Annotated in this window: 56 protein-coding genes and 1 pseudogene (2 of these 57 cut by a window edge); 20 read left to right on the top strand and 37 right to left on the bottom strand. The window is 70.7% G+C overall.

Annotation, left to right across the window (positions count from 1 at the left end; translation table 11 throughout):
- A protein-coding gene (locus OG589_RS43735; protein ID WP_405144833.1) for an LCP family protein crosses the window boundary here: on the top strand, positions 1-551 show its 3' end. Its footprint begins 955 nt before the window's first position; 551 of the gene's 1506 nt are visible here — the last part of the coding sequence; the start codon falls outside the window, past its left edge; its stop codon occupies positions 549-551.
- A 6-nt stretch (positions 552-557) separates the two neighbouring features.
- Here OG589_RS43735 and OG589_RS43730 read toward each other — a convergent pair whose 3' ends face one another.
- The 3 genes from OG589_RS43730 to OG589_RS43720 form a co-directional block, all read right to left on the bottom strand.
- Positions 558-1214 (bottom strand): hypothetical protein, encoded by a 657-nt coding sequence (locus tag OG589_RS43730; protein ID WP_405144832.1) that lies wholly within the window; start codon positions 1212-1214, stop codon positions 558-560.
- A gap of 101 nt (positions 1215-1315) precedes the next feature.
- Positions 1316-2146 (bottom strand): phosphoribosylaminoimidazolesuccinocarboxamide synthase, encoded by an 831-nt coding sequence (locus OG589_RS43725; RefSeq protein WP_405144831.1) that lies wholly within the window; start codon positions 2144-2146, stop codon positions 1316-1318.
- Between the two features lie 115 nt (positions 2147-2261).
- Positions 2262-3674 carry an ATP-binding protein gene (locus tag OG589_RS43720; protein ID WP_405144830.1) on the bottom strand — a complete coding sequence of 471 codons (1413 nt, stop codon included), beginning with the start codon at positions 3672-3674 and terminating at the stop codon, positions 2262-2264.
- 845 nt (positions 3675-4519) lie between these two features.
- Between OG589_RS43720 and OG589_RS43715 the strand changes: the two genes are divergently transcribed.
- The gene (locus OG589_RS43715; RefSeq protein WP_405144829.1) at positions 4520-4987 is read left to right on the top strand and encodes a hypothetical protein; all 468 of its coding nucleotides are present in this window, start codon (positions 4520-4522) and stop codon (positions 4985-4987) included.
- Between the two features lie 312 nt (positions 4988-5299).
- On the opposite strand, the gene OG589_RS43710 is transcribed toward OG589_RS43715, so the two are convergent.
- Together OG589_RS43710 and OG589_RS43705 are read right to left on the bottom strand one after the other, a co-directional pair.
- Entirely contained in the window at positions 5300-6292 is a 993-nt protein-coding gene (locus OG589_RS43710; protein WP_405144828.1) for an aldo/keto reductase, read from the bottom strand.
- A 196-nt stretch (positions 6293-6488) separates the two neighbouring features.
- Positions 6489-6668: a hypothetical protein gene (locus OG589_RS43705; RefSeq protein WP_405144827.1), complete on the bottom strand. Its 180-nt coding sequence runs from the start codon at positions 6666-6668 to the stop codon at positions 6489-6491.
- Between the two features lie 123 nt (positions 6669-6791).
- On the opposite strand from OG589_RS43705, the gene OG589_RS43700 reads away from it, so the two are divergent.
- Positions 6792-7214: a MerR family transcriptional regulator gene (locus tag OG589_RS43700; protein ID WP_405144826.1), complete on the top strand. Its 423-nt coding sequence runs from the start codon at positions 6792-6794 to the stop codon at positions 7212-7214.
- Positions 7215-7313: 99 nt separating this feature from the next.
- Positions 7314-7688: a tyrosine-type recombinase/integrase gene (locus OG589_RS43695; protein WP_405144825.1), complete on the top strand. Its 375-nt coding sequence runs from the start codon at positions 7314-7316 to the stop codon at positions 7686-7688.
- A gap of 69 nt (positions 7689-7757) precedes the next feature.
- On the opposite strand, the gene OG589_RS43690 is transcribed toward OG589_RS43695, so the two are convergent.
- Positions 7758-8921, bottom strand: coding sequence for an acyl-CoA dehydrogenase family protein (locus OG589_RS43690; RefSeq protein ID WP_405144824.1), 1164 nt, complete (start codon positions 8919-8921; stop codon positions 7758-7760).
- A 175-nt stretch (positions 8922-9096) separates the two neighbouring features.
- Between OG589_RS43690 and OG589_RS43685 the strand changes: the two genes are divergently transcribed.
- Positions 9097-10416 (top strand): UDP-glucose dehydrogenase family protein, encoded by a 1320-nt coding sequence (locus OG589_RS43685; protein ID WP_405144823.1) that lies wholly within the window; start codon positions 9097-9099, stop codon positions 10414-10416.
- 66 nt (positions 10417-10482) lie between these two features.
- Here OG589_RS43685 and purE read toward each other — a convergent pair whose 3' ends face one another.
- From purE to OG589_RS43670, 3 genes are all read right to left on the bottom strand, one after another.
- Entirely contained in the window at positions 10483-11010 is a 528-nt protein-coding gene (gene purE / locus OG589_RS43680) for a 5-(carboxyamino)imidazole ribonucleotide mutase (RefSeq protein ID WP_405144822.1), read from the bottom strand.
- The gene (locus OG589_RS43675; protein ID WP_405144821.1) at positions 11010-12179 is read right to left on the bottom strand and encodes a 5-(carboxyamino)imidazole ribonucleotide synthase; all 1170 of its coding nucleotides are present in this window, start codon (positions 12177-12179) and stop codon (positions 11010-11012) included. Before OG589_RS43675 ends, purE begins: the two co-directional genes overlap by 1 nt.
- A gap of 74 nt (positions 12180-12253) precedes the next feature.
- Positions 12254-13201: a hypothetical protein gene (locus OG589_RS43670; RefSeq protein WP_405144820.1), complete on the bottom strand. Its 948-nt coding sequence runs from the start codon at positions 13199-13201 to the stop codon at positions 12254-12256.
- A 189-nt stretch (positions 13202-13390) separates the two neighbouring features.
- Here OG589_RS43670 and OG589_RS43665 point away from each other — a divergent pair, with 189 nt between their 5' ends.
- Positions 13391-14032, top strand: coding sequence for a GtrA family protein (locus tag OG589_RS43665; RefSeq protein WP_405144819.1), 642 nt, complete (start codon positions 13391-13393; stop codon positions 14030-14032).
- Positions 14033-14046: 14 nt separating this feature from the next.
- Here the strand turns inward: OG589_RS43665 and OG589_RS43660 are convergent, their stop codons facing one another.
- The 9 genes from OG589_RS43660 to OG589_RS43620 form a co-directional block, all read right to left on the bottom strand.
- Positions 14047-15318: an ATP-binding protein gene (locus OG589_RS43660; protein ID WP_405144818.1), complete on the bottom strand. Its 1272-nt coding sequence runs from the start codon at positions 15316-15318 to the stop codon at positions 14047-14049.
- Positions 15319-15329: 11 nt separating this feature from the next.
- Positions 15330-15998, bottom strand: coding sequence for a response regulator transcription factor (locus tag OG589_RS43655; RefSeq protein WP_030451323.1), 669 nt, complete (start codon positions 15996-15998; stop codon positions 15330-15332).
- A 308-nt stretch (positions 15999-16306) separates the two neighbouring features.
- Positions 16307-16801 carry a bacterioferritin gene (bfr, locus tag OG589_RS43650; protein ID WP_405144817.1) on the bottom strand — a complete coding sequence of 165 codons (495 nt, stop codon included), beginning with the start codon at positions 16799-16801 and terminating at the stop codon, positions 16307-16309.
- A gap of 16 nt (positions 16802-16817) precedes the next feature.
- A complete protein-coding gene (locus OG589_RS43645) occupies positions 16818-16997 on the bottom strand; it encodes a bacterioferritin-associated ferredoxin (RefSeq protein WP_405144816.1) in 180 nt (59 codons plus the stop codon).
- A gap of 190 nt (positions 16998-17187) precedes the next feature.
- On the bottom strand, positions 17188-17811 hold the full coding sequence (locus tag OG589_RS43640) for an MBL fold metallo-hydrolase (protein WP_405144815.1): 624 nt from the start codon (positions 17809-17811) through the stop codon (positions 17188-17190).
- Positions 17808-18893 carry an S-(hydroxymethyl)mycothiol dehydrogenase gene (locus tag OG589_RS43635; RefSeq protein WP_405144814.1) on the bottom strand — a complete coding sequence of 362 codons (1086 nt, stop codon included), beginning with the start codon at positions 18891-18893 and terminating at the stop codon, positions 17808-17810. The genes OG589_RS43640 and OG589_RS43635 overlap by 4 nt, the downstream gene beginning before the upstream one ends.
- A gap of 82 nt (positions 18894-18975) precedes the next feature.
- Positions 18976-19968: an adenylate/guanylate cyclase domain-containing protein gene (locus OG589_RS43630; RefSeq protein WP_405144813.1), complete on the bottom strand. Its 993-nt coding sequence runs from the start codon at positions 19966-19968 to the stop codon at positions 18976-18978.
- 33 nt (positions 19969-20001) lie between these two features.
- Positions 20002-20514, bottom strand: a complete 513-nt coding sequence (locus OG589_RS43625; RefSeq protein WP_405144812.1) for a PH domain-containing protein — start codon at positions 20512-20514, stop codon at positions 20002-20004.
- A 114-nt stretch (positions 20515-20628) separates the two neighbouring features.
- A complete protein-coding gene (locus OG589_RS43620; RefSeq protein ID WP_405144811.1) occupies positions 20629-21453 on the bottom strand; it encodes a biotin--[acetyl-CoA-carboxylase] ligase in 825 nt (274 codons plus the stop codon).
- A gap of 220 nt (positions 21454-21673) precedes the next feature.
- On the opposite strand from OG589_RS43620, the gene OG589_RS43615 reads away from it, so the two are divergent.
- Positions 21674-23887 (top strand): FdhF/YdeP family oxidoreductase, encoded by a 2214-nt coding sequence (locus OG589_RS43615; protein ID WP_405144810.1) that lies wholly within the window; start codon positions 21674-21676, stop codon positions 23885-23887.
- Between the two features lie 92 nt (positions 23888-23979).
- Positions 23980-24873, top strand: a complete 894-nt coding sequence (fdhD, locus tag OG589_RS43610) for a formate dehydrogenase accessory sulfurtransferase FdhD (protein WP_405152239.1) — start codon at positions 23980-23982, stop codon at positions 24871-24873.
- A 37-nt stretch (positions 24874-24910) separates the two neighbouring features.
- On the opposite strand, the gene OG589_RS43605 is transcribed toward fdhD, so the two are convergent.
- The 3 genes from OG589_RS43605 to OG589_RS43595 all read right to left on the bottom strand — a co-directional run bounded on the left by OG589_RS43605 (position 24911) and on the right by OG589_RS43595 (position 30155).
- Entirely contained in the window at positions 24911-27631 is a 2721-nt protein-coding gene (locus OG589_RS43605; RefSeq protein ID WP_405144809.1) for a phosphoenolpyruvate carboxylase, read from the bottom strand.
- A gap of 85 nt (positions 27632-27716) precedes the next feature.
- Entirely contained in the window at positions 27717-29273 is a 1557-nt protein-coding gene (locus OG589_RS43600) for a hypothetical protein (protein WP_405144808.1), read from the bottom strand.
- Positions 29274-29336: 63 nt separating this feature from the next.
- Entirely contained in the window at positions 29337-30155 is an 819-nt protein-coding gene (locus OG589_RS43595) for an ABC transporter ATP-binding protein (RefSeq protein WP_405144807.1), read from the bottom strand.
- A gap of 74 nt (positions 30156-30229) precedes the next feature.
- On the opposite strand from OG589_RS43595, the gene OG589_RS43590 reads away from it, so the two are divergent.
- From OG589_RS43590 to OG589_RS43560, 7 genes are all read left to right on the top strand, one after another.
- Entirely contained in the window at positions 30230-31828 is a 1599-nt protein-coding gene (locus OG589_RS43590) for an acyl-CoA carboxylase subunit beta (protein ID WP_405144806.1), read from the top strand.
- A gap of 9 nt (positions 31829-31837) precedes the next feature.
- Positions 31838-32041 carry an acyl-CoA carboxylase subunit epsilon gene (locus OG589_RS43585; protein ID WP_405144805.1) on the top strand — a complete coding sequence of 68 codons (204 nt, stop codon included), beginning with the start codon at positions 31838-31840 and terminating at the stop codon, positions 32039-32041.
- 103 nt (positions 32042-32144) lie between these two features.
- Entirely contained in the window at positions 32145-33092 is a 948-nt protein-coding gene (locus OG589_RS43580) for an NYN domain-containing protein (protein WP_363915940.1), read from the top strand.
- 67 nt (positions 33093-33159) lie between these two features.
- Positions 33160-34782, top strand: a complete 1623-nt coding sequence (locus tag OG589_RS43575; RefSeq protein WP_405144804.1) for a DNA-3-methyladenine glycosylase 2 family protein — start codon at positions 33160-33162, stop codon at positions 34780-34782.
- Positions 34779-35285 carry a methylated-DNA--[protein]-cysteine S-methyltransferase gene (locus OG589_RS43570; protein ID WP_405144803.1) on the top strand — a complete coding sequence of 169 codons (507 nt, stop codon included), beginning with the start codon at positions 34779-34781 and terminating at the stop codon, positions 35283-35285. The genes OG589_RS43575 and OG589_RS43570 overlap by 4 nt, the downstream gene beginning before the upstream one ends.
- Positions 35286-35440: 155 nt before the next feature.
- Entirely contained in the window at positions 35441-37447 is a 2007-nt protein-coding gene (locus tag OG589_RS43565; protein WP_405144802.1) for an ABC1 kinase family protein, read from the top strand.
- Between the two features lie 88 nt (positions 37448-37535).
- Complete coding sequence (locus OG589_RS43560) at positions 37536-37952, top strand: TIGR03618 family F420-dependent PPOX class oxidoreductase (protein ID WP_405144801.1); 417 nt, start codon at positions 37536-37538, stop codon at positions 37950-37952.
- A 126-nt stretch (positions 37953-38078) separates the two neighbouring features.
- Here OG589_RS43560 and OG589_RS43555 read toward each other — a convergent pair whose 3' ends face one another.
- The 4 genes and pseudogenes from OG589_RS43555 to OG589_RS43540 all read right to left on the bottom strand — a co-directional run.
- Positions 38079-38690: a class I SAM-dependent methyltransferase gene (locus OG589_RS43555; protein ID WP_405144800.1), complete on the bottom strand. Its 612-nt coding sequence runs from the start codon at positions 38688-38690 to the stop codon at positions 38079-38081.
- On the bottom strand, positions 38687-39385 hold the full coding sequence (locus OG589_RS43550; RefSeq protein WP_405144799.1) for a TIGR04282 family arsenosugar biosynthesis glycosyltransferase: 699 nt from the start codon (positions 39383-39385) through the stop codon (positions 38687-38689). Before OG589_RS43550 ends, OG589_RS43555 begins: the two co-directional genes overlap by 4 nt.
- Positions 39382-39759 (bottom strand): hypothetical protein, encoded by a 378-nt coding sequence (locus OG589_RS43545; protein ID WP_405152264.1) that lies wholly within the window; start codon positions 39757-39759, stop codon positions 39382-39384. The genes OG589_RS43550 and OG589_RS43545 overlap by 4 nt, the downstream gene beginning before the upstream one ends.
- Before the next feature lie 98 nt (positions 39760-39857).
- Positions 39858-39980, bottom strand: a pseudogene (locus OG589_RS43540) (glycosyltransferase); the annotation flags it as partial.
- Positions 39981-40475: 495 nt separating this feature from the next.
- Here OG589_RS43540 and OG589_RS43535 point away from each other — a divergent pair.
- The 5 genes from OG589_RS43535 (at position 40476) to OG589_RS43515 (ending at position 45825) form a co-directional block, all read left to right on the top strand.
- A complete protein-coding gene (locus tag OG589_RS43535) occupies positions 40476-42056 on the top strand; it encodes a glycosyltransferase family 39 protein (RefSeq protein WP_405144798.1) in 1581 nt (526 codons plus the stop codon).
- Positions 42057-42242: 186 nt separating this feature from the next.
- A complete protein-coding gene (locus OG589_RS43530; protein ID WP_405144797.1) occupies positions 42243-43622 on the top strand; it encodes a molybdopterin-dependent oxidoreductase in 1380 nt (459 codons plus the stop codon).
- Between the two features lie 11 nt (positions 43623-43633).
- Positions 43634-44188, top strand: coding sequence for a hypothetical protein (locus tag OG589_RS43525; RefSeq protein ID WP_405144796.1), 555 nt, complete (start codon positions 43634-43636; stop codon positions 44186-44188).
- A gap of 12 nt (positions 44189-44200) precedes the next feature.
- Positions 44201-45064: a trehalase-like domain-containing protein gene (locus OG589_RS43520; protein ID WP_405144795.1), complete on the top strand. Its 864-nt coding sequence runs from the start codon at positions 44201-44203 to the stop codon at positions 45062-45064.
- The gene (locus OG589_RS43515) at positions 44980-45825 is read left to right on the top strand and encodes a glycoside hydrolase family 15 protein (protein WP_405152238.1); all 846 of its coding nucleotides are present in this window, start codon (positions 44980-44982) and stop codon (positions 45823-45825) included. The genes OG589_RS43520 and OG589_RS43515 overlap by 85 nt, the downstream gene beginning before the upstream one ends.
- Here OG589_RS43515 and OG589_RS43510 read toward each other — a convergent pair.
- The 12 genes from OG589_RS43510 to OG589_RS43455 form a co-directional block, all read right to left on the bottom strand.
- Entirely contained in the window at positions 45761-46702 is a 942-nt protein-coding gene (locus OG589_RS43510; RefSeq protein ID WP_405144794.1) for a hypothetical protein, read from the bottom strand. The genes OG589_RS43515 and OG589_RS43510 overlap by 65 nt on opposite strands.
- Positions 46699-47394, bottom strand: coding sequence for a hypothetical protein (locus OG589_RS43505; RefSeq protein ID WP_405144793.1), 696 nt, complete (start codon positions 47392-47394; stop codon positions 46699-46701). The genes OG589_RS43510 and OG589_RS43505 overlap by 4 nt, the downstream gene beginning before the upstream one ends.
- 173 nt (positions 47395-47567) lie before the next feature.
- Positions 47568-50564, bottom strand: coding sequence for a BTAD domain-containing putative transcriptional regulator (locus OG589_RS43500; protein WP_405144792.1), 2997 nt, complete (start codon positions 50562-50564; stop codon positions 47568-47570).
- 28 nt (positions 50565-50592) lie between these two features.
- The gene (locus OG589_RS43495; protein ID WP_405144791.1) at positions 50593-51030 is read right to left on the bottom strand and encodes a pilus assembly protein TadG-related protein; all 438 of its coding nucleotides are present in this window, start codon (positions 51028-51030) and stop codon (positions 50593-50595) included.
- Entirely contained in the window at positions 51027-51443 is a 417-nt protein-coding gene (locus OG589_RS43490) for a TadE family protein (RefSeq protein ID WP_405144790.1), read from the bottom strand. The genes OG589_RS43495 and OG589_RS43490 overlap by 4 nt, the downstream gene beginning before the upstream one ends.
- Positions 51434-51886: a TadE/TadG family type IV pilus assembly protein gene (locus tag OG589_RS43485; RefSeq protein WP_405144789.1), complete on the bottom strand. Its 453-nt coding sequence runs from the start codon at positions 51884-51886 to the stop codon at positions 51434-51436. Before OG589_RS43485 ends, OG589_RS43490 begins: the two co-directional genes overlap by 10 nt.
- Positions 51883-52116 (bottom strand): hypothetical protein, encoded by a 234-nt coding sequence (locus tag OG589_RS43480; RefSeq protein WP_363915954.1) that lies wholly within the window; start codon positions 52114-52116, stop codon positions 51883-51885. The genes OG589_RS43485 and OG589_RS43480 overlap by 4 nt, the downstream gene beginning before the upstream one ends.
- Positions 52117-53043, bottom strand: coding sequence for a type II secretion system F family protein (locus tag OG589_RS43475; RefSeq protein WP_405144788.1), 927 nt, complete (start codon positions 53041-53043; stop codon positions 52117-52119).
- Positions 53036-53947 (bottom strand): type II secretion system F family protein, encoded by a 912-nt coding sequence (locus tag OG589_RS43470; RefSeq protein ID WP_405144787.1) that lies wholly within the window; start codon positions 53945-53947, stop codon positions 53036-53038. The genes OG589_RS43475 and OG589_RS43470 overlap by 8 nt, the downstream gene beginning before the upstream one ends.
- Positions 53944-55251, bottom strand: coding sequence for a CpaF family protein (locus OG589_RS43465; RefSeq protein WP_405144786.1), 1308 nt, complete (start codon positions 55249-55251; stop codon positions 53944-53946). The genes OG589_RS43470 and OG589_RS43465 overlap by 4 nt, the downstream gene beginning before the upstream one ends.
- On the bottom strand, positions 55248-56039 hold the full coding sequence (locus OG589_RS43460) for a hypothetical protein (RefSeq protein ID WP_405144785.1): 792 nt from the start codon (positions 56037-56039) through the stop codon (positions 55248-55250). Before OG589_RS43460 ends, OG589_RS43465 begins: the two co-directional genes overlap by 4 nt.
- A gap of 1 nt (position 56040) precedes the next feature.
- A protein-coding gene (locus OG589_RS43455) for a hypothetical protein (RefSeq protein WP_405144784.1) crosses the window boundary here: on the bottom strand, positions 56041-56481 show its 3' portion. The gene runs 261 nt beyond the window's last position; only the last 441 of its 702 coding nucleotides appear in the window; the start codon falls outside the window, past its right edge; it ends in the stop codon at positions 56041-56043.

Raw genomic sequence — 56481 nt, 5'->3', positions numbered from 1 at the left:
CGGCCCCCACAGGGGAGTCCGCCGTGCTGTGGGACAAGACGGCGGCCCGCGACCTGTTCAAGCGGATCGCGGCCGACGAGCCCCTGGTCAAGCCGGCGGCCTCCAAGAGCGCCACGCCCACGCCCTCGGCCTCGTCGTCATCCTCGTCCTCCTCGGCCGACGCGCTGACCGTGGCGCCCTCGCGCATCGTGGTACGGGTGGTCAACGGCACGGCCATCACGGGCCTGGGCGCCCGCACCAGGACCGACCTGCGCAAGGTCGGTTTCCAGGTGCCCGCCGAGCCCGGCGACACGACCCCGCGCGACCACACCGACACCGTGGTCCGCTATCCCGCCGGCCGGGAGGACTCCGCGCGTACCGTCGCCGCCGCCATCCCCGGGGCCGACCTGCGCCAGGCCGACGTGCCGGGCATCGAGGTCATCGTCGGGAGCAAGTACTCCGGCACCAAGAAGGTCACCGTCAAGGACTCCCCCGCCGCCACACCCACCCCCGCCCCCGCCGCCGACGCCCCGGTGGCCAGGACCGCCACCGAGAACATCTGCAAGAAGTAAGGGCCGTCAGGCGAGGGCGTGCGCGTTCTTCGCCATGCCCTCGCCGCCGGGGGTTCCCAGTGCCGGCCTCCGGCCGAGCGGGGCCAGGGCGAGCCAGTAGCACACGGCGCCCACGGGGATCAGGTCCAGGTTCACCGCCATCAGCGCGGTGCCGAGGACGACCAGCGCGGGGCTCCAGCCGCTGACCCGTCCCGGCGTCACCACGGCCAGCAGCACGACGAGCGCGAGCAGGCCGACGTAGAACAGCACAGGCCCCACGGTGTAGAACGCCGGGGTCACGCCCGGGTACCCCTGGACCTGCTGGAAGAGGTGGTTCATCTCGGGCCGGTCGGCCGCGCTCAGCCCCACGGCGAGGTCGATGACGGCCTGCCCGGCGGTGGCGGACACCCCGAGCAGGGCGATCACGGTGCTCAGGGTCGCGGTGAACCTCAGCCCCGTCGTCCCTGCCGCCACCATGCGGCGCATCCCGAGGACCACCGGCCCGAAGATCAGCAGCCCGATGAGGAACGCCGCGTGGCCGGTCGTCCAGGCCACGCCCGGACCCCGGCTCCCGTCGAGCCCGTCGAGCAGCCGGATGACCCCGTACGCCAGCAGGAACAGGGGGGCGGCGGCGAACGCCATCCCGGTGTACACGTCGCGGGAAGCGGTCAGCGATTTGGACATGGTCCGATGATGGTCCGGGCACGCCCCCGCTCCCATCGGGGATGACCCCGGACCGCCCCTGACGCCTCCCCCATCCTCTGGCCCGGGGTTAGGGAGGGGGGCTACCAGGCCTTGCCGGTGATGCGCTCGTACGCCTCGATGTAGCGTGCCCGCGTGGTGTCGATGACCTCCTGGGGCACCTCGGGCGCGGGCTCCTTCTTGTCCCACCCGGTGCCGACGGCCCAGTCTCGTACGAACTGCTTGTCGAAGGCGTACTGCGGGCGCCCGGGCTCCCACTGGTCGGCCGGCCAGAACCGCGAGGAGTCGGAGGTCAGCACCTCGTCCCCCAGCACCAGCGTGCCGTCGGCCGCCCGTCCGAACTCCAGCTTGGTGTCGGCGATCAGGATGCCCCGCTCGGCGGCGAGCTCCGCGCCGCGCCGGTAGACCTCCAACGTGACCCGCCGCAGCTCCTCGGCGGTCTCGGCGCCCTCCTGCGCGACCACGTCGGCGAAGGTGATGAACTCGTCGTGGGCGCCCAGCTCGGCCTTGGTGGTCGGTGTGAAGACCGGCTCCGGCAGCTTGGAACCCTCCACGAGCCCGGGCGGCAGCGCCACGCCGGACACCGCGCCCGTCGCCTGGTACTCCCTGAGGCCGAGCCCGGCGAGGTAGCCGCGCGCGATGCACTCCACGGGGAGCATGTCGAGCCTGCGGCAGCGTACGGCCCGGCCCGCGAACTCCTCGGGCACGTCGGTCGCCGAGATCACGTGGTTGGGGACGATGTCCGCGAGCTGCTCGAACCACCACAGCGAGAGCTGCGTCAGGACCTTGCCCTTGTCGGGGATCGCGGTCGGCAGGATCACGTCGTACACCGAGAGCCGGTCGGACGCCACGAGGATGATGTCCCCGCGGTCCTCGTAGACGTCCCGGACCTTCCCGGAGTGGAGAAGCTTCACCCTGCCCCCTGCTCTGCGACCACCGACGGCCTCCCGGCCTCCCAAACCGGTCCCAGGCTACCGCCGCCCCACCAGGCCACCGTCCCCCGCCCGGCGGGGACCAGCTCGCCCGCGGCTACACCCGCGCCGCCGTTCGCAGATCGCGGTCGAAGGCCGTGATGTCCTCGTCCGTCAGCGAGGACCGGGTGCCCGATATGGCGTCCAGGTAGTCACCGGTGACCTGCGCACGGTCGGGGCGCGCCGCCTCGGATCCCTGCCTCGCCGTCGCGAGGTGGCGCTCGAAGGCCGTCTGCGCGGCCGTACGGGCGGCGTACTCGATGTCGGCGGGGGTGAACCGGGCACTGGCCTCGACCAGGGCGTCCAGGTCCACCTGCGCGAGACGGTCGGGCCCGATGTAACGGGTCCAGATCGCCCGGCGGGCGTCGGCGTCCGGAGGGCCGATCGGGATCAGGTAGTCGAACCGGCCCGGCCGCAGGAAGGCCGGATCCATGCTGCGCACCGCGTTGGTGGCGCAGATCAGCAACCGCCGGTCGCGGCGGCGGAAGACCGGTATGAGCTTGAGCAGCTCGTTGGTGATCCGGTGGGCCAGGGACGCCGGATCGCGCCGCTCGGAGGCGATCTCCTCAGCCTCGTCGAAGAACAGGACCACCTGCTCCAAATGCTCGACCCGGGAGAACAGCTGACGCAGCGCTCCCGCGACGCCGTTCGGATCGGCGGCGAGCTGGTACGGGAAGACCTCGACGAACGGCCATCGCAGCCGCGACGCGACGGCCCTGGCGAACGTCGTCTTGCCCGTGCCCGGCGGGCCGAACAGGACGACGGCCCGGGCGGCTTCCAGGCCGTAGTGCTCCGCGATGTCACGGTGCTCCAAGGGCATCACCAGCCGGCGCTCGATGAGCGTCTTCTCCGCGTCCATGCCCGCGATCCGCTCCCACAGGCCGGTCTCGGGAACGGTGCCGCCGATCTGGTCGAGGATGGTGGCCTCCGCCGGAGCAGTGGGCAGCACCTTCTCGAAGTAGGTGGCGTCGGGCCGGCTCGCGTAGCCGGAGTTCATGAACGCGGCCTCCCCGGTCTCGTGCGCCGGCAGCAGCGCCCCGATGCGGCGCACCCGCCTCTGGGCCAGGCGTTCCTCCAGTGCGGAGAGCAGGCCGGACCCGATGCCGTGACCACGCCACTCGGGATCGATGGCCAGGCGCAGCACCCACGCGCGATCTTCAGCCGCCAGGGACACCGCGGTGCCCACGAGCCGCGCCCCGACGGCGGCCACGACCGCCGGCATACCGCCACGAATCGCCCCCACGGCTTCGGCCAAGGTCACCACCGGCTCGGCCGCCGTCTCCCGCGACTCCTCCAGCAGCCGGACGACCTGATCCAGATCATCCTCCCGGAAATCACGCACATGCCATGGAGCCATCGCCGTCACCCCTGATCGGAAGGTACCCCGGAGACCTGATCGGTCAGATGTCGTCCGCGCACGGATCCCCTCCTGTGCGGCGACCGGAAGTACGAAACGCTCTTCCCACCCCAACTCCCCCCAAAACCCCCCACACCACCGCGACCCACATACGGCAGCGGATGGTCTCCGCAGGGATGCGGAGGTTCAGCGGCAGCCACCACGATCATGGCTCTGAGCGCGATGCCGCCATCGGCGTCCAGATACGGCTCGGGCTGGAACTCTCACGTGACGAGCGCTCCCATCGACTGCCGGGCACCGTACCCGTGGTGGCCAGACTCCCCCGGGCCAGCCGTCCCCGGGCGAGCGGCGGTTCATGCCGCACGAGTCCTCCACTGGCTCGTCCACTCCATCATGATGGCTCTCATTGGTGCGCTCGTTGCATTCTGCGTCACCCGAGAACTGGGGGGCGAGGTACTAAGCGCCCTCGGGGCGGCCGGCGGCACCTTTCTCGCCGTCCTGATGGCTTCCGCCGCCTTCTTCACGGCGACGGGAAGTGAAGATGCCCGACCCGCCTGTTGGCACCAGTACGAGCGTTACGCCAGGAGGTCATCAGCCGTAACGCGCTGCGCGTTCGGCGGCCCCACCTTCCATGTCTACGCCCACCACTTGAGCCACTCCCGTGATGGCGCTCAGGGCTGACAGGCTGTCGCCTGTTCCATCCATGAGCGCGATGTCTCACGGAACACGGACGGAACAGATCGCCCTTCAAGATCATCCGTCCCCACCGCAAACCCGGTCCGGGAGCTTCCTCCGGACCGGGTTCTTGCTGTTCAGGGGCCTTGATCAGGGCACCTGGGAAACAATTCGATCATGGGGATGAGCAGCGGTTACGCTTGCGGGCATCTCGCGTCGCTTCTCGCTGCTTTTGGTACTTCCACGGAACAGCGACGGAACAGAGCAGAAGCTTGGAGGCGCCTGTGGCGATGCCCAGGAAGGGCTCACGGCGCATCAACGTCGACGGCACCGCCTTCCGCTGGCGGATCCGGCACAGGCCCACCTACTGCCAGGGCAACGGCTGGAGTCCCCTCACCGTCACTGTTGAGCGGACCGCGGAGCCGGGGTGTGTTCTCGTGGTATCACTTCCCTGCGCTCGGCCGGACAACTGGCTCGGAGAACGGACGATCGCGGTCCGCCCCATCCTCGTCGCCGGATGCATCCGGCGGGCCATCGAACAGGGATGGAACCCTGGGCAACCGAGTTCGGCATTCACCCTCACCGTCACCGAGGACGAACTAGCCGTGCTCCTGGGCGAACCGCCTCAGTACCTGGTCCCCTTCCTCTGGGGCATGATCCCCGAAGGCGGAGGCATCGAGGACCTCCCTCGATGCACCGAAATCTGGAGCCGGGACAAGCAGAACACCAGCCAGGCACCTTCGGATCCTTAGCCAGTTCGAGATCGTCTTACGACGTCCACTGGTGCTCTTGAATTCCTGCTCAGGGCCCACATCGTCCTGATCGTCTTCTACCGCTGTCTATCGGCGTCCAGGGCTGCTGTTAGCACCTGCGTTAGCAAGATCCGCGCATGGGAAACTCACGGAACGGGAGTCGGGGCGTCTCCGATCCGCGTCGGCACCGGCTCGAGGAGCATCCCGGCTCACGCGTGTCCAGGCATGTGCGGCTCTCCTCGTCTCCATGTACATAGCGACGTATGGGCACCTTCATCACTCGGTGCGAAGGATGCCGAATGTGGTGGAGTGTCAGTACGCGGCGTCGAGCTTCGCCTGCTGTTCCGCCGTCAACTCCAGGTCCACTGCAGCCAGGCTCTCCTCCAGCTGCTCGACTGAGGAGGCTCCGACCAGCGGGATCATCGGAATATCGCCGCCGATGAGCCAGGCGAGCACCACCTGGTTGACGGTCGCTCCTGTCTCCTTCGCCACTTCCTGCAGTGCCGCGAGACGCTGGGGTGTGCCTGGGTGGTCGAACGCGGCATCGAGCGGCTTGTCTTCACGTACGTAGCCGCCGCCCAGCAAGGGCGAGTAGGCGACCAGCGTGAGTGCGGGCTCGGCTCTCAGATAGCTGAGCAGGTTCCCGCCGACCACACCGAGGTTTCCGTCCTGGGAGCGCAGCGTCGGCAGATCGGTGCGCGGACGCAGGTAGGAGTGGTGGTACTGCAGGACTTCATAGCCGGGCAGCCCCGCCGTGGCCGCCAGGTTCCGGGCCCGCTCGAGTCGCCAGGCCCAGTGGTTGCTCGCCCCGAGGAGACCCACGGTGCCCTCCTGGACCAAACCTGCGAATGCCTCGACGGTCTCCTCCGGCGGCACCTTGGAACCTTCGAGGTATGCGTGTGCGTACAGGAGGTCCAGCTTGTCCACGCCGAGCCGTTCCCTGCTCCGCTCCGAGGATTCCCGGATCACTTGGGCGGACAAGCCCTCAAGGTCGTGGCTGAGGCCGGTCGCCGGAGCGTTGGGCCGCCCTCCGAGCTTGGTGGCGATGACGATCTCATCGGTGACGTTGCGGCTGCGTCGCCAGCGGCCGAGCAGGGTTTCGCTTTCACCCCCCTGAGTGCCATTGACCCAGTAGGCGTAGTTATTGGCGGTGTCGATGAAATTCCCGCCGGCCTCGACGAAGCGGTCAAGGATGGCGAACGACGTCGCCTCGTCGGTGGCGGTACCGAACAGCATCGCGCCAAGGCTCAGCACGCTGACATCACGGCGAGTCATCGGATCACTGCCAATAGTGCGGTACTTCATGTTGAATCATCTCCTGGCTATCCATGTCGGGCGTACTTAAGGTGCCACTCACGGCCGGGCTGGAACTGGTACGAGCAATGTCGCGCGGGGAGGGACTGAGGTGCCGACTTGAGGAGGGTGGCCGGTTCGAGGTCACGATCGGCTGGGACTACCACCCCTACATCCACAGCCATCGGCCATGCGTGCAGGCCATAGATCAGGTGCACGAAACCGGGGTGAAGAGCTTCCTTGCTCGGGATGTGGGCGGGCAACGCCGGGCGCCGGCACCTGGGGACCCGTACGGCTGCCTGGGATCGCCGACCGCGCCGAACATCATGGCGCCCAGGCAGTGGACGCTCACTTCGATGCCGGTGCCGCCGAGAACGCGGTAACGCATCATCAGCTCCTCGAAATACCGCGAAAACGCCGGAGACAACCCCGCAGCGCATTGGGCGGGATGGGCATGCGTCGGAGCCTACGAGCTAGAGCCGACTCTAGATCAAGCCCTAACCTTGACCTCATGCCGGAAACGAACCCAGGCCTGAGCATCGGGCAGGTCTCCGAACGCACTGGCCTGAGCGTCCACGCGTTGCGCTTCTACGAGCGCGAGGGCATCCTGGTCGCCCCCGTACGGCGGGGCCCCAGTGGCCGGCGCGTCTACAGTGACAGGGACGTGGAGTGGCTTCACCTCTGCGTCAACCTGCGCGCCTCCGGCATGCCGCTGCCCGCCATCCGCCAGTACGCGGACCTCGTGAGGCGGGGTGCGGGCAACGAAGAGCACCTGCTGACCCTCCTGCGGCAACATCGTGACCAGGTCACCGCGCAGATCGAACAGCTCACCGAGTCTCTCGGCATGGTCACCCACAAGATCAGCGCGTACACCGAGCAACTGGCCGAAGGCGCCACAGGCCCGATTACGTGCACCGCTCCGCAGAGCAGCTGATGGACATGGTCACAGCATGGCAGGAGCGCAAAGTATCCCCCGCTCGTCTGCACGCTGCCGTGGGAGAAGCTTTCAGGGAAGCCCCGGACGCACAATCTGTTGTTCCGCTGGACTGACGACACGTTCATCAAGGCTCGCAGCTACAGCGAACTCGTGTGGAAGCCCGCCATCGCGGCGGCCGGAGTCATCCCGCAGCCGGAAAAGGATCATAGAGCGCGGCGACGGTTCGCCACGAGCCGCAAGGAGGGCTTACACCAGCTACGGCACTACTACGCCAGTGTGATGCTCACCGGCAGCGTGTCGATCAAGGAACTCGCCGAGTACCTCGGCCACGCGGATCCCGGCTTCACCCTCCGCGTCTACGCCCACATGATGCCGGGCTCTCACGACCGTGCCCGCGAGGCGATGGACGGCCGCCTGTTCCGTCCGCGCGCGGTGTCCCATGGAACAGGGACGGAACAGGCCCACTCATAAGATCATCGACCGAGAGCACGAACCCGGCCCGGGAACCTCTCCCGGACCGGGTTTTAGCTGTTCAAAGGGCTACTTGAGGAGTTGGCGGGCGATGACCATGCGCTGGATCTGGTTGGTGCCCTCGTAGATTTGGGTGATCTTGGCGTCGCGCATCATGCGTTCTACCGGGTAGTCGCGGGTGTAGCCGTAGCCGCCGAGGAGCTGGACGGCGTCGGTGGTGATGTCCATGGCGGCGTCGGAGGCGGCGCACTTGGCGGCGCTGGAGAAGAAGGTGAGGTCGGCGGCCTTCTGGCCGTGCATCGCGAGCTCGGACTTGGCCGCCGCCGCGTACGTGAGCTGCCGGGCGGACTCCAGCTTCATCGCCATGTCGGCGATCATGAACTGCAGCCCCTGGAACTCGGCGATGGGCTTGCCGAACTGCTTGCGCTCCTTGACGTAGCCGATGGCGTAGTCGAGCGCGCCCTGGGCGATGCCGAGGGCCTGGGCGGCGATGGTGATGCGGGTGTGGTCGAGGGTCGCGAGGGCGGTCTTGAAGCCGGTTCCCTCCTCGCCGATCATCCGGTCGGCGGGGATCCGCACGTTCTCCAGGATGACCTGCCGGGTGGGCGAGCCCTTGATCCCGAGCTTCCTCTCCTTGGCGCCGAAGCTCACGCCCTCGTCGTCCTTCTCGACGACGAACGCGGAGATGCCCCGGGCCCCGGCCTCGGGGTCGGTGACGGCCATGACCGTGTAGAACTCCGACACGCCCGCGTTGGTGATCCACATCTTGGTGCCGTTGAGCACGTAGTGGTCGCCGTCGCGGACCGCGCGCGTCTTCATCGCGGCGGCGTCGGAGCCGGCCTCGGGCTCGGACAGGGCGTACGAGAACATGCCCTCACCGCGAGCCACGGGAGCCAGATAGCGCTGCTTGAGATCCTCGGAGGCGGACAGCAGCAGCGGCACCGTGCCGAGCTTGTTGACGGCCGGGATCAGCGAGGACGACGCGCAGGCCCGCGCGACCTCCTCGATGACGATCACGGTGGCGAGCGCGTCGGCCCCCGCACCGCCATACTGCTCAGGGATGTGCACGGCGTGCAGGTCGGCGGCGACCAGGGCCTTGTACGCCTCCCACGGGAACTCGCCGTTCTCGTCGACGGCGGCGGCGTGCGGGGCGATCTTCTCGTCGGAGAGGGCCCGCACGGTCTCACGCAGCATCTCGTGCTCTTCGGCGGGCGCGTAGAGAGGGAAGCTCATGGACAAATAGTAGGACGTCCAACAATACGGATGCTGAAGCAGGGGTATATGGAAGTCACCCCTCTGGCGAAATGTCCCTTTTGTACTGTTGCAGGAGGTAGGGGGGCCGGTAACATGCCTCGGCAACGTAACGGTAAAGATTGGGTCGACAGCCGTACATGGAAGGAGCACGCTCGTGTCCTACCGCCTGACGGTCCTGGGGACCGGATACTTGGGTGCCACGCACGCGGCGTGCATGGCCGCGCTGGGCTTCGAAGTGCTCGGGCTGGACGTGGATCCCGCGAAGATCGCCAGCCTGCAGGCCGGCGAGCTTCCCATCCACGAGCCAGCCCTTGAGGAGCTGCTCCAGCGCGGGCTGGAGTCGGGGCGGCTACGCTTCACGACCTCCTACGAGGAGGCCGCCGAGTTCGGCGACGTGCACTTCGTCTGCGTAGGAACCCCGCAGAAGAAGGGCGAGTACGCGGCCGACGTGTCCTACCTGGACGCGGTCGTCGAGTCGCTCGCCCCCCACCTCACCCGCGAGTGCCTGGTCGTCGGCAAGTCGACCGTGCCGGTCGGCACCGCCCAGCGCCTCGCCGACAAGCTCGTACGGCTCGCGCCGGCCGGAGAGCTGGTGGAGCTCGCGTGGAACCCCGAGTTCCTGCGCGAGGGCTTCGCCGTGCGGGACACCATGCATCCCGATCGCATCGTGCTCGGCGTCGTCTCCGACAAGGCCGAGAAGGTCATGCGCGAGGTGTACGAGCCCATGCTGTCGGAGGGCACCCCTCTGATCATCACGGACTACCCCACGGCCGAGCTCGTCAAGGTGGCCGCCAACGCCTTCCTGGCCACCAAGATCTCCTTCATCAACGCGATGGCCGAGGTCTGCGAGGCGGCGCACGCCGACGTCAAGGACCTGTCGCTCGCGCTGTCGTTCGACGAGCGCATCGGCGGCCGGTTTCTCAACCCCGGTCTCGGCTTCGGCGGCGGCTGCCTGCCCAAGGACATCCGCGCGTTCATGGCACGCGCCGGCGAGCTCGGCGCCGACCAGGCGCTGACGTTCCTCCGCGAGGTGGACGCGATCAACATGCGGCGCCGGGCCCGCATGGTCGACCTGGCCCGCGAGCTGGCGGGCGGCTCGTTCCGCGGCTGTACGGTCGGGGTGCTCGGGGCGGCGTTCAAGCCCAACTCCGACGACATCCGCGACTCCCCCGCCCTGGACGTGGCCGTCAAGATCCGCGAGCAGGGCGGGAAGGTCACGATCTACGACCCGGTGGCGCTCGCCAACGCCCGCAGGGCCCATCCGACCCTCGGGTTCGGGTCCTCGGCACTGGACGCCGCGCGCGGCGCGCACGTCGTGCTGCTGCTGACCGAGTGGCAGGAGTTCATCGACCTCGACCCCGAGAAGCTCGGCGGCGTCGTGGCCGCCCGCAAGATCGTGGACGGCCGCAACGCGCTGGACGCCGAGACCTGGCGCGCCTCGGGCTGGCACTACCGCGCGCTGGGCCGCCCGTAGCGAGCGAGACCGGTGAGGCCGCGCGCTCACCCCGGCCAGAGGCCGCGCAGCCCGTCAGGAGCGCGCCTAGCCCTTCGGGCCCGGGTCTGCCAGGGTCTCGGCCTCGGCGCGGAGCCGGGCGCCCTTGGCATGCGCCTGGTCCCTGAGAGCGGCCTGGAAATCGGTCATCTTCGCGCGCAGCTCCTCGGACGCGGCGGCGAGGACGCGGACGGCGAGCAGCCCGGCGTTGCGGGCGCCGCCGATCGCCACGGTGGCCACCGGCACCCCCGCGGGCATCTGCACGATGGACAGCAGTGAGTCCATGCCGTCGAGGTACTTCAGCGGCACCGGCACGCCGATCACCGGCAGCGGGGTCACGGCCGCCAGCATGCCGGGAAGGTGAGCGGCTCCCCCGGCGCCCGCGATGATCACCCGGAGCCCCCTGGACGCCGCCTGCTCGCCGTAGGCGATCATCTCTTGGGGCATGCGGTGTGCGGAGACCACATCGGCCTCGAACGGGACGCCGAACTCACCCAGCGCCTCGGCCGCGAGCCGCATCACCGGCCAGTCGGAGTCGCTGCCCATCACGATGCCGACCACGGGATCCGCTGCCATCAGACGTACTCTCCCGTGGCGAGGTGAACGGCGGCGTGGCGGGCGCGGGCACGCACCTCGTCGAGGTCGGTGCCGAGCGCGGTGACGTGCCCGATCTTCCGGCCGGGACGCACCTCCTTGCCGTAAAAGTGGATCTTCACGCCCGGGTCGTGGGCCATCACGTGCTCGTACCGGCCGAAGACGCCGGGATCCTCCCCGCCGAGCACGTTGACCATGACCACGACGGGCGCCGCAGGGGCGGGCGAGCCCAGCGGCAGGTCGAGGACGGCGCGCAGGTGCTGCTCGAACTGCGAGGTGCGGGCGCCCTCGATGGTCCAGTGGCCGCTGTTGTGCGGGCGCATCGCCAGCTCGTTCACCACGATGCGGCCGCCCGGGAGCTGGAACATCTCCACCGCGAGCAGCCCGGTCACCCCGAGCTCGTTGGCGATCTTGAGTGCGGTGTGCTGCGCCACCGCGGCGTCCTCGGGGTCGAGCCCCGGCGCGGGCGCGATGACCTCGACGCAGATGCCGTCCTGCTGGACGGTCTCCACGACCGGGTAGCTGACCCCCTGGCCGTGCGGCGACCGCGCGACGAGCACGGCGAGCTCGCGCTCGAACGGCACGAACGCCTCGGCCATCAGCTCGGTGCCGCTGGCCAGCACCTCACCGACCTCCTCCACCGACGAGCAGACCCACACGCCCCGGCCGTCGTAGCCGCCGCGCACGGCCTTGAGCACGATCGGCCAGCCGTGCTCCTTGCCGAAGCCCTCGAGGTCGTCGGCGGACGAGACCCGGGCCCAGGCGGGGCAGGGGACGCCGATCGCGGTGAGCCGCTCGCGCATCACGGCCTTGTCCTGCGCGTGCACGAGCGCCTCTGCGCCCGGGTGCACGGCGAGGCCGTCCGCGGCGAGGGCCTGGACGTGGCCGGTCGGCACGTGCTCGTGGTCGAAGGTGATCGCGTCGCAGCCGGCCGCGAACTCGCGCAGGACGGCGAGGTCGCGGTAGTCGCCGAGCCGCGTGTCGGCGATCACCCGGGCGGCGCTCTCGTCGAGGGAGTTGGCGAGGACGCGCAGCTCGACGCCGAGGGCGATGGCCGCCTGCTGGGTCATGCGGGCGAGCTGGCCCGCGCCGACCATGCCGACGACAGGCCCGATGGGAGGCGTTTCGCCCCTGGTCACAACACTGGTCACAAGCTCAAACCCTACCCAGGACCATCAGGTGGCCGTGCTGTCGGCCGGTTGCCCGTACGCGGGGCCGGTGAAGGTCAGGCGGTGATGTCGGCGAGGCCTCTGGTCATCGCCACAGTGGTCAGCCTGCCGTCGGCGGTGACCTTGGTCGCCAGGACGACGACCTCGCCGGCGTGGATGGTCGTGGGGTTCGGCTTGCCGGTGAAGGCCCGTACGGCGTCCGCGCCGAACACCGGGTGGGCGAGCCTGCGGGCGCCTGTCTTCTGCGTGTACACGATCTTGAGCGCGTGGAAGACCAGCGCGCCGCCGTCGGCGAGCCCGAGGGCCCTGGTCTCGGACGGCACGAGCTGCACATCGGAGCTGAGCCGGTCTGGCCGTACGGTGCCCGGCTTCTTGACCAGCTCGGCGAGCAGGGCGCGCATCGGGTCGCCCGCGGCGAACCGCACGCCGCTCAGCCCCGCGCGGTCGGAGAGAAAGGCCAGGTGCTTCTGCGGCACGAGCCGGGCGCGGACCCCGTCCTCGGGATCATCTGTGGGCACGACACGGGTGGTCTGCTGGGCGTCCAGCTCGGGAGCGGCCCCGAGGAGCCTGATGGGGCCGTACGCGAGCCGCCAGCGGTCCTCCTCCCGGGCGAAGACGAAGTAGGAGAGCTTGGGCTCGTGGGCCAGCACGACGAACCACGGATGCTCCGCGGGACGGTCGGGCAGGAAGTAGTCGACGTCGCCGTAGTCGAGCGGTGCGGGGGCAGGGCGGCCCTTCCTGACCGCCTCGCAGGCGCGGGTGCCCAGCTCGCTCTCCGCCGAGGTCGTGAGGAAGGCGACCTTGGCGCAGTCGTGCTTCTTCCAAGCCTCGTCGAGCTCTTTGAGCAGGGCGAAAGCGGTGGCGGCATCCTCGGGACCCACGGTCTGGGCGGGGGCGCTCACGGCATCGGGGGGCGCCGTCCGGTCAGGCTGACCGTCGGCCTGTGCGCCACAGGCTGTCAGCAGGGCGGCACTGATTCCCAGAGCGACAAGTCGGCGCAGCACGCTCGGAGCCACCTCTCCAGGGCACACCTTTGCGATCTGCGGCGCAGCCTAGCGCACCATGTCAGTTACTACCCGTGAAAGTCCGGATATTTGCTGAAACGGTCTTTTTGACGAGCTTGTGTGACTGGAAGCGAGGCCTGCCGTAGCACCGGTAACCTGATGGGGCTCCGGACCCCAGGAAGGACTGTTGTGCAGCTCATACGTCGCCTGTATGACAGGTTCTCCTCGCTGTTCCGCGAGCTCGCCAAGTTCGGCACGGTGGGCGCCGCCGCCTTCGTGGTCGACTTCGGCGGCACCAACCTCCTGCGGTACGGGGTGCAGTTCGGGCCGCTGACCTCCAAGGTCATCGCGACCGTGGTCGCCGCCACGCTGGCCTACCTCGCCAACCGCTACTGGACGTGGCGGCACCGCGAGCAGACCGGCCTGGCCCGCGAGTACTTCCTGTTCTTCGTGCTCAACGGCATCGGCCTGCTGATCTCGCTGCTCATCATCGGCTTCGTCGAGTACACGCTCAAGATGGCCGACCCGCTGAGCTACAACATCTCGCTCATCATCGGCACGGCACTCGGCACGCTGTTCCGCTTCTGGTCGTACAAGAAGTGGGTGTTCCTGCCGCCGGAGCTGCCGCCGGTCGACCCGCACACCGGGCTTCCCGAGACGGGCGAGGTGTCGCCCCACAGCTCTCACCAGGGTTCTCAGGGCGTCGTGCCACCGCCCCCGGGCGCTCCGGGCATCCGGCTGGGGGATCCCGCCCGTCTGAACGGCGACGGCAACCACGCCACCTTCTCGCCACCGACCTCGCCCCCGCCGGAGCGGGCCACCAGGCCCTGACCCCGCGAGCGGCATCACGCCGGGCCGCTGACCACACGGTGCCGCGCCGTCTCGTCGGCGGGGCGCAGGAAGAGCGCGAACACCGCCGGTCGCGGCCGTACCAGCTCTAAGCGCCCGCCGTCCGAGGCGGTGAGCGCGCGGGCCAGCGTCAGCCCGAGCCCCGTACCGCCGGCGCCGCTGACGTTGCGGTCGAACACGCGGGCGCGAAGGTGCTCGGGGATGCCCGGCCCCCTGTCGGCCACCTCTATCACGATCGATTTGTCCGAGCTGCCCGTCGTGATCGTCACCGGGCCGTCGCCGTGCTCCAGGGAGTTCTCCAATAACGTCGAAACCACCTGGCTCAGCCCGCCCTTGCTGACGAGCGCGCGCAGGCCGCGGTTTCCCTCAAGATGGAGCGACCGCCTTGACCTGCGGAATGCCGGCTCCCACTCGGTGATCTGCTGGCGCAGCACCTCGTCGACCGAGATGGCCTCCGCCTGCGCGTGGCGCTGCCGCCGGGCGGCGGCGAGGAGCTCGTCGATGACGGCGGTGAGCCGCTCGGCCTGGACGATCGCCGCCTCGCCCTCCTCGCGGACGATCGCGGGCTGGGTGGCCGCGGCCACGATCTCCTCCAGCCGCATGGTGAGCCCCGTGAGGGGCGTGCGCAGCTGGTGGGAGGCGTCGGTCGCGAACTCCCGCTCGCGGCTCAGCAGGTCGGCGATGCGGGTGGCGCTGCGGTCGAGCACCTCGGCCACCCGATCGAGCTCGGGTATGCCGTAGCGGTGCCTGCTCGGCCGGGCGTCACCGGAGCCCAGCCGCTCCGCGATCCTGGCGAGATCCAGGAGCGGCAGGGTGAGCCGGCGTGACTGCACGACGGCGAGCGACACCGCGACCGCCAGCGCGAGACCGGCCAGGGCCACGATGAGCAGGAGCCACCCCCGGATGTTCCGCTCGACCTGGGCTCGGTCACGCGTTATCCGGACGTAGACCCCACTCTCGGAATGGGTTTCCTCGGTCATCTGCCGATCGGGGGGCGGCTCCGTACCGACGATGACCGTCGGGCTGTTGCGGATGAAGATCTGGACATACCTGTTGGGATACTGCCGCTGCAGCTCGTCGGGATCTATGGGCCGCTCCTCGATGCGGGCGTATTCCACCTGGCTGAGCAGCAGCGTCGCCTGTGCCCGGAGCTGCTGGACCGCCTCGTCGTTGATGAGGCGGGTCACCACCAGCCCGAGCGGGACACCCAGGAGCAGGACCGCGATGGCCGCGACTACCAATGTCGAAGACAGCAACCTACGGCGCATCTAGCTATGGGCTATTCGCGCTCGAATCGGAAGCCAACTCCACGAACCGTGGTGATGTAACGCGGCTTGGCGGCATCGTCCCCCAGCTTGCGGCGCAGCCACGAGATGTGCATGTCGAGGGTCTTGGTCGAACCCCACCAGTTCGTGTCCCACACCTCACGCATGATCTGCTCGCGGGTGACGACCTTGCCCGCGTCGCGTACGAGCACGCGCAACAGGTCGAATTCCTTGGTGGTCAGATGCAGCTCCTTGTCTCCCATCCAGGCACGCCGCGAGTCGGCGTCGATGCGCACGCCCTGGACCACGGGGGTCTCAGAGGTGCCGCGCCGCAGCAGCGCCCGCACACGGGCGAGTAGCTCGGCGAGCCGGAACGGCTTGGTCACATAGTCGTCGGCTCCCGCGTCGAGACCGACCACGGTGTCCACCTCGTCGACGCGCGCCGTCAGGATCAGCACGGGCGTGCCGTGCCCTTCGGCGCGAATGCGGCGGGCGACCTCCAGGCCGTCCATTTCGGGTAGGCCCAAGTCAAGCACGATGAGGTCGACGCCCCCGGACAGAGCCCTTTCCAGGGCCTGCGGGCCATCGGGGCTCACCTCCACCTGATAGCCCTCTCGGCGCAGCGCGCGCGCCAGGGGCTCGGAGATCGAGGTGTCATCCTCGGCGAGAAGTACGCAGGTCATAAAGCGATCGTAGGACCTTAGGCGATCGTTTCCCGGGTACAGCGCGCGGTTTGACTTGTCGTTGACCCACCAATTGACCTGGGCAAAGACGGAGAAAGGGGGATGAGCCCTCCCGCACTAACCTGGTACCCCAAGCGCACCACGGCTATCCGCGCCGAGCGGTCCCGACACGCCCGGACACGCCGGGGACACGCGGAGAGACGCCGACGGCCCGCCGGAAAACCCGGGCGGGCCGTGTCGTGGGCTGGGCTTCTGTCACCGGTCTCGGTGGCATCGGCAAAATTGTGCTAAAGAAATCCGGCGGGACGCTAGGAGCCGGAGTCCGAGCCGCCCGGAAGCTCCACGAATCGCTGGAGGTAGAGCGCCTCGCCGAGGGTGTTCAGCAACTGCAGCTCGGTCTCGAGGTGGTCGATGTGGTGCTCTTCGTCCTCAAGGATGCCCTCGAAGACGCGGGCCGAGGTCGCGTCGCCGCGCTCCCGCATCAGCTGGATGCCGGGACGCAGGCGCTGGACCACCTCGACCTCCAGCTGAAGGTCGGCCTCCAGCTGCTCCTTCACGGTCTGCCCGATGTGGAGAGTGCCGAGCTTCTGGTAGTTGGGCAGGCCTTCGAGCATCAGGATGCGGTCGGTGAGCACCTCGGCGTGCCGCATCTCGTCGATGGACTCGGCCCTGGTGTACGCGGCGAGCTTGGTGTATCCCCAGTGCTCCTGCAGCTTGGCGTGGAGGAAGTACTGGTTGATCGCCGTGAGCTCTGACGTCAGCTGCTCGTTCAGCAGAGCGATGATGTCTTTGTCCCCCTGCATGTGCAAGCCCCTTGATCTATGCGGTCGCGACAAGTTCCTCAGATCGCTTCAGCATTGCACAAATCTTCCGGACGCATGTCGCGCAGTCCCTGCCCGCTCCCGTGGTGTCACGGATCTGGCGAGCGGTCTTCGCACCTGCGGCGATACAGGCGTGAACATCGTGCTCGGTCACGGCCTGACAGATGCATACGTACATGCGAGGAGTGCCTCTCACGGCGGGGGAAGGTAGGTTAGGCACACCTAAGGTAACCCATAAAGCTAAGGCTTGCCTACGTGACCTGGCTAACACTGACGCTGCCTTCACCCCGTCATTGAGGCGCCGCTGTGTCACTGACCTCGCGCTGCCGTGCGCATGCCGGCAGGCGATGTCAGTGACTTCCGGCCGGTCAGTGGCCCCGGGCGATCCACTTCTCCAGATCGGGCGCCTCGGACCCGATGCTCGTCGAGTCGCCGTGACCGGTGTGGACGACGGTCTCGGGAGGCAGGACCAGCAACCGGTCCCTGATGGAGTCGATGATCGTGTCGAACGACGAGTACGACCGCCCGGTGGCCCCCGGCCCGCCCGAGAAGAGCGTGTCCCCCGTGAAGACGGCTCCGAGGTCGGGAACGTACAGGCTGACGGCCCCAGGGGCGTGGCCGGGAGTGTGGAGCACGCGCAGGGCGGTGCCGGCCACCTCGACCACGTCACCGTCGTGGAGCGGCTCGTACGGCCGCGCGCTGCCGTACACCATCTCCCACAGGACGGCGTCGGCCGGATGCAGCAGAATCGGGGCGCCCGTGGCGTCGGCCAGCGCCCCGGCGGCGTTGATGTGGTCGTTGTGGGCGTGGGTGCAGATGATCGCCTTCAGCCGGCGGCCGCCCACCGCCTCCTGGATGGCCTGCGCGTCGTGGGCGGCGTCGATGACGACCACCTCGTGGTCGTCGCCCACGAACCACACGTTGTTGTCGACGTCCCAGGTGCCGCCGTCGAGCGTGAAGGTGCCCGAGGTGACGAGCTTGCCGATGGTCACAGGACCACCACCGAGCGGAGGACCTCGCCGCGGTGCATCTTGGCGAAGGCGTCCTCGACCTGGTCCAGCTCGATCGTCTCGGAGACGAACCCGTCGAGGTTGAGCCTGCCCTGCAGGTAGAGGTCGATGAGCATGGGGAAGTCGCGGCTCGGCAGGCAGTCGCCGTACCAGGAGGACTTCAGCGAGCCGCCCCGGCCGAAGACGTCCAGCAGCGGCAGGTCGAGCGTCATGTCCGGAGTCGGCACGCCCACGAGCACGACGGTGCCGGCGAGGTCGCGGGCGTAGAAGGCCTGCTTGTAGGTCTCGGGGCGGCCGACCGCCTCGATGACGACGTCGGCGCCGTGCCCGCCGGTGAGCTCGCGGATCGCCTCCACCGGGTCGGCGGTCTTGGAGTTGACGGTGTGGGTCGCGCCGAACTGGCCCGCGAGGCCGAGCTTGCGGTCGTCCACGTCCACCGCGATGATCTTCGCGGCGCCCGCGAGCGACGACCCGAGGATCGCCGCGTTGCCGACCCCGCCGCACCCGATGACGGCGACCGAGTCACCGCGGGACACCCCGCCGGTGTTGATCGCGGCGCCGAGGCCCGCCATCACGCCACAGCCGAGCAGACCGGCCACGGCGGGCCGGGCATCGGGGTCGACCTTGGTGCACTGCCCCGCGGCGACCAGCGTCTTCTCGGCGAACGCCCCGATGCCGAGGGCGGGGCTGAGCGCCGTGCCGTCCGCGAGGGTCATCTTCTGGGCGGCGTTGTGGGTGGCGAAGCAGTACCACGGGCGGCCCCGAAGGCACGCCCGGCAGTTGCCGCAGACGGCGCGCCAGTTGAGGATCACGTAGTCACCCGGGGCGACGCTCGTGACGCCGGTGCCCACGGCCTCGACGACGCCGGCGGCCTCGTGGCCGAGCAGGAAGGGGAACTCGTCGTTGATCCCGCCCTCGCGGTAGTGCAGGTCGGTGTGGCACACCCCGCAGGCCTGCACGTTCACGACGGCCTCGCCGGGCCCCGGGTCGGGGACGATGACGGTCTGCACCGACACGGCCTCGCCCTTGCCCCCCGCTATCACACCCTGGACTTCGTACGGCATGTGGGTCCCTCCATTTATCGACCTACATCAACGTGCATCGACACATCAATGGCGTTCAGAATGTTGACGACCGGTGCGGCCGTCAAGACCGGCGTAGTACGTAGGGCTGGATCATCCCGAGGCCGCGGGCCGGGCGCCTGCGGATGCGCTGGGCCGCGATCCCCGGCCTGCCCTCGATCGCCTCCGCCATGCCCGGATCGACGAGCACCGTGCACGGGTGGGCTATCGCGGTCAGCCGCGCGGCGAGGTTCACGGTCGTCCCGAAGACGTCGCCCATGATCGGGAGCACCGGGCCGTACGAGAGGCCGACGCGCACCTCCCTGCCCGCGTCGCGGATCGCGTCGACCAGCTCCAGCGCGACGCGCGACGCCGTCTCCGCCGTGGGGGCGGTGAAGAGCACCTCGTCACCGAGGGTCTTGACCACCCGGGCGCCGTGCGCGGCGACGACGTCGGAGGTGATGGACTCGAAGTTCTCCACCAGCTCGGCCAGGCCCTGCTCGTCCAGCTCGCGGGAGACCTGGGTGAAGGAGACCAGGTCGGCGAACCCGACGGCGAGGGTCAGGCGGCCCGGCACCGTCTCGGTGTTCAGGTCGGTGGTCGTGAGCAGGCGGGTGCCCGCCGCGGCGAGCTGGGCCCGCCACACGTGGACGAGCAGGCGCTCGAACTCGGGCAGGAGCTTGCGGGAGATCGCGAGGAGGTCGGCCAGTTCCTTGTCGGTCGGCGCCTCCGCCGGGCCGAGCATCGCCCCGATCATGATCTCGGCCTGCCACTGGGCGAGCCTGGCCGTGGTCTGGCCGAGCGCCCTCGCCATCCGTACGACCGTGGTCTCGTCGATCAGCTCGCCGCCGAGCATGCCGGCCACGCGGCGCAGCGCCTCCACGTCGGCGTCGGTGAAGGCGGGGGTGTCGTCGGCGGGCGTGGCGAACCCGAGCGCGCGCCAGATGCGCTGGGCGAGCTCCGAGGGGACCCCGGCCCGCCTCGCCACCTCCCCGCGCGTATGACGAGGCGCGGAGCCCACGAACAGCCGCTCGATCTGCTCGGCTGTCGGACGTCCCGCGGTCTCGGTCTCACGCACCTTCAGGAGGTTACGCCACGTCCGGGGCATATCTCACCGACCGTCGATGTCTCCGTCGGAAGCGTCCTCCACCAGCCGGAACAGCTCCGACCTGACCGCCTGGATCTTGGGAATGTCCCTGAGGTTGATCTCGCCCTTGTCGGAGGCGGACTCGACCACGAGGGTGCCGCAGCCGAGCATGCGCTCGACGAAGGTCTGGTCGGAGCTGACGCTGTTGACCTTGGTCAGCGGGATGTCGTCGTCGGACTTGCTCAGGATGCCGGTGCTGATGTTGAACCGGTGGGTCGTGAGCGTGTACGACGTGGTCTTCCACCGCAGGTACGGGATGAACGACCAGAGCGCCAGCGCCACCACGGACACGACGGCCACCGCGAGCCACGCGTAGCGGGCGTACTCGTAGTCCACGGGAATGAAGTAGAACGCCGCGCTCGAAGCGGCGATGACGAGGATCAGCGCGAAGAAGGGGAGTATCAGGCGCTTCCAGTGCGGATGGAACGAGTGCACGACCCGCTCCCCCGCCGTCAGATGATGTTCAGGGAGACCCATGGGGCAAATCGTGGCACGCCGATCTCCCCCACGTCTTCCCCATCTTTCGCGCCGGGGCGGATGCCCCGCCAACCCGGGCGTTCTCTTGGCCCGATCTTGACGTGAAGAGCCGTCCTAGCGCGGGGCGGGCCGCACGTGCACCACGTCGCCCACGCTGAGGGCGTGATCGACGCCGTCGGCACGCACGACCAGGTAGCCGGAGCCGTCCACGCCGGTGGCGACGCCGCTCAGCAGGCGCTCCCCGGGAAGCTCGACCCGCACCTCCTGGCCGACCGTGGCGCTCATCGCGGTGTAGGCGGACCGCAGCCCGCACGCGTCGGCGTCGCCGTCGGCCGCCAGCCAGTCGCGGTAGTGCGACTCGATCTCCCGGAGCACGGCCCTGATCAAAGGGTCACGGTCGGTGCACTCGGCGTTCTCGATGGCCAGCGAGGTGGCGGTGGTGACCGGCAGCTCGTCGGCGCGCACCGACACGTTGAGCCCCATGCCGACGACGATCGCGCCCTCCACGCGCTCGGCGAGCACGCCCGCGATCTTGCGCTCGCCGACGAGCAGGTCGTTCGGCCACTTCAGCCGTACGTCGAGGCCGGCGACGCGGCGGATGGCGGTCGCGGCGGCCAGGGCCACCAGCAGGGTGATCCATCCCTGCCTGGCCGGGGGGACCGCCGGGCGCAGCAGCAGGGAGAAGGTCAGCCCCGAGCGCGCGGGGGCGGTCCACACGCGGCCGAGCCGGCCGCGCCCCTCAAGCTGGAGCTCCGCGATCAGCACGGCGCCCTCGCGCGCGCCGTCGCGGGCGAGCTGGGCCAGGTCGGCGTTGGTGGACCCGGTGCGGTCGACGACGGTCAGCTGGGACCAGAGGCCGCCCGGCCGGATGACGGCGCGGGTCAGCGCCGCCTGCGAGAGCGGCGGCCGGTCGAGATCGGTGTACGGCGAGTCAAGCACGTCTCCATCCTCCTCCTTCGCGCGGTGCGGCGAGGCCCGCTTACCGTTACGACCAGCGAACACTACGTACCGCCACCATAATTTTGACCGTGGGTGACCAACCGGCCTCCGATGCCGGCGTGATCCCGGGTTAGTCAAAAACCGGGTGAAAGGTGATCCTATGAGTACGCCCCGGGAATGACCGGCAGGCAGGCAGGCAGAAGAAACAGGTGAACGTCCGGTGAGCAAGCGTCTTGACCCTCGGAACTGGGCGAGCTGGAAGCCCTTCGGCATCGGCGAGCGCAAGCCCAACAACTATCTAGAGCTGTGGAAGGCGTTCCGGTCGGTCAAGGGCAACCGGCGCTTCGCCTGGCGCATCCTCAACGAGGGCACCTGCGATGGCTGCGCCCTCGGCACCCGGGGCATGCGCGACTGGACCATGGACGAGATCCACCTGTGCAACATCCGCCTGCGGCTGCTCAAGCTGAACACCATGCCCCCGCTGGACCATTCGGTGCTGGCCGACGTGGCCCCGCTGGCCAAGCTCAGGAGCGCGGAGCTGCGCGACCTCGGCCGCCTGCCGTACCCCATGCTCAGGCGCAGGGGCGAGCCCGGCTTCACCCGCGTGAGCTGGGAGGATGCGCTCGGCCTGGCCGCGTCCCAACTGCGCGGCGCGAGGCTCGGGGTGTATCTCACCAGCCGGGGCGTCCCCAACGAGAACTACTTCGCGGCGCAGAAGGCCGTGCGGGCACTCGGCACGAACAACGTCGACAACGCGGCGCGCATCTGCCACTCACCCTCGACGGTCGCGCTCAAGCAGACCATCGGAGCCGCCGCGACCACCTGCTCCTACACCGACTGGATCGGCTCCGACCTGATCGTCTTCATCGGGTCGAACCCGTCGAACAACCAGCCCGTCGCGATGAAGTACCTCTTCCACGCCAAGAAGGCGGGCACCCGAATCGCGATGGTGAACTCCTACCGCGAGCCGGGCATGGAGCGCTACTGGGTACCGTCCAACGCCGAGTCCGCGCTGTTCGGCACGAAGATCACCGACGACTTCTTCGGGGTGAACGTCGGCGGCGACATCGGCTTCCTCAACGGCGTGCTCAAGCACCTCGTCGAGAACGACTGGCTGGACAAGGCGTTCATCGACCGGCACACCTCGGGCTTCGAGGACGTACGGGCGGCCGTCGCCGGGCAGTCGTGGGAGACGCTCGAGGCCCTCAGCGGCGCCACGCGCGACCAGATGTACGAGCTGGCCAAGCTGCTCGGCGAGGCGAAGTCCGCCGTGCTGGTGTGGTCGATGGGCATCACCCAGCACTCGTACGGCGAGGACAACGTGCGCTCGATCGTGAACCTCGCCCTCGCCAGGGGTTTCGTGGGGCGGGACAACTGCGGGCTCATGCCGATCCGCGGGCACAGCGGGGTGCAGGGCGGCGCCGAGATGGGCGCCTACGCCACCGGGCTCCCCGGCGGCCTGCCGATCACCCCCGAGAACGCCGGGAGGTTCAGCGAGAAGTGGGGCTTCGAGGTTCCCTCCACGCCTGGGCTCACCGCGACCGACATGATCGACGCGGCCCACGAGCGCGAGCTGGACGTGCTGATCTCCTCCGGGGGCAACTTCCTGGAGGTGCTGCCCGACCCGGCCTACTGCCGCGACGCGCTGTCCCGGCTCCCGCTCCGGGTCCACGTCGACATCGTGCTGTCCAGCCAGATGCTGGTGGAGTCGGAGGGCGACGTCCTCCTGCTCCCCGCCCAGACGCGGTACGAGATGGAGGGCGGGGTGACCGAGACCTCGACCGAGCGCCGCGTCATCTTCTCCCCCGAGGTGCGGGGGCCGCGCATCGGGGAGGCGTGGCCGGAGTGGAAGATCTTCACCGAGCTGGCCGCCCGCGCCCGGCCGGAGCTGGCGGACAAGATCCGTTATCCGGACGGCACGCCGCAGATCCGGCGGGAGATCGAGGACGCCGTGCCGTTCTACGCGGGCATCGCCGGGCTCGCGAAGTTCGGCGACAACGTGCAGTACGGCGGGCGGCACCTCTGTCCCGGCGGGCGCTTCCCCACCGCCGACGGTCTCGGGCACTTCTCGCCCGTCGAGCCACCCCGGCTGGAGCGCCCGGACGGCTCGTTCATGGTCGCCACGCGGCGCGGCAAGCAGTTCAACAGCATGGTCCACGAGCGGCGTGACGGCTTCAACGGCGCCACCCGCGAGGCCGTGCTGATGAGCCCGTACGACGCCGACCGGCTCGGGCTGCCCGACGGCGCCGAGGTGGAGCTGACCGGCGCCGCCGGACGGTTCGCCGGGCGCGTGATGCGGGCGCCGCTGACGCCGGGCAACCTGCAGATCCACTGGCCGGAGGGCAACGTCCTGCTGGACGTCGCCCGCCGCTCCCCCGACGCGCGGATCCCCGACTACAACGCCGTCGTCACGCTCAGAAAGACCGCGCCATGACCACCGGCCACGCTCCGAAGGACCATGCCCGGGGGGCCCGGGGGGCGGAGAAGCACGGTCGTGAAGATCAGGTGAGGACGTCCGCTGGGCATGTGCGACCGGGGCCGACGACTCGGGTTCGCGTACGCGAGGTCTCCGGCGGGGCCGCACGCGACCGGCGGGACGATCTCGCCACCGAGGAGCCCTTGGAGATCCGGATCACGGCGGGGGGCGCCACCCGCACCCTGGCCATCACCATGCGGACGCCCGGCGCCGACTTCGAGCTGGCGGCCGGGTTCCTGTCGGGCGAGGGCATCGCGGGACCGGAGGACATCGCCTCGATCGCGTACTGCACCGACGACGACCTCCCGCCGGAGGCGCGCTACAACACCGTCACGGTACGGCTGCGCGGGGCGACGCTCCCCGACCTACCCACTATGCAACGACATTTCCTGACATCGAGCGCTTGTGGCGTTTGCGGTACCGCCAGCCTCGAAGCGCTCCGGGACCGCCACGCCTGCCTGGAACCGGCCTCCTCGGGGGAAGGCAGGCCGGAGGGAGCGTCGCCGGGGGTGCTTCCGCCGGTGCCCGCCGAGGTCCTGTACGAGCTGCCCGACCGGCTGAGGAAGGCGCAGGGCATCTTCGGCAAGACCGGGGGCCTGCACGCGGCGGGGCTGTTCACGGCCGACGGATCGTTGCTCGCCCTGCGGGAGGACGTCGGGCGGCACAACGCCGTGGACAAGCTCGTCGGCTGGGCCCTGATGTCCGAACGGCTGCCGCTCAGCTCGTTCCTCCTCCTTGTCAGCGGCAGGACCAGCTACGAGATCATGCAGAAGGCCCTGGCGGCGGGCCTGCCCATGGTCTGCGGCGTGTCCGCCCCCTCCTCCTTGGCCGTCGACCTGGCCAGAGAGTTCAACCTGACCCTCGTCGGCTTCCTGCGAGGCGAACGCTTCAACATCTACGCCGGCCCGGACCGCATCACCTCCGCCCCCGGGCACGGCGACTGACTCACATTCGCCACTCCGAAAGCGGGCGCGCCCTTGCTCAGCCGGTGTTCTGGAGGCCTGCGGCCACGCCGTTGACGCTCAGGAGGAGGAGGGTTTCGAGGCGTTCCCGTTCGTCGTCGGAGAGGCTCTCCTCGGCGCGGAGGGCCGACAGTGCGCGGAGCTGGAGGTGGGACAGCGCGTCGACGTAGGGGTCGCGGAGCTGTACGGCCAGGGACAGCACGCGCCTGCTCTCCAGCAGCCGGGAGTGCCCGGTGATGGCGAGGACGAGCTTGCGGGTCAGGTCGTACTCCGCGAGCACCTGGTCGGCGAAGTCCTGCCGTCCGCCGAGCGCGAGGTAACGGGCCGCGATCTGCCGGTCGGTCTTGGCGAGGGACATCTCGGCGTTGTCGAGGAGCGAGGCGAACAGCGGCCACTCGTTGTACGCCCGCCGCAGCTCCTCCAGCCCCGGCCCAGGCTCCACCCCGTTCCCGGCCTCCGACCCGGCGCCGTTGGAGGCGGACTCCGGGCGGGTGGCGGCGAGGAGGCCGCTGCCGAGGCCGTACCAGCCGGGAAGGTTGACACGGGTCTGGGCCCAGGCGAACACCCACGGGATCGCCCGCAGGTCGTCCAGGGACCGGGGCGCGCCGAGCCCGCGCCGCGCGGGGCGGGAGCCGAGACGCAGCGAGCCGATCTCCTCCAGGGGGCTGACCAGGCCGAACCACTCCGGGAACCCGGGTGCCTCGGTCAGCGAGCGATAGGCGCCCTCGGAGGCGGAGGCGACCCGCTCGGCCAGCAGCCGGAAGCGCGCGGCGGCCTCGGCCGTACGGGCCTCGACCGAGTGGGTGGAGGCGAGCAGCACGGCGTTGGTGACCTGCTCGATGTGCCGCAGGGCGATCGCCGGGTGGCCGTACCTGGCGAAGATGACCTCACCCTGCTCGGTGACCTTGAACCGGCCGGCGACCGACCCGGGGGCCTGGGCCAGTACGGCCCGGTTGGCGGGGCCGCCGCCCCGGCCGAGAGCGCCGCCCCGGCCGTGGAAGAGGGTCAGCTTGACGTCGTTGGTGAGGGCCCAGGCGGCGAGCTCGGCCTGCGCGTCGTAGAGCTTCAGCGTGGCGGCGGCCGGGCCGAGCTCCTTGGCCGAGTCGGAGTAGCCGAGCATGACCTCAAGCCGGCGTCCGTTCACGGCGAGGCGCTTCTGGACGGCGGGCAGTCCGAGCATCCCGGTCAGCACGTCGGCCGAGTTGGCGAGGTCCTCCCCGGACTCGAACAGCGGCACGACGTCCAGGACGGGGGTGCGACCCCCGAGCGCGTGCTCGGCGAGCTCGTACACGGCCGCGATGTCGCCGGCCGACCGGGTGAAGGACACGACGTACCGCGAGCAGGCCGCGACGCCGAACCGCTCCTGGATCCAGGCGATCATGCGGATGGTCGCCAGGACCTCCTCGGTGCGCTCTGAGGTCGTGCCGGCCCTGATCTCCTCCAGCGCCTGGGCGTGCACCTGCGAGTGCTGGCGGACCTCCAGCTCGGCCAGGTGGAACCCGAAGGTCTCGACCTGCCAGATGAGGTGCTGGATCTCCCCGTACGCCTGGCGGGTCGCGCCCGTGCCCACCAGGGAGGCCTGGCAGGTGCGCAGGTCGCGCAGCAGCTCGTCGGGCGAGCGGTACGCGAGGTCGAGATCGCGGCGGCGGGTGGCGGCGATCCTGGCGGCCACGAACAGCAGCCACTGCCGGTGCGGCTCACGCGGCGAGCGCTTGCCCAGCTCGGAGACCAGCTCCGGATGGTCGTCGGCCGCCGCGGCCAGCGCGTCGCGCAGCCCCTTGCTCGGCACGCCGTACAGGGAGGACGCGGTGAGGGTGCGGCCGATGCGGGTGGCGGCGTTCTCCAGCGCGGTCAGCACGTGCTCGGCCTGGATCAGCACCGCCTCGCGGGTGACCCGGGCGGTCACGTTGGGGTTGCCGTCGCGGTCGCCGCCGATCCAGCTTCCGTAGCGGATGAAGGCCTTGGCCTGCGGCTCGCGGGTGCCTGAGCCCTCGGCGAGCGCGGTGTCCAGGGACCGGTAGATGCGCGGGACCGTGCGGAACAGGGTCTCGTCGAACGCCGACATGGCCGTGCGGACCTCGTCGAGCGGGTCGAGCTTGGTGTGCCTGAGCTGGGCGGTGCGCCACAGCATGTCGATCTCTTCGAGCAGGCGGCGGTGCGCCTCCTGCCGCTCGTGCGCTCCTCTGTCGGGGGCGTTGTACTCCGCGAGCTGCACGCTGACCCGCTGGATGGCCGTGACGACCGCGCGGCGGCGCGCCTCCGTGGGATGCGCGGTCAGCACCGGGCGGAACTCCAGCTCGGAGATCAGCTTGGTCAGCTCCTCCGGGCGGAGGTCCTGCTTCAGCTCGCTCACCGCCTGCGCCAGGGACTCGGGCAGCGTCGCCTCGCCGGTGTCTCTGGACCTCAGAGTGCGGATCCTGAAGTGCTCCTCGGCGAGGTTAACCAGGTGGAAGTAGCACGTGAAGGCCCGGGCGATCTGCACGCTGCGGTCGATCGACCACCCGGCGACCATCGCGGCCACCTCGTCGACGGAGATCTCGCGCCTACGCGCCGCGATCACCGCCTTGCGCAGCCGCTCGACGTCGGCCAGCAGGTCGGGCCCGCCGTCCTCGGCGATCACCCGGCCAAGCAGCTCGCCCAGCATGCGCACGTCCGCGCGCAGCTCGTCGGGCATCTCGGAAACGGCACTGTGGCGTTCAACAGGAGAACGGTCTGCCTGCTGTGAAGCGATGGCGGCCATACCAGGAAGGGTATCCAGTCGGCCCTGTCACCTGGATACCGGTCTCACCTATTGGACTAGACCAGTGTGCGCGCGGCGGCGGCGGTCAGGCGGGCCGGGAGACGGCGCCGAGAAGGTCCGGCAGGCGGGCGTACCCGATGGACGCGGCCAGCCGCCGCCCCGCGAGCGCGACCACCAGCCCGTACGGCACGGCCAGCGCGGCGACCCAGGTCACTCCGAGGAAGACCGGCAGCACGACGGGGAACGCCAGCATGCTGGTGCCGAGCATCGCGCCGAACGACCCGGCGAACGCCACCCCGCCCTGGCCGGGAGCCGCGCTGGTGAAGGCGTTGATCCGGTCGGGATAGGTGTAGGGAAGGATCACGCTGGTCACGGCCCCCACGCCGAGGGCGACCAGCAGGAGCCCGCTCGCGGTCAGCACGGCGGGCAGTGCCCAGGGCAGGTGCCCGGCGACCAGCGCGGCGGCGACCGACAGCACGGCGAGCAGCGGCACCGCGACCAGGGAGATGGCGAGATGCCGCCCGGCGAAGTCGGTGCGCAGGTCGCGGTCGGAGGAGTACACGATGGCGTTCATCCACAGGGCGCGGCCGTCGATGCCGAACGCGTTGGCGGCCTGGAGCCCGATCATCAGCGCCCCGATGCACGCCGGGGCGACGGCCAGCGCCGATCCGTCCAGGCCGTTGGGGCCGCCGCTCAGGGAGAACATCAGCACTCCCGAGAAGCCGATGGCCGCCATCCAGCCCATGCGCCCCCGTGGCTCGCGGCGGACGTACTTGAGCTCCTTTGCCACGACGGCGCCGAGCGCGCCCCCGGGGAGCAGGCCGTCGAAGCGGCTTCGGCGTACCGAGCCGATCTGCGTGGAGGAGTCGGCGGTGACCATGGCCCTGCTCAGCCCGGCGATCCACAGCCGGCCGAGCACGAGCACCACCAGGGCCACGATCACGATCTCGGCCAGCCCGAGGAGCCCGCCGTCCGCGATGGCGTGCGCGGCCATCCCGGGCGGCCCCCACCGCACCAGCGAGGCCAGGTTCGCGACGAACTCCCGGGGATCGCCGCCGAAGCCGCGGTTCAGGAGCAGGTTGGGAAGCTGGGTCAGCAGGATCACGAAGACGACGCCCACGGCCAGCACGTCACGGCCCCGGCGGGTGCGGAGCACTCGGGAGAGCGCCGTGGTGACGGCCCTCGACGCGACGAGGCACAGCGCGACCTGCAGCACGACGGCGACCAGGCCGATCAGTACCCCGGTGAGGCTCCGCGACAGCCCGACGACGGCGCCGGCCAGGAAGCACAGCGAGGCCAGCGGCCACGGGCCGGTGGCCGAGGCGGCGAACATGCCGACGGCCATCTGGCGGGCGGTGAGCGGGAACAGGGTCAGCCGCGCGGGGTCGAGCGTCTCGTCCACGCCGAAGACGAGCAGCGGGCCGATCACCCAGATCAGCGTGAGCAGGGTGAACAGCACCACTCCGGCGTCGAGCGCGAGGTCCGCGGGAGCCAGCCGCAGCAGGCTCATCAGAAGGAGCCCCCCGCAGCCCACCATGAACGCCGCGATCATCGTGAAGACGAAGCCGACCTGGCGCATGGTGTCGCCGCGAAGGTTCCCGGCGATCAGGCGCAGCTTCAGGCGGACGAACAGCCAGGCCATGCCGGCCCCTCTCGGCTCGGGCGCTCCTCGTTCATACGGAGTTCATACGGATCGCGGCCGTGTTCACGCGGGCGAGGATCCGAGCCACGACAGGCCCTCGTCGCCGGTGCCACGCACGCCGACCAGGTCGAGCAGGGCCTCGTTGAGCGTGTGCCCGCCCCGTACCTCGCTCAGAGTGCCCTGGGCGACGATCTGGCCGTGGTTCATCACCGACACCCAGTCGCAGAGGCGCTCGACGAGCTCCATCACGTGGCTGGAGAAGACGACGGTCGAGCCGGAGGAGGTGTAACGCTGGAGGACCTCGACCAGCGTGTTCGCACTGACCGGGTCGACCCCCTCGAAGGGCTCGTCGAGGAAGAGCACCTTGGGGTTGTGCAGCAGCGCGGCGGCCAGGCCGATCTTCTTGCGCATGCCGGTGGAGTAGTCGACGACCAGCTTGTCGGCCGAGGCCGCGAGGTCCATGACGTTCAGCAGCTCCTCGGCGCGCCGGGCCACCTCCTCCTTGGGGATGCCCCTGATCTGGCCGTTGTACGAGAGCAGCTCGCGCCCGGAGAGCCGTTCGAAGAGCCGCAGGCCTTCGGGGAGCACGCCGACATGGGCCTTGACCGCCACCGGGTGACGCCACACGTCGACCCCGCCGACCTCCGCCGAGCCCGCGTCGGGCATGAGCAGGCCGGTGATCATGCTGAGTGTGGTGGTCTTCCCCGCGCCGTTCGGCCCGACGAGGCCGGCGAAGCTGCCGCGCGGCACCACGAGGTCGACTCCGGCGACCGCCACCTGGCGGCCGAACCGCTTGTAGAGCCCCCGTGTGCGGACCGCTTCCGGAGGGCCGGTGGAGCCCGCTGAGGCGGCCGAGCCGGGCCCACTGGCGAAATCGGTCATGCCGTCACTCTAATCGGGGGTCCAAGGACGGTTCCGGGTGACAGGCGATCTGAGGGGAGGACTAACCTACGGGCATGAGCGCTGAGCCCGTTCCGCACGTCGACGGCATCGATTCGCACACCACCGCGGGAAAGATCGCTGACCTGGAGCGACGCCTCGACGAGGCCGCCCACGCAGGATCCTCGGGTGCGGTGGAGAAACATCACGCCAAGGGCAAGATGACCGCCCGCGAGCGGCTGGTCGCCTTCCTCGACGAGGGATCGCTGGTCGAGTTCGACGAGCTGGCCCGGCACCGGTCGTCCAGCTTCGGCATGGAGCGCGAGCGGCCGTACGGCGACGGCGTGGTGACCGGGTACGGCACCGTGGCCGGCCGTCCCGTGGCGGTCTTCGCGCAGGACTTCACGGTCTTCGGCGGCTCGCTCGGCGAGGTCTTCGGCGAGAAGATCGTCAAGGTCATGGACCACGCCCTCAAGACCGGCTGCCCGGTCGTCGGCATCAACGACTCCGGGGGCGCGCGCATCCAGGAGGGCGTCGTCTCGCTCGGCCTCTACGCCGAGATCTTCAAGCGCAACGTCCACGCCTCCGGGGTGATCCCGCAGATCTCCCTGATCATGGGCCCGTGCGCGGGCGGCGCCGTGTACTCCCCGGCGCTCACCGACTTCGTGCTCATGGTGCGCGAGAAGTCCCACATGTTCATCACCGGTCCTGACGTCATCAAGACGGTCACCGGCGAGGAGGTGACGTTCGAGGAGCTCGGCGGCGCCCACACCCACAACTCCAAGTCGGGCGTGGCCCACTACGAGGCGGCCGACGAGGCCGACTGCCTGGAGTTCGCCAGGGCCCTCCTGTCGTACCTTCCGTCCAACAACATGGACGAGGTCCCGGTGTTCGACTCCCCCGCCGACCTGACCGTCACCCACGTCGACCACGAGCTCGACACCCTCATTCCCGACTCGGCGAACCAGCCGTACGACATGCACCAGGTGATCGAGCATGTTGTGGACGACGGCGAATTCCTGGAGATCCACGCGGGGTTCGCGCCGAACATCGTCGTGGGCTTCGGCCGGGTCGAGGGCCACTCGGTGGGAGTCGTGGCCAACCAGCCGATGAGCTTCGCGGGCACGCTGGACATCGCCGCCTCGGAAAAGGCCGCGCGTTTCGTCCGCACCTGTGATGCCTTTAACATTCCCGTCCTTACTTTCGTGGACGTGCCGGGCTTCCTTCCGGGTACTGATCAGGAATGGAATGGGATCATCCGGCGCGGCGCCAAGCTGCTCTACGCCTATGCCGAGGCGACGGTGCCACTGGTCACGGTGATCACCCGCAAGGCGTACGGCGGCGCGTACGACGTCATGGGGTCCAAGCACCTCGGAGCCGACATCAACCTGGCGTGGCCGACGGCGCAGATCGCCGTGATGGGAGCCCAGGGCGCGGTCAACATCCTCTACCGGCGCGAGCTGGCGACGGCGGACGACCCCGAGGCCGAACGTGCCCGGCTGATCACCCACTACGAGGACATGCTCGCCAATCCGTACCTCGCCGCCGAGCGGGGCTACGTCGACGCGGTGATCAGGCCCTCGGACACCCGGGTCAAGATCGTCAGGGCCCTCCGCGTGCTGCGCAACAAGCGCCAGACCCTGCCGCCGAAGAAGCACGGCAACATCCCCCTGTAGGAGGCGTCCATGGATCAGCCCTATCTCAGGATCATTCACGGGGACGCCACTCCGGAGGAGGTGGCGGCGCTCGTGATCGCGGTCGCGACAAGACCGACGAACGAGGTACAACCCACCCGAACCCGCGAAACGTGGCGTAACCCATCACACCAGCTGAGAAGGGTGCTCCCCACGGGCCCGGGAGCGTGGCGAGCAAGCTCACGGCCCCATTAGATCTTTGGAAGTGGGTGTCAAGCGAGCTAAGAGTTGGGACTATCTAGAAATGGGGGAATATAGTCAGCCGATCATTGCCTAGGACCGAGGCCTGGAGGAGAGCATGGCAATCCCGGACCTCACACCGCATCCCGTGGCGGCGAAATACGCCGTTCTCGTGGACGTCGGCTATCTCTACGCTGCGGCGGGCGAGGTCATCCTGGGTGCCAAGGAGCGCAAGGAATATCGCGTAGCGGCCGACGAGCTGATCCAAGCTCTGAAGAAGCACGCGATGGAGCGCATCCCCGGCGAGTTGCTGCGCGTCTACTGGTACGACGCCGCCCGCGACCGCGTGCCCACCGTCGACCAGCGCGTGATCGCGCAGCTTCCGTGGGTCAAGGTGCGTCTCGGCAACCTCAATGCCCGAGGGCAGCAGAAGGGCGTCGACGCGCAGATCCGCAGCGACCTGGAGGCACTCGCCCGGCACCACGCGGTGAGCGACACCGTGCTGATCGCCGGAGACGAGGACATGGTGCCCGCCGTCGAGGCGGCCCAGACGTTCGGAGTGCGCATCCATCTGTGGGGCGTCGAGCCTCCCTATGGAACCAACCAGGCCGAGCGTCTCGTATGGGAGTCCGACACCGTCGAGGAGCTGGGGGCCGACTTCCTGCGCCCCTACTTCAACCGCGCCGCCCAGGTGGTGACCGCCACCGCGCCCACGCCGCCGTCGCCCGCCCAGGTGTTCGCCGGCCGCACCGCGCTCAGCGCCAAACCGGCCGTCAAGCACCCCGGACAGGTCACCAAACTGGGGCCGAGCCGTCCGAGGGTCGAGGAGGTCGGCGAGCACGTCGCGCAGAAGTGGATCCTCACGCGTGGCCGCGACAACATCCGCGACCTGCTCCCTGGCCCGCTGCTGCCGACGGTCATCGACACCGAGCTGCTGATCGAGGCCGAGAAGGAGCTCGGCCACTCCCTGCGCCCCTACCCCGAGGCCAGGGTCTGGCTGCGCGACGGCTTCTGGGCCCGCGTCTACCGCGAATTCGACCTGGGGGTCGGCATTTCCACGAAGTGACACCGGCCGACGGCGAGGTCCGATTCCCGCCAGTCCTGTCGGCTGAACAGGGCATAACGTCGTAACTGTGACACCACACCAGACCCTCGACTTCGACTCCTGTTACAGGGCGGCGAGCGCTCGCGACACGAGGTTCGACGGGCGGTTCTACACGGCCGTCACCTCGACAGGCATCTACTGCCGCCCCATCTGCCCCGCCCGCACGCCCGCGCGGCAGAACGTCAGGTTCTACCGCCACGCCGCCGCCGCCGAGGCGGCGGGGTTCCGTCCATGCCGCCGCTGCCGCCCCGAGCTCAGCCCCGGCGATCCCGGCTGGGACGTCGCCGCCGACCTCGTCGCGCGGGCGCTTCGGCTGATCGACGACGGCGTGGCCGACGAGTACGGCGTCGCGGGCCTCGCGAGCCGGTTGCACGTCACAGAACGCCACCTCCTGCGCCTCTTCACGGCCCAGCTCGGCGCCGGTCCCCTGGCCGTGGCCAGAACCCGGCGGCTGCTGCTGGCCAAGCAACTGCTGACCGAGACCCCGCTGCCGATCACCGATGTCGCGTTCGCCGCCGGGTTCGGCAGCGTGCGCCAGTTCAACGCCACGATGAAGGAGGCGTACGGCTTCGCGCCCAGCGACCTCCGTACCACCTCTGGCCCGCTCACCCGCGCCACCTCCGCGAGAACCACCGACCCGGGCTCCCGGGGCGCCACCTCGCCCAGAGCCACACCCGGTTCGCGGCCGGGAGGGGTCACTCCGGGCATGCCGGCGGCGCTCACGCTGCGCCTGAACTACCGGCCCCCGTACGACGCGGAGACCCTGCTCGGCTTCCTGACCGCCCGGGCGATCCCGGGGGTCGAGGAGGTGAGCCCTTCCTGCTACCGCCGCGCCGTGCCCGGAGGAGTGATCAGTCTGGCTCCGGCCGACGGGCACGTCAGGCTGTCGGTGACCCTTGACGACACCCGCCACCTGGCGCGGATCGTGTCCCGGTGCCGCCGGTTGCTCGACCTCGACTCCGACCCCGGCGCCATCGCCGACGCCCTGAGCACGACCGCGCTACGTCCGCTCGTAGAGCGCCGTCCGGGGTTGCGCGTTCCGGGGGCCTTCGACGGCTTCGAGCTGGCGGTACGCGCCGTCGTCGGCCAGCAGGTCTCGGTCGCGGGGGCCAGGACGCTGCTCGGCCGCATCGCCGCCCGCGCCGGCGCCCCGGCCAAACCGTGCGACATCGCCGCCCGCAACGGATCACCCCACCCCGGCGGCACCACAGCACTCACTGGAGCGCCGGCCCAGGTGGGCGATGGTGCCGGAAGCGTTCCGGTCAGTGGGGACGCCGATGGGCCGCGTCTGCTGTTTCCCACCGCGGAGCGGCTGGCGGAGGCCGACCTGTCCGGGCTCGGGCTGACCGGGAGGCGCGTCACCACGCTGAAGATCCTCGCCGAGAAGGCGGCCTCAGGTGAGCTCCACCTCGACGGCGGGGCCGACCCGGCCGAGGCCGCGTCCAGGCTCATGGACATCCCGGGCATAGGGCCGTGGACCACCGGCTACATCGTGATGCGCGCCCTGCGCGACCCCGACGCCTGGCCGGCCGGCGACCTCGGCCTGCAGCGGGCCATGAAAGCACTCGGCATTCCCGAAGACGACACCGAGCGGTGGCGCCCCTGGCGGGCGTACGCCGCCCTTCACCTCTGGAGTTCGGAGAAGTCATGAACGCGACGATCGGCGCGCAGGTACTGCCCACTCCGACCGGGCCGCTGTCGCTGCTGGTGCACGACGGCGTGCTGGTCGCCGCGGGGTTCACCGCCGACCCCACGGAGATGTACGTACGGCTGCCGGGAACGCTCACCGCGTTCCCCCTCCAGACCGTCGACGACCTCGGCAAGCCCGCGCAGGCCGTACGGGACTACCTCGACGGCGACCTGTTCGCGCTCGACACCGTGGAGCTGGACCAGCCGGGCACGCCGACCCGGCAGCGGCTGCTCGCGGCGCTGCGCGCGGTGCCGGCGGGCACGACGGTGAGCTACGCCGAGCTGGCCGAGCGAGCCGGGCTGCCGAGGACGGCGGCACGGGCGGCCGGGTCGGCGTGCGCCCAGAACCTCATCGCCCCGTTCGTCCCCTGCCACCGCGTGCTCCCCTCCGTAGGAGGCTTCGGCGGCTACTACTACGGCCCGCCGGTCAAGGAGTGGCTCCTCAAGCACGAGCACGCGCTCTGACATCCCACCAGGACGATCCCATCGCCCGGACGCCTGAGCACACGCAGGCGCCTGTGAGGAACCGGTGAAATCGCGCAAATCAGCGCGATAGGGTCTGCGCGGCATCGAAGAACGCCGCCACGCGGCCCCACGCAGGATCGCACGGAGGACTCCCGGTGGATCTCCTGGTCACGACCATCGTCGCCGTCACGACGACCGTGATGATCGCCGGGTTCGCGGTGGTCGCGCGGCGGCTGCTCAACCTACGGTTCGGCACGTTCCGCGCGTTCCTGGGTGGGGCGCTGGCCTTCCTGCTGGCCGGGCCCATCGCCCAGGCGCTGGCGGGGTCGGTGTCGCGGGACGACTCCAGCCTCGCACCGCTGTGGTTCCTGATCCTGGCGGTGGCGTGCGCGCTGCTCGCGGCGATGGTGTTCCTGGCGGTCGCCGAAGCCCTGGTGCCGACCGGGTCGCTGCCCGGCCCGATCGAGCTGGTCCGGTCGCTGCGCGGCAGGATCTCCCGATCACGCCGTTACTTCACCATCGTGCGGATCCTGGCGCGGCATGGGCTGGCGCCCTATCTGCGCGGGCGCCGCCCGGACGTCGACGCCCTCTATGGGCGCGTACGGCTCGCGCAGTCGCTGCGCCGGGCGCTCGACGAGGCGGGCGTGACCTTCGTGAAGCTGGGCCAGATCCTGTCCACCCGCCCCGACCTGCTGTCCGCCGAGTTCATTGACGAGTTGGCCCTGCTGCAGGACAGGGCCGCGCCCGCGCCGTGGGAGGAGATCGAGCGCGTGCTGGCGGCCGAGCTGCCGGGGACTGTCGACGAGGTGTTCGCGGAGTTCGACCGGCAGCCGCTCGCGTCGGCCTCGATCGCCCAGGTCTACGCCGCGCGGCTGCACTCGGGCGTCCGCGTGGTGGTGAAGGTCCAGCGGCCGGGGATCACCGAGGTGGTCGAGCGGGACCTCGACATCATGGCGCGGCTCGCCCGCTCGCTGGACCTCCGTACGCGGTGGGGGCGTGCGATCGGCGTCCGCGACCTGGCGGCCGGGTTCGCCGAGGCGCTGCGCGAGGAGCTCGACTTCCGGGTGGAGGCCACCAACATGGCCGCCGTCGCCGCGAGCTCGCGGGACCCGGCGCTGCACGTGCCCGCCCCGCACGTGCCGCTGTGCGGGCGCCGGGTGCTGGTGATGGAACGCCTGGAGGGAACGCCACTGGCGGCCACGATCTCACTGCCGGGCCAGGGCCACGGCCCGGGCGAGAGCGACGGAAGCGAGGGCCCGGGCCAGGAAACACGCGACCAGGCCGCTCTCGCGCGCACACTGCTCGACGCGCTGCTCCGGCAGATCATGCTGGACGGTGTCTTCCACGCCGATCCCCACCCCGGGAACATCATGCTGCTCGCCGACGGGCGTCTCGGCCTGCTCGACTTCGGCTCCGTCGGACGGCTGGACGGCTCGCTACGCGCGTCGCTTCAGCGGTTGCTGCTGGCGATGGACCGGGGCGACCCGCTCGGCGTGTCGGACGCGCTGCTGGAGGTCGTACCGCGCCCCGACGAGATCGACGAGCAGCGACTGGAGCGCGACCTCGGCCGGTTCATGGCCCGCCACATGAGCGGCGGCGGACAGCCGGCGGGCGTACAGATCTTCACCGACCTGTTCCGCATCGTGTCCGGCCACGGCCTGTCGGTGCCACCCGAGGTCGCGGCCGTCTTCCGCACGCTGTCCACGGTGGAGGGAACGCTGACCCGGCTAGCACCGGGGTTCGACCTGGTGACCGAGGCACGCGCGTTCGCCACCCGCCATTTCGCGGAGCAGCGCGACGCCGCGGCGGTCAGGCGGATCGTCGCCGACGAGGTCGTGGCGCTCCTTCCGATGCTGCGCAGGCTGCCGCGCCGGGTGGAGCGCATCGTCGGCGCGGCCGAGCACGGGCGGCTCAGCGTGAACGTGCGGCTCTTCGCCGACGAGCGCGACCGCAGGCACGTCACCGGCATGCTGCACCAGGTGCTGCTGACGGTGCTCGCCGCGACCACGGGGATCATGGCCGTCCTGCTCCTCGGCATCGACACCGGGCCGAAGGTCACCGCCCAGGTCACGCTTTATCAGCTCTTCGCCTACAACCTCCTGGTGGTCGCCTCAATCCTCGCCCTGCGCGTGCTCGTGATGATCTTCCGCCGGGAGAACTGACTCGGGGTGTTCGATAAGGCGAAGCCTCCTGCCGGTACGCACTGCGATTCAATCTGTCGTGGACCTGACGATTGATTGGAGTGACGAAATGCCGGGGAAAGCCCTGCGCCCGGACCTGATAGGGCGCGGCGAACCGTTCCGCGCGTTCTGGCGTGAACGACACCTGTGCACGCTGACCACCATCCGTCCCGACGGGACACCGCATGTCGTACCGGTCGGGGTGACGCTGGACCTCAGCACGGCGATCGCCCGAGTGATCACCTCGCGTGGGTCGTACAAGGCCCGGCTGGTCGACGCCGCCGGTCCTGCGGGCGCGCCGGTCGCCGTCTGCCAGGTGGACGGGCGGCGCTGGTCCACCCTGGAAGGGCGCGCCGTGATCCGGGACGACCCCGGAGAGGTCGCCGACGCCGAGCGCCGGTACGCGCGGCGCTACCGCGCGCCCCGGGAGAACCCCGAACGCGTCGTGATCGAGATAGAGGTCACGCGGATGCTCGGCAATGTCTGACTCGGTGAATACCGAACGGGCAACCCCGGCGGCGGCCACTACGTGCTCATTTCGCGCCAGAAATCTCGCATCAGAGGGGGCGGGGTCGGTGTGGGGATGATCCTCGGCCGCCCCGGCGCGTTCCGGTCAACGCAGGCGGGCGAACCACCGGCCGCGCGCCTGCCAGGATTCGATCTCCGGGAATCCGGCGGGCCTCGCGATGCCGGGAAGGTCGGTGACGGAGACCCTGGCCCACGTGAACCACTCTCCGGTGAGGCCGAGTCCGCACAGGCGGAGCCGGTCGACGCGGCTGGCGACGCCGGGGGGCTCGACCTCGGCGATGACCTGCCCTCCCGGCCGGACGAGCTCGCGTACACGGCGGAGAAGCGCGTGCGGGTCGCCGCCGATGCCGATGTTGCCGTCGGCGAGGAGCGCCGTGGCCCAGTGCCCGCTGCCGACGACGGGGCCGAAGACGTCTCGGCACAGGACGAGGCCGCCCGCGCGGCGGGTGAGGTGTACGGCATGTGGGGTGATGTCGATGCCGAGGGTGGGCACCCCGCGGCGGGTCAGCTCGACGGTGAACCGGCCGGGCCCGCACCCGACATCGAGGACGGGGGCGAGGCACCGGGAAAGGATCGCCTCGTCACCGGGGGCCACCCCGAGCCAGCGAGCGGAGTCCAGCGGCCGCCGGGTGCCGTCGTCGTGCTCGATCTCCACCGCGGCGCCCCTGAGGGATTCCTCGTAGAGCAGGCCGATCACCGCGGCGTACCCGTCCCGGCGAGAGCGGCGGCGAAGAGGGACCGTGGAGCCAGCGCCGCCACGGCGAACGCGTCCGCCGCGGTGTCCACGTCGGTAAGGCGCGGCATGGTGGCGACGCTCAACCCGGCCTCGTTCAGCCTCCGCAACTGCGTCTGACCGGTGGTCGGCTCCGACATCGGGACGCCCAGCAGGAGCGCGGGATCGGGCGCGCGCAGGCCGAGCAGCCAGAACCCGCCGTCGGATGCCGGCCCGAATACCGCGTCGTGCGGACCGAGCAGGGACAGGGCTGTGGCCAGCATGCCCGGAGTGACCTGCGGGGTGTCCATGCCGATGAGGACGATGGGCGCCGGAAGGAGCCGATGGGCGTCGTCGAAGACGGCCGCGAGCCGCTCGTCCAGTCCGGAGCCGCGCTGCGGCAGCAGGGTGAACCCCTCGGGGAGCCAGGATCCCGGAGCACCGTCGAGCGCGAGCACGCGGCGGGCCGCCGGTACGCGGGCGACCGTCCGCAGCGTGTCCTCCAGCGCGGCGGCCACCAGCGCCGCGGCTTCACGGGGGGTGAAAGGCGGGGTGAGGCGGGTCTTGACCCTCCCGGGTACCGGCTCCTTGGCGATCACCACGACCTGGGCCTCGGACGGCCCTGCCCGCCCTGGACGGACCGGGCCGACGCCGTACCGCCCGGACCTGGCCCGGCTCACGCCCCGTCCCTTGGGCCGGCGAGGACCCGGCGCATGTCGCCGACGGCCCGCAGCGTGCCGCGCAGGGTGCCGGTCACCTTCGACCGACCCGTGCGGGGCAGGTAGTCCACCTCGGCCTCACTGATCCGCCAGCCTGCGGAGGCCGCGCGAAGCACCATCTCCAGCGGATAGCCGAAGCGCCGGTCGGCCAGTCCCAGCGCGAGCAGACCGGCGCGCCCGCACGCCCGCATCGGCCCGAGGTCGTGCAGGGCGGCGCCGGTCCTGCGGCGAAGCCGCCCGGCCAGTACGGCGTTGCCGAGCCGGGCGTGTACCGGCCACGACGTGCCCGGTCGCGGGACGCGGCGGCCGAGGACCAGGTCGGCCTCCCCGGCCATGACCGGTCCGGCGACCCGTGGGAGCTGCTCAGGTCCAGCGACGCGTCGGCGTCCATGAAGCACACGACGTCCGCCGTCGCGGCACGGAGCCCGGCGTGGCAGGCGGCGCCGAACCCGGTCCTGGGCTCGTACACCACCGTCGCGCCGAGCTCGGCGGCGACATGCGCGGATCCGTCGGTCGAGCCGTTGTCGACCACGATCGGGTGGAAGCCGTCGGGCATGCGTCCGAGCACCCACGGCAGGGCCGCCTCCTCGTCCAGGCAGGGCAGCACCACGTCGATCCCCATGGTCAGAAGCTAAAGCCGGGGGTGGGCTCATCCCTTATGGGATGGTGATGTCCTTCCGAGAAATGACCAGTTCAAGCATTGGGTGAGAAGGTGACGGGCGATGCGGAGGCTCAGGGGGATCGCCTCACGCGAGCGGTGCCACGGCGAAGTCGCGCATTCCCTGGGCGAACCCGATCTCCGCGCGGCGGCCATCTCCCCGATCGTGTGCGGTTCGCCGCTCGCCACGTTGCAGGCCGTCAGCGATCCCGGAGAGATGTGCGTTCCGAGGGCCGCGAGGTTATCGCCGGCATCGCCGCGAGCGAGGTCGTGAGGGCCGCGAAGGTGAGCCGCGTCGGCGTGGGAGCGGGCCTCCGCGGGGCTTCGCCGTTAGCGTGACGGTGTGGTCGTGGATGTTCTCCCAGCTCGCCGGGACGACGCCGAAGCCCCGCCGTGAGCGCTCGGTCGCGTGCCGGGACCTCCGGCTCGCCGGCTCCTTCCCTCCGCCTTCTGCCGTGGACGCTCCGCCTTCCCCCTGGTCTCGGGAATGTCGCCGTACGGGTTCCGATCCTCCTCGCCGCCTCGGCGGGACTCGTCGCGATCGCCGTGTGCGTCGGTACCGCCGTGGCCCGGGTGGGCCACCCGTACGCCCTGGAGTGGCTGGAAGGCAACTCCCTGGTCGAGGTGGGCCGGTTGCTCACCGGCCGGCCGCTGTACTCCGCTCCGACGGTCGACTACGTGCCCGATGCCTACCCTCCGCTGTATTTCGCCGCCTCGGCGGGCCTGGCCGGCATGCTGGGGGTGTCCTATCTCCCGCTCCGGCTGGTCTCGCTCGCCGCCTCGCTCGCCTGCTTCGCCCTCCTCGCCCGGCTGGTCCAGCGCGAGACCGGAGACCTGGCTGCAGGGATCGCCGCGGCGGGGCTGTACGCCGCGACCTACTTCGCCGCCGGGACCTGGTTCGACTTCGCCCGGGTGGACTCGCTTTTCCTTTCCTTCAGCCTCGCCGGGCTTTACGCCGCCCGGTGGATGCGCCGGCCGCGCGGCGCGGCGGCTGCCGGACTGCTGCTCGCCGCGGCCTTCCTCACCAAACAGAGCGCGCTCGCCGAGGCGGTGGCGATCACGGCAGCGCTGCTATACGGCCCCCGCCGCCGTCTGGGTGTGGTGCTGGCGGTGACCTTCGCCGGAGTGGCCGGGCCGGTCACTCTCCTCTGGGGAATGACCACCCACGGCTGGTATGTCTTCTATGTCGTCGAACTGCTGGCGCAGCACCCCCTTGAGCACTCGGCGTTGACGGGGTTCTGGACGCGGTACCTGCTGCCCACCCTCGGCATCGCGCTCGGCGCGGCCCTGTTCGCGGTACGGCGGACCCCGCCGGTTCTCGCCATGGGCTGCCTCGCGCTCGCCGCGGAGGGTTATGCCGGCCTGCTGCACACCGGCGGTGCGGTGAACAACATGCTTCCTGTTTACTCGGCGGTGGCGCTGCTCGCCGGAATCGGGATGGGCGGTTCGACGGCGAGCCGCTGGCGCGGGGCGGTGGCCGGGGCGCTGGTCCTCCTTCAGATCGCCGTCCTCGCGACGAGTACCTTCGCCGTGGACCGGATGGTCCCGAGCACCGCCGAACGCCGCGTCGGTGATCGGCTCCGCACGTGGATAGGCGGTTTCGGCGGGCCGGTGGCGGTCTTCTCCGATCCGGGCCTGAACGTGGCCGCGGGGCTCCCGCCCATGGCACACCGAGCGGCCGTGTACGACGTTCTGCGCGGCACCGACCGCACGGCCCGGGTGCGACTGGAGCGCAGCATCGCCGACGCGGTGGCCGGGCGGCGATTCGCCGCCATCGTGGTCGAGCACCCCGCCGATCTCGATGGATTTCCCCCCGGCCTGACGCGGTACTACCGCCCCTGCCCCGAGAGGCTGATGGCGAACGTCCCGGACGAAGCGTTCGGTCCGATCGGCGGGGCGCCTTTGCGGCCCAGGACACTGTGGCTGCCCCTGGGGCGAGGATCATGCGCGGAGGCCGCACGTCGGCTCGGCTGACCACCGTCACGCGCGCGGCCCCCAGGCTGGAGTGTCACCGGCTCGACCACGGTCCGGGAGGGCTCACCGGCGCCGAGCTACAATGCCCGAAAGGGACATTTCCGACATATAGCCACTTTAATAATGAAGTCGGGCAATGGTTCTGTCTGTCCCGCCGTGGCGGGACACGGGTATCGGGGGTGATCGATGCCGGATCGGCCGCCGCCAGGGGGCGCTCAGGATGACCGCGAGCCCGCCGAGAGTGCGCACCCGAAAGGCACGGGTCCGAGAAGAGCGGGCATCGCCGCGTGGCTGGAGGAACACCCGCCACCCGGTCCGTTCCGGCCGGAGTTCTGGCGCAGCCCGCTGCGCGGCCCCTGGCTGACGTCGGTGCTCGGCCTCGTACTACTGTTCGGGATCCCGATCGTCGCGATCACTGGACTGATCTCGTACGCCGCCTACGACCCACGGTTGCCGGGCAACGAGACGACTCCCGAGAGGGGACTGCTCGGCTTCTACCTCTTCGACTGGCCGACGCACCCGGTATGGCTGTACCGGGTCACGCAAGGGGTGCACGTCATCCTGGGACTGACGTTGGTCGCGGTGCTGCTGGCCAAGCTGTGGTCGGTGATCCCCAAGCTGTTCACGTGGCCGCCGGCCCGATCCCTCGCCGAAGCGGTGGAGCGGGCCAGCCTGCTGCTCCTGGTCGGCGGAGCGGTGTTCGAATTCGCGACCGGCATCCTGAACATCCAGCTCTTCTACGTCTTCCCGTTCTCCTTCTACCCCGCGCACCTGTACGGCGCGTGGATCTTCCTCGGGGCGTTCGCCGTCCACGTCGCCTTCAAGCTGCCGAAGATGGTCCGTTCGCTGCGGTCGCGGAGCATCCGCGGCGAGCTGCGTACCGGCCTGGAAGGCACCCGGCCGGAACCGCCGGACCCCGACGGCTTGGTCCCTCCGCGCCCGGCGGAGCCCACCATTTCACGGCGGGGCATGCTCGCCCTCGTCGGTGGCGCCTCACTGGCGCTGCTCGGCCTGTCGGTCGGCCAGACCATGGACGGGCCGCTGCGCCGCACCGCGCTGCTGGCCCCGCACGGACGGGACTATGGCCCAGGCCCCAACGACTTCCAGGTGAACAAGGCCGCGACCGCCATGGGCATCGATCCGGCCGACACCGGCCAGGACTGGCGGCTGGAACTGGCCGGGCCACACCCGGTCCGCCTGGACCGCGCGGAGCTGCTGGCGATGCCGTTGCACACCTACGCACTGCCGATCGCGTGCGTGGAGGGGTGGTCGACCGAGCAGACGTGGACCGGCGTACGGCTGGCCGACCTGGCCCGGCTGGCGGGGGCGGTGCCCGGCACGGTGGACGTGTTCGTCGAGTCCCTGGAACGCGGGGGCGCCTTCGGCCAGGCGTCGCTGAGCGCGGGGCAGGTGGCCGACCCCCGCTCCCTGCTGGCGTTGCGGGTCAATGGCGCCGATCTCTCCCTAGATCACGGTTTTCCCGCCAGGATCATGGTTCCGAACGCTCCCGGCGTGCACAACACGAAGTGGGTCCGCAAGCTCAGCTTCCACCCGACGGCGTCGTGAGGGGACGGGCCATGCCTTCCAGGATCCGTGGCATGCACCGGTGGGTCTCGGCTCGCTACGGGGCCGACCCGCTGCACCTGCTGGCGCTGATCTCCTGCTTCGCGCTGGCAGGGTACGCCGCAAGCCGCGTCGTCGCCGCCGGCATCGTGGTCGGTTTCCTGGTGTGGTTCGTCGGCGCCGCGATCATCCACGACCTCCTGCTATACCCGCTCTACGCCCTCGCCGACATCGTCGCGCAGCGGCGGCCGTGGCATCGCCGCCGACCGCCATCCGGCACCGTCAAGTGGCCGCCATTGATCAACTACGTGCGCGTACCGGCCGTGCTGTCCGGACTGCTGCTGCTCGTCTGGTTTCCCCTGATCCTCCGGTTCGCCGAGTCCAACTACAAGAGATCAGCGGCGCTGGACACGAGCCCGTACCTGGGCCGCTGGCTGCTGGTAACCGGCGTGTTCTTCGCCGGATCGGCCCTCGCCTACGCGGTTCGAGTGCGCCGGCACCAGTCCGCCTCCGGGTCGCGGCCCGGCCTCCAGCCGCCGCGAGCCCCGCGATCCGCACCCAACGGTTGACGGGACGACTCCTTGAGCACGCGGCCGATCAGCGACCACGCCCTGCTGGGGGACTGCCGATCCGCGGCCCTCGTCACATCCGACGGCTCGGTGGACTGGCTCTGCATGGCGCGCTTCGACAGCCCGTCGATCTTCGCCCGGCTGCTCGACGAGGATGCCGGATTCTGGTCCATCCGCCCCACCTGTCCCGCGGAGGTCACCCGCAGATACCTGAACGACACCCTGGTGCTGGAGACCACCTTCCACGGCGTGGACGGAACCGTAGTGCTCGTCGACGCGCTGGCTATGGGCAACGGGGAACGAGGTCACTCGATGGGCGTGTCCTCACCTGGGGTCCTCCTGCATGAGGTGACCTGTGTCGAAGGACGCGTGCCCGTGGAGGTGGCGTACGCGTCGCGACCCGAGTTCGGGCTCGTCCGGCCGTTGATGCGACCGATCCGCGGCGGCCTGGCAGCGCATGGCGGCGCCCAGATCCTCACCCTGTCGACCCCCGTCGAACTGCGGGTGAGCGGTTCCACCGCGGACACCACGGTCACGCTGCGAGCCGGGGAACGCCTCGGCCTGGCGCTGCAGGCCGACTGGGCCTGGGGTCCCGAACCGCCGCGACGGCATCCGCGGCACGTCCACCGCCGCCTCAAGGACACCATCGCGGGCTGGCGTTCCTGGTCCCGGCTGCACGCGCGCTACCAAGGTCCCTGGCAGGATCAGGTGGGCCAGAGCGGGCGGGTGCTGCGGGCGCTGACCTTCGTCGCCGACGTTCTCGGGCAGCGAGGTGGTGGGACGACGCGTGGCTGCAGCGCCAGACCGACGTCTACGGGGAGCTGCTCGACGCGGCCCACCAGATCTACCGCGACGCGTGCCCGCTCGACGCGCTGACCCGCTCGTTCCTGATCGGTGTGGCCGAGACGGCCGCCCGGCGCTGGCGGGAACCGGACCAGAGCCTTTGGGAGATGCGGGGTCCCAGCCGGCACTTCCTGCACTCCAAGCTCATGTGCTGGTTGGGCCTGGACCGGGCGATCGCCCTGGCTCAGATGCTGGGGGCCACCGGCCGCGTCGCCGACTGGACGTGCACCCGCGACCAGATCCGTGCCGAGATCCTGACGCGCGGCTGGAACCCGCGGGTGGGCGCCTTCACCCAGACGTTCACCGGCACCGATCTGGACGCCTCCGTGCTCATGATGCCGCTGGTCGGGTTCCTGCCCGGCGACGACCCCCGCGTGCGGGCCACCGTGGACGCCGTCGCCACTCGACTGACCGACGCACGAGGCCTGGTCCACCGGTACAACGCCGCCGACGGACTCCCGGGCGAGGAGGGCACGTTCCTGCTGTGCACCTTCTGGCTCGCCCACGCCCTGGCCTTCACCGGCGAAGGGGCCCATGCCAAGCGGGTGTTCCAGACCGCGGCGTCGTACGCCAACGACGTGGGCCTGCTGGCCGAGGAGGTCGACTCGGTCACCGGGGAACCCATCGGGAACTTCCCGCAGGCCTTCAGCCACTGCTGTCGCCGTCGCGGCCGTCCCGGAGGGGCCCGGGAGATGACATCGTCCGCTCTCCCAAGCAGCCTGGCCCAGGTCAGGAGTCGCCGGTGGTGCTCTTGCGGACGGTGGTCTGGACCTCTCCTACGGGGACGTCCCTGACCGCTGTCGCCTGGACCGGCTGGAAGGCGAACCCGCCCGCGCCGCCGGCCGTCACCGGCCACTCGGTGGTCACGGTCAGCGTGTACGTCTTACGCGCCTGGTCGGCCGAGGCACGGAGGTAGCGGACCCCGCAGGTGAACGTGCCGCCCTTCACGTACGGGTGGCCGGTCGGGCCGCAGGCGTCCTTGACCTCCGCCCGGTCGGCCGTCGTACCAGGATCGATCTTGACGCGAGCGAGGGTGGCCGTCACGGTCGCGGACATGACGCCAGGGATCTCGGCCGTCACCGACCGGGTGGTGGCCCCGATGCCGGTCAGCCACACCCAGGTCGGGAGGTTCACGTAGCTCTTGACGTTGGGGCTGAGCTCGATCTTGGGCTCGGGCACCGTCAGCGCGGCACGGGCGAGGTCGTACAGCTCCTGGAGGGTGATCCCGCCGGGCGGCGTCGCCCCCTGCGGCACCCAGACGGCTCCGGGCAGGCCGGTCGCGCACGCGAGGCCGTCGGGGTCGGCGGCGTTGTACGCGGGCGCCCACCAGCGGCCGTTCTGCCCAACCTTGTCCTTGTACTGCTTGAGGAACTGGTCGAAGTCCTCGGCGGTGCCGGTCGGATGGGTGTGGAACCAGTCTTCCCTGATGTTCTGCTGCCGGTTCAGCATGTCGTCGGCCTTGTCGCCGGGCTCGTACCAGCAGGGACGCTTGACGCGGTACCCGTCGCCCTTGGCGCCGAGGCCGTTGCCGCTCAGCACGATCTTGGAGTCGCGCAGGATCACGCCGCTCGTGCGACCGTCCTGGAAGCCGGTGCCGCGCGGGCCTCCGGGGTCGAGGACGGGGGCGGTCGTCAGCGAGGCGGCCAGGACTAACGACAACAGCGATCTCATCGGCGGCACTCCTTCGCACGCTCGTGGGGGTAGGAGGCGTGCAGGTAGGTCCTGACCCGCCAGGCTCCGTCGTCGCCCTTCCGCACGGCCGCGACCTGGAGGTAGACCGAGGTGGGCCGCCGGGTCCATGCGGGCTGGGCGGCGATCGGACGGCCGCTGTCGGCCTCCGTCACCCGGACGCCCGACTCGTCGACGCAGGCGTCCACCTCGGCGCCCCGCCCGGAGGCCGACGCCACGCGCATGGCGTACACCTTGGCGGACCCGGTGGCCGACTCGCGCCGGTCGACGAAGCCGCGGACCCAGGTGTAGGCGTCCCGGCCGGCCTGGTCCTCGACCCCGGAGAGGTAGGCGGTGTCCTTGCCCTCGGTGACGACGGCCTTCCAGGATCCGACGTAGCCGTCGGTGAAGGCCTTGACCATGGCCTGCTGCGCGCCGTCGAGACCGGAGGGCCACTCGATGGACACGCTCATGCCGGGCGCGACCTCGACGTTCTCCACCCCCGGCTTCGACAGCACCTGCGGAGCGCCGAGCGGGCCCTGCGTGGCGGCGGCGGATGGGTCGGCTGAGGGGTCGGTGGCCGTGGCGCCGGAGGACGCGGGGCCGTCGGCAGGGGTGAACGGGCGCTCCGCGCCGGCGGCCGAGCATCCGGTGCCCAGCAGCGCGACGGCGGCCAGGGCAGCCCGCATCCGCATGCCGACGACGCTAACCACGGGCCGGGAGCTCGAACCAGCGTTATGCGCGTATCGGCATGACTCGCGGGAAACATCCTGACCCGCGCGCCCCATCCCTCTCACTCCCGCCGCCGCCTTTCCCCTGCTTATCGGGCTCGTGCCCTCATGTCGGTAGTTTTCGTGCTTCTCGCTGATCACGCGGACGGCATCGAGTGCAGCCGCCAGGTGGGCAGCAGCTCGTCGATGAGCGACTCGGTCTCCGGGGCCATCCCTCCGCCATAGGGATGGGAGGAGGACCGGCGGTGCAGCCCGTCGACCACGGCGCGCAGCTTGAGCGGGTCGCCGGTGGCGTGGGCGGCGCGCAGCAGGTCGCGCCAGAGGCCCTCGTCGTCGGCCGCCAGCAGCAGCCCCGCCCGCACCGCGGCCACGGCCGCCTCGGCGTCGCCGTGGGCGAGCCGCACCTCACAGAGCCTGTGGGCGGCGTCCGCCACGCTCGCGGCCACCTCGTACTCCAGCTCGTCGGCCGCCAGCCAGGCATAGCGCCCGCGCGGCCTTCCGTTGAGCAGCGGGCCCCGCACCAGCCCCAAAGCCTTCTCCAGGAGCACTGCCCGGGCGCTCGGGTCGTTGTGCGAGCGCCGGACGAGCTCGCGGAACAGCTGCCAGTCGGACCGTACCTCGGGACCGAGCCGCAGCCGCCCGGTGTCGTCGGTACGGAGGTTCGGCCTGCCCTCACTGTCGGTGCCCAGCCACTCGGCCACCCGGGCGATCGTCGCGTCCCGCACGACGGCCTGCACGCCGCGCGGCCACAGGATGCCGCCGAGCACGACCGGATGCACCCCGGCCGGATGGGTGGCCAGGTAGACGACCAGCTCGCACGCCAGCTCGGCCCTGCCCTCCTCCAGGGGCGGCACCGGCCCGATCTCGATCGGGCCGAGCACCCGCACGTTGATCGAGGGCGTGGTGGTGAACTCGCGCGGCTCCTCGTCCTCGCGCACCGGCTCACCCTCGCGGCGCTCGGCCGTGCGGAACAGCTCGACGACGGCGTCGTAGTGGCGCCGGGGCAGCAGTTGCGCCGCCACGGTGACGCCGAGCGCCTCCACCCGTGCCTTGCCCTCCTCCGTGATCTCCCAGGTCCAGGTGGGGTGAGGCACGTCACCGGCGATGACGTACCCGGCGGCCATGCGGGCGCCCGCGCGTCCGAGCTTCGCCAGGCGAGCGGCCTCCCCGGTATCGGGCCCGATGGCGGACAGCAGGAAATGCGGAGGCCAGACGGGGTCGGCGGCCCGGCCGTGGACGCGGCCGGTGAGCACCTGCGTGCCCGCGGCGGACATCTCCTCGGCCCTCGCCTCCAGCTCGGGCAGCGCCTCGGCCAGGGTGCCCACCACCCGGACGCGGTGCGGGGCGATCGTCGCCAGGTCGTTGCCGAAGCCCACCAGCGTGACCCGCATCTGGTCGGACCAGCGGTTGGTCGCCAGCTCCACGGCCAGCGCGGCGAGGGCGTCGCGCACGCGATGGCCGGCGATGGCGATCACGCCGTGCGCCGCTTCCAGGTCGATCAGCACCCGGCCCGACTCGGTGACGCCGAGCGAGACGAGACCGGGGTACGGGGCGGGCGCGTCGGCGAGCGCGTGCTCGTCGATGCCCCGGCCCTCGTGTGCGAGCAGCCGCCAGGTGCGGCCGCCGTCGTGCGACTCCCAGGGCTCGGGGGCGTCCTGCTCCGGCGGGTGGATCCACAGGTCGAGCCCCCGCGCGGACAGGTGCACGGCGTAGATCGTCGGAGGCACGCGGCCCTGCTCGGCCAGGAGCTTGCCGAGCAGGCGCAGCCCGTTGTCGAGCATGCGGCTGCCGGGGGCGTCGGAGCCGAGGCGCAGGGCGACCTCCGCGCCTGCGGCGTCGCCCCTCGGCCGGGGGATGCGGTGACCGAACGCACGGTGCCAGAGCTGCTCGCGCCTGCGCCGGCCGAGCGCCGCGAGAAGGCCGGCCGCCGCGAGCGAACCGCCCGCCAGGTAGTCGACGAGATCTAGGCCACCGCCCTGGTCCTGCTTCTCCGGCCTTTCCGGTAATTCGATCTTTTCGGCCTTCTGGGGTTTCTCCACGGGCTTCACGGAAGGGGAGATGGTCGCCTGCGGGAGTTTGGGAATGGCCGAGACCGGGGGCACCTTCGGCACGGCGGGAAGGTGATAGGTGCGCTGGGGCAGCGCGGGCGGTGGCAGGACGATCTTCGTTTCATCCTTTTCCGCGGTTTCGTCCTGCGCGCTCCGGCCCTCACCGGCGGGGTCCTTGATGGCCTGTCGTTCGGTGCCTTGGTCCTTCGTGGCCTGGCGTTCGGTGGCGTCCGGGGCGACGAACTGCGTGCGGCCGTCCATCTCGACGGGCTTGCCCGGGTGGCGCTTGAGCGTCGTCTCGCGCTGCTCGTCCACCGGGACCACGTGCACGTTCCTGGCGTCGTCCGGCATGTCGAGCACCCAGCCCGGCTTGATCAGGTCGGCCATCTGCAGCCGGGTGCCGTCGGGCTGCGCCTTGTGCTGGTTGAGGCGGTAGATCTCCGGATAGCGCCGTCCGTCGCCGAGGCACTTGTCGGCGATCTCCCAGAGGCTCTCATGGTGGCGCCCGTGCGGAGGCTGGACGACGTACACCTTCTTGACCTGGCGCACCACGTCGAGCGAGCCCTGCTCCTCGGGGATGGGAGCGGTGAGAGCCGCCGCCACGACGGAGGGCCTGGCCGGCGGCGGGCCGGAGGCGATGCCCGCGATCGGTATCGCGACGGCCGACACGGTGAACAGCATCAGCGCCGTGGACACGAGCCGGTTGGCCAGCGCCTGCGGCCCGCCCGAGAGCGGCACGCGTACGGGCATGCCGATGCGGCGGATGCCGGAGTACACCTCGACGATCACGCACAGCACGAGCTGGAACCACGTGAGCCAGACCAGCAGCACGAGGATGGCGACAGCGGTGCTGGTGCTGACCTGCCTGGTCAGGAGGTCTCCGTTGAGAAGCTCCTCGGGCAGCGGCGGGCCCGCGAGACGCAGGAGGGCATAGGGGACGCCACCCATCAGCGCGGCGAGGGCGATGAGCGCCGCGATGCCGGCGATCACGTCGCCGACCGTCCGTCGCGGCCGGATGCGCCGGGGCGGCGCCGCCGGGGTGATCCCGGACGACGGGCGCGATGGGGGTCTGCGTTGCGCGGTCATCTCTCTCCCTCCTTCGTCTCCGCCCCGGTCACGGCTGCTGGTCGCCGGGATCGGGGCCCGCGGTGGCGACGCCGGACATGGCGGAGCCGGAGAACCCGAGCGCGGCGAGGAACACGGCGTTCCACCGGGCGCTCACCGCGACGGTCACCTCCGCCTGGCCCGCGCCGGTCTGACACCGGGTGAGCCGGACATCGGCGTCGCCGTGCGCGTCGACGATCTGCTGGGCCCGGCCGCACACCGCCCGGTCGTCGCCGAGCAGGCGCACCTGGCCGGTGGCCCGGAGGTTCTCGACGTCGATCTGGTCGGCCGCCGCCCGCGCGGCCTGCTCCGCGATGTCGGACGCGCGCAGCCTCGCGTTGATGGCCGCGCCGCCGTCGACCAGGAGCCCGGCCAGCATGAACACCACCACGGAAAAGATCACGACAAATACTGACATCGAGCCCTGGTCTTCCCGGAGCCGTCTCACTCGACCCTCCGGAACTGCTCCAGCGGCACCACCGAGTCACCCTTCATCTGCTTGAGCACGCCGAACCCGAGGAAGTCGAGCTTCAGGTCGCACGTCACGGTCGCCCGTACGCTGCCGCCCTCCTTCCAGTCGCTGCCGGAGAGGCTGACCTTCGGTCCGCACTGGTCGTCGAGCGCGGCCCCGGCGGCGTCGCGGGCGGCGCCCTCGGCCGCCGCGAGCGTGCGCTGCACGGAGGCGGCGCGCGCGGCGTCCCTGGCGGCCCCGTTGACCTCGCCCTGCGCCTCGACCACCCGCCCGGCCCCGACGAGGAACATCAGGAAGAGCAGGAAGACGGGCGCCAGCATCACGGTCTCGACCGCCATCGACCCCCGGTCACGCGCGAAGACCTCATGGCCTCGCACTGTCAGCCGCACCTGCCGCTCCCGTCGTCGGGGCGGAAGCACTCCACCGGGCCGCCGAACCGGGACGTGATGGTGAACGCCGTGCGGGGCAGCAACGGGACCACGGAGACGCCTCCGCCGGTCACCTCGACACCGCGCTCGCCACCCTGCTCCCACGCGCGAGCCTTGGCACCTTCGAGCAGCCGGGGCCCGATCGTGCGGACGACCTGGAGGGCCCTGGCCTCGGCCCGGCCCTGCCAGCCGCTGCCGGAGGCCCCTGCGGCACGCGCGATCCTGGCGCCCTCGCGCGCGGCCGCGTCCGCCACCTGGCGGCCGTGGAACCACAGGACCGACTGCACGACCAGCAGGATCACGATGAGCAGGACCGGCATGAGCAGCGCCAGCTCCACCACCGTGGCCCCCCGGTCGCGCCGTCGCGGCAGGACGGCCTTCGGGGACGAGGGCCGCCCGGTCACGGCTTTCCGCCGGTACCGCCGCCCCCGCCGAAGTTGCTCTGGATCTCGGCCTGCTTCTGGGTGACCAGAGTCTTGATCAGCGTGGCCAGGCCGAGGGCCACGCCGGCGATGATCGCGGTGATGATCACCCATTCGACGGCGGAGGCTCCGCGCGAAGGGGCGGTCCTGGCACGGTCGACGCGCACGTGCAGCACGGCGACCAGGTAAGTAAGCCACGGTGGTGTGAACATCTATGACCCCAACATCTTCATCGCTGCCGGAAAACTGAGAAAGATCACGAATCCCGCGCAGAGCAGGAGCTGGGCGACCAGCATGGACTGCGAACGCTCGCCGGCCTGGCCCTCGACCTCGGCGAGCTCGCGCCGCCGCATGGTCGCCGCCCGGGCGGTGAGCGAGGCGCGCACCTTGGCGCCGTCGTCGGCGACCAGGCCGAGCGCCGCCGACAGGTCGCGCAGCTCGTCGACGTTGATCTCGTCGCCGAGCTGGCCGAGCGCCTGCCAGGGAGTTATGCCGACGATCCTGGCGTTGGCCAGGGCCTCGCGGATGCGGGCCATGGCCCAGTTGGACGAGCCGCCGCCCTCGCCGACCGACACCGCCATCAGCAGCGCCTCCGGCACGCCCCTGCCGCCCGCGAGGTTCATCGCCACCAGGTCGAGGAACGCTCCCACGGCGTGCCGGAAGTCGCGCCTGCGTACGGCGGCGTCCCTGCGGATCTGCAGGTCGGGAAGGAAGAAGAAGACCAGGGCGACGATCAGCGCCCCCCACAGCGGCACCTGGAGCGAGACGCCCCACCCCATCAGCAGCAGCCAGCCGGCCAGGATGGGGAAGGCCAGCAGCCCGGACACCGCGAGCAGCATCTTGGTGGCGAGGTACCCCTCGAAGGACCTGCCCAGCAGAGCGAGGTCGGCACGGGTCGAGCGGACCTCCCAGCCGCGAGCGGTGTAGAACTGCGCGAGCCGTACACCGAGGCCGCGGCGGAAGGCGCTGACCTCCTCGTCGGGGCTGATGAGCCTGAGCCGCTGTGCCTCGTCGCCGTCGCGGGCGGAGTCCAGGGCGAGCAGGCGGGTCACCAGGCCGGGCCTCGGCGGGAACAGGGCCCTGATCAGCAGGAACAGGCCCAGCCCGAACAGGGCCCCGGCGAGGACGTTCTCAGCCATGGACGCCTCCGGACATCAGCTCGCGCTCCAGGGGGGCGCTCGACGCCGGCCCGAGGAGCCTGGCGGGCTTGTCGAATCGGGCCAGCCGCCGCATCCAGGCGAAACCGGCGCCGAACAGCCCGGCGACGACGACGAGCACGGCCTGCCCCAGCAGGGAGTCGTACTCCTGGACGTAGGAGGGGTTGAAGACGACCAGCGCCGCGGCGAACGCGATGGCCGTGCCGACCACGATCTGGACGCTGCGGCGCGTCGACCGGCGCTCGGCCTCCACGCGGCGGCGCATGTCGAGCTCCTCGCGAGCGGAGACGGCGAGCGCGCCGAGCACCTCGCGAAGGCCGGGGCCGCGCAGCTTGGCGTTGAGGATGAGCGCGGCGATCACCAGGTCGGCGGAGGGGTCGTCGAGCTCGTCGGCGAACATCCGCAGCGCGTCGGCCAGGGGCATCCTGGTGTGCAGGCGGTCGACCATGGAGCGCAGGTGCGGCCTGAGCATGGGCGCCGCCGCCCTGATGGAGGACGGGATCGCCTGTTCGAGGCCGGCCGCCCCGGCGATGGTGTCCCTGAGGGACTCGGTCCAGGCCGCCAGGCCTTCGAGCCTGCTCATGGCCGCCCGCTCCTCGGCCGCGCCGCCGGTGAGGCCGCGCCAGGCCAGTACGAGCAGCACCGCGCCCGCCGCCATGACCGGCCAGCCGGTGATCACCAGCACCATGCCGCCGGTGATGGTCGCGACCGCGGAGCGCGTGGAGAGCCTGCGCAGCACCTCACGGCGCCGGGCGCCACGGTCGGGCGAGGGCGGCCCCGGGCGCAGCCCGTACAGGGAGAGGCCGAGCAGGAACAGCCCGCCGCCGGTCACGGCGCCCGCGAGGATCGCCAGCGGGTCGAAGAGCCCGGCCGGGAGCGGGATCATGACCAGGCTCCCATCGTCGGGTCGTAGCCGTGCCGGGCCAGGTCGTCGATGCAGGCGATCGGCGCGTGCGGCACGGCGTGGCCGTCGGGGCCCGGGGCGAAGATCTCGGAGGACAGCACCCGCCCGTCGACCCCGGCCACCTCGCGGATGCTGGCGATGTAGCGGCGCAGCCGGCCGCCCTCGTGGTAGTCGTTGCGCTTCTCGATGAAGACCACGAAGTCGATCGCCCCCGCGATGAGCATGTGGGTGGCCTCGATCGGCAGGCGCTCCTCGGCCTGGAGGGCGTAGGTGGCGATGCGGTTGAAGACCTCCATCGAGGAGTTGGCGTGGATGGTCGACAGCGACCCGTCGTTGCCCTGGGTCATGGCGTTCAGCATCGTCACGATCTCGTCGCCGAGCACCTCGCCGACGATCACCCGGCTGGGGTTCATGCGGAGCGAGCGCCGCACCAGCTCGGCCATGGTGATCTCGCCCTGGCCCTCGGAGTTGGGCAGGCGGTGCTCGAACGCCACGACGTTGGGGTGCAGCTCGGGGAACTGGTCGAGCCCGAGCTCCAGCGCGCGCTCGACCGTGATGAGCCGCTCGTGGGGCGGGATCTCGTTGGCCAGGGCCCGCAGCAGCGTGGTCTTCCCGGCGTTCGTGGAGCCCGCGATCATGATGTTCTTCCTGGCCCCCACAGCCGCCGACAGGAAGCGCCCGATCTCGGGGGTGAGGGTGCCGTTGCCCACCAGGTCGCTGAGGAAGACCTTGCCGAGGCGCGCCCGGCGGATGGACACGGCGGGGCGCACGGTGACGTCCATGACGGCGGAGAGCCGCGAGCCGTCGGGGAGCCGCAGGTCGAGCTGGGGGTTCGCGGTGTCGAACGCACGGCTGGACAGGCCGCTGTAGGCCGCGAGGATCTGGATCAGCTCGATCAGCTCCTCGTCGGTCTCGGCCACCGGATCGTGGACGAGCTCCTGGCCGTCGGCGTACCCGACGAACACGCGGTCGCAGCCGTTGACGTCGATGTTCTCGACCTCGGGGTCGTCCAGCAGCGGCTGCAGCCGGCCGACGCCGAACAGGGCGGCGTGGATGCCCGCCGCCAGCGCCTCCTCCTCCTCGGCCGTCGGAGGGGTGCGCCCCGAACCGATCTCGCTCCGCGCGTGCTCCTCCAGCACCTGGGAGATCAGCGCCCGGGCGAACTGGCGCTCGTCCTCTCCGGACATGGGCACGAGGCCGCTCGCCTGGTCGAGCCTGCGCTGGTGCGCGAGCCGGTCACCGACCTCCTGCCGGAACCGCTTCACCAGCGTGTGGTCGATGCTCATGTAGCTCGTTCCCCCGTTCGTGGGCGTGGCGGTTCGGCCCCGGCGGGCTCGCGGCCGGGCGCCACCCGGGCGGCGAGACGGCCGGCGAGCTCGCGTGCCGTGCGGATCAGCAGGGAGCGGTCCAGCCGGCCGCCCCACTGGCCCCTGAGCAGCTCGGCGCCCTTCGGGTCGTACGCCAGGCCGGCCACGAAGGCGACGTCCCTGGTGGTGGCGCCGACGATGCGGCGCACCTCGTCGATCGAGCCGCGGTAGGACCGGGGGTCCGCGATCACCACGACGCCGACCTGCCCGGAGACCAGCATGAGCCGCTCGCGCAGGTGCGCCACGTGGTCGAGGCTCGGCCGGGTGAACAGCAACGTGAGCTCGGCCTCGGCGATCAGGTCGCCCATCTGCGGGTGGGCGCCGAGCCTGCCGCAGTCGGCGAGCACGTCGGCCCCCGGCAGCGCGGCGAGCGCCCGGCCGAGCGGGCCCCACAGCCAGGTCAGCCCGGCGGCCTGCTCGCCGTTGGTCAGGCCGGTCAGCACGTCGAGGCCGCCGACGAGCTTCTGGGTGTGCTCGTGGACCTGCTCGGGCCGCAGGCCGCGGCGGGCCATTGCGCCCAGGCTCAGCAGGCCTCGGCCGGGGTTGAGCACGTTTCCGTCCACGCTGGGCAGGCGGTAGACCAGGTCGCCTCCCGAGGGGTCGCATTCGGCGAGGAGCACCGGCCGCGGCCACACGGCGCCGAGCGCCGTCGCGGCGGTGGTCACGCCGGGCGCCCCCTTGTCGGCGGCGAGCGCGATGAGCGCCACGTCAGCCGGTTCCGGAGAGCTTGCCGAGGGCGATCTCACCGCTTGAGGAGTACATGGCGATCGCCGGGGAGACCGTCGCGTCGACGATGATCGACACCAGGCCCGAGCTGCTCCCCTCGCTGGTGCCCACGCTCTCGACCAGCGCGCTCGGAGCGAGCACCTTGCCCTGGGCCGTGCCCCGGCCCGAGCCCGGGACGTACAACACCTGGACGTGGTCGCCTCTCGTGAGGCTCAGCGGCATCTGGCCGGCCTTGAGCGCGAGGCCAAGGGTGATCTTGCCGGGGCCGACCTGCTCGCTCGCGTTGCTCACCATCTGCTCGGTGAGCAGGGTGCCGGGGATCAGGGTCACCCGCGCGAAGGTGGCGGCGACCTCCTGCCGGTGGCTCCAGGAGACGTACGGGATGCCGGTGTCGGCGATCTGGACCTCTTCCATCGCCTCGGG

This window comes from Sphaerisporangium sp. NBC_01403, assembly GCF_045040145.1.
GTDB classification, from domain to species: domain Bacteria; phylum Actinomycetota; class Actinomycetes; order Streptosporangiales; family Streptosporangiaceae; genus Sphaerisporangium; species Sphaerisporangium viridialbum.
The sequence above is the reverse complement of the archived record's forward strand: the minus strand, read 5'-3'. Positions and strand labels throughout refer to the sequence as shown.

Bases quoted from the DNA above. Each gene is read 5' to 3' on its own strand.
- OG589_RS43730 (WP_405144832.1), bottom strand. From the start codon at position 1,214: ATGTCCAAATCGCTGACCGCTTCCCGCGACGTGTACACCGGGATGGCG.
- OG589_RS43710 (WP_405144828.1), bottom strand. From the start codon at position 6,292: ATGAAGTACCGCACTATTGGCAGTGATCCGATGACTCGCCGTGATGTC.
- OG589_RS43705 (WP_405144827.1), bottom strand. From the start codon at position 6,668: ATGCGTTACCGCGTTCTCGGCGGCACCGGCATCGAAGTGAGCGTCCAC.
- OG589_RS43700 (WP_405144826.1), top strand. From the start codon at position 6,792: ATGCCGGAAACGAACCCAGGCCTGAGCATCGGGCAGGTCTCCGAACGC.
- OG589_RS43690 (WP_405144824.1), bottom strand. From the start codon at position 8,921: ATGAGCTTCCCTCTCTACGCGCCCGCCGAAGAGCACGAGATGCTGCGT.
- purE (WP_405144822.1), bottom strand. From the start codon at position 11,010: ATGGCAGCGGATCCCGTGGTCGGCATCGTGATGGGCAGCGACTCCGAC.
- OG589_RS43660 (WP_405144818.1), bottom strand. From the start codon at position 15,318: ATGCGCCGTAGGTTGCTGTCTTCGACATTGGTAGTCGCGGCCATCGCG.
- OG589_RS43655 (WP_030451323.1), bottom strand. From the start codon at position 15,998: ATGACCTGCGTACTTCTCGCCGAGGATGACACCTCGATCTCCGAGCCC.
- bfr (WP_405144817.1), bottom strand. From the start codon at position 16,801: ATGCAGGGGGACAAAGACATCATCGCTCTGCTGAACGAGCAGCTGACG.
- OG589_RS43645 (WP_405144816.1), bottom strand. From the start codon at position 16,997: ATGTACGTATGCATCTGTCAGGCCGTGACCGAGCACGATGTTCACGCC.
- OG589_RS43635 (WP_405144814.1), bottom strand. From the start codon at position 18,893: ATGCCGTACGAAGTCCAGGGTGTGATAGCGGGGGGCAAGGGCGAGGCC.
- OG589_RS43625 (WP_405144812.1), bottom strand. From the start codon at position 20,514: ATGGGTCTCCCTGAACATCATCTGACGGCGGGGGAGCGGGTCGTGCAC.
- OG589_RS43605 (WP_405144809.1), bottom strand. From the start codon at position 27,631: ATGGCCGCCATCGCTTCACAGCAGGCAGACCGTTCTCCTGTTGAACGC.
- OG589_RS43600 (WP_405144808.1), bottom strand. From the start codon at position 29,273: ATGGCCTGGCTGTTCGTCCGCCTGAAGCTGCGCCTGATCGCCGGGAAC.
- OG589_RS43595 (WP_405144807.1), bottom strand. From the start codon at position 30,155: ATGACCGATTTCGCCAGTGGGCCCGGCTCGGCCGCCTCAGCGGGCTCC.
- OG589_RS43590 (WP_405144806.1), top strand. From the start codon at position 30,230: ATGAGCGCTGAGCCCGTTCCGCACGTCGACGGCATCGATTCGCACACC.
- OG589_RS43585 (WP_405144805.1), top strand. From the start codon at position 31,838: ATGGATCAGCCCTATCTCAGGATCATTCACGGGGACGCCACTCCGGAG.
- OG589_RS43580 (WP_363915940.1), top strand. From the start codon at position 32,145: ATGGCAATCCCGGACCTCACACCGCATCCCGTGGCGGCGAAATACGCC.
- OG589_RS43570 (WP_405144803.1), top strand. From the start codon at position 34,779: ATGAACGCGACGATCGGCGCGCAGGTACTGCCCACTCCGACCGGGCCG.
- OG589_RS43560 (WP_405144801.1), top strand. From the start codon at position 37,536: ATGCCGGGGAAAGCCCTGCGCCCGGACCTGATAGGGCGCGGCGAACCG.
- OG589_RS43545 (WP_405152264.1), bottom strand. From the start codon at position 39,759: ATGGCCGGGGAGGCCGACCTGGTCCTCGGCCGCCGCGTCCCGCGACCG.
- OG589_RS43530 (WP_405144797.1), top strand. From the start codon at position 42,243: ATGCCGGATCGGCCGCCGCCAGGGGGCGCTCAGGATGACCGCGAGCCC.
- OG589_RS43525 (WP_405144796.1), top strand. From the start codon at position 43,634: ATGCCTTCCAGGATCCGTGGCATGCACCGGTGGGTCTCGGCTCGCTAC.
- OG589_RS43510 (WP_405144794.1), bottom strand. From the start codon at position 46,702: ATGAGATCGCTGTTGTCGTTAGTCCTGGCCGCCTCGCTGACGACCGCC.
- OG589_RS43505 (WP_405144793.1), bottom strand. From the start codon at position 47,394: ATGCGGATGCGGGCTGCCCTGGCCGCCGTCGCGCTGCTGGGCACCGGA.
- OG589_RS43500 (WP_405144792.1), bottom strand. From the start codon at position 50,564: ATGACCGCGCAACGCAGACCCCCATCGCGCCCGTCGTCCGGGATCACC.
- OG589_RS43480 (WP_363915954.1), bottom strand. From the start codon at position 52,116: ATGTTCACACCACCGTGGCTTACTTACCTGGTCGCCGTGCTGCACGTG.
- OG589_RS43475 (WP_405144788.1), bottom strand. From the start codon at position 53,043: ATGGCTGAGAACGTCCTCGCCGGGGCCCTGTTCGGGCTGGGCCTGTTC.
- OG589_RS43470 (WP_405144787.1), bottom strand. From the start codon at position 53,947: ATGATCCCGCTCCCGGCCGGGCTCTTCGACCCGCTGGCGATCCTCGCG.
- OG589_RS43465 (WP_405144786.1), bottom strand. From the start codon at position 55,251: ATGAGCATCGACCACACGCTGGTGAAGCGGTTCCGGCAGGAGGTCGGT.